This is a genomic window from Rhizobacter sp. P2_D12 (assembly GCF_056404395.1).
The window spans coordinates 1-51,515 of sequence record NZ_JBFUEB010000038.1 but is presented as its reverse complement, the minus strand read 5'-3'; the positions used below and the strand labels follow the sequence as shown (position 1 = coordinate 51,515).

General features: G+C 67.8%; 61 protein-coding genes. 29 read left to right on the top strand and 32 right to left on the bottom strand.

Going from position 1 to position 51,515, the window contains the following annotated elements; translation table 11 throughout:
- From AC1DYN_RS14930 to clpB, 6 genes are all read left to right on the top strand, one after another.
- Window positions 1-253: molybdopterin-guanine dinucleotide biosynthesis protein B (locus tag AC1DYN_RS14930; RefSeq protein WP_477960800.1), on the top strand; the 253-nt coding region annotated here is incomplete at its 5' end.
- Window positions 225-1,484, top strand: coding sequence for a molybdopterin molybdotransferase MoeA (locus tag AC1DYN_RS14925; protein WP_477960798.1), 1,260 nt, complete (start codon window positions 225-227; stop codon window positions 1,482-1,484). The genes AC1DYN_RS14930 and AC1DYN_RS14925, both read left to right, overlap by 29 nt.
- Window positions 1,481-1,732 (top strand): MoaD/ThiS family protein, encoded by a 252-nt coding sequence (locus AC1DYN_RS14920; protein WP_477960796.1) that lies wholly within the window; start codon window positions 1,481-1,483, stop codon window positions 1,730-1,732. The genes AC1DYN_RS14925 and AC1DYN_RS14920 overlap by 4 nt, the downstream gene beginning before the upstream one ends.
- 13 nt (window positions 1,733-1,745) lie before the next feature.
- Entirely contained in the window at window positions 1,746-2,222 is a 477-nt protein-coding gene (gene moaE, locus AC1DYN_RS14915) for a molybdopterin synthase catalytic subunit MoaE (RefSeq protein WP_477960794.1), read from the top strand.
- Window positions 2,219-2,608, top strand: coding sequence for a fluoride efflux transporter CrcB (gene crcB, locus AC1DYN_RS14910; RefSeq protein ID WP_477960792.1), 390 nt, complete (start codon window positions 2,219-2,221; stop codon window positions 2,606-2,608). Before moaE ends, crcB begins: the two co-directional genes overlap by 4 nt.
- A 54-nt stretch (window positions 2,609-2,662) precedes the next feature.
- The gene (gene clpB, locus AC1DYN_RS14905; protein WP_477960790.1) at window positions 2,663-5,254 is read left to right on the top strand and encodes an ATP-dependent chaperone ClpB; all 2,592 of its coding nucleotides are present in this window, start codon (window positions 2,663-2,665) and stop codon (window positions 5,252-5,254) included.
- A gap of 83 nt (window positions 5,255-5,337) precedes the next feature.
- Here clpB and AC1DYN_RS14900 read toward each other — a convergent pair whose 3' ends face one another.
- On the bottom strand, window positions 5,338-6,705 hold the full coding sequence (locus tag AC1DYN_RS14900) for a hypothetical protein (protein ID WP_477960788.1): 1,368 nt from the start codon (window positions 6,703-6,705) through the stop codon (window positions 5,338-5,340).
- A 221-nt stretch (window positions 6,706-6,926) separates the two neighbouring features.
- Between AC1DYN_RS14900 and nadB the strand changes: the two genes are divergently transcribed.
- On the top strand, window positions 6,927-8,582 hold the full coding sequence (gene nadB, locus AC1DYN_RS14895) for an L-aspartate oxidase (protein ID WP_477960786.1): 1,656 nt from the start codon (window positions 6,927-6,929) through the stop codon (window positions 8,580-8,582).
- Between the two features lie 25 nt (window positions 8,583-8,607).
- On the opposite strand, the gene AC1DYN_RS14890 is transcribed toward nadB, so the two are convergent.
- The 5 genes from AC1DYN_RS14890 to AC1DYN_RS14870 all read right to left on the bottom strand — a co-directional run bounded on the left by AC1DYN_RS14890 (window position 8,608) and on the right by AC1DYN_RS14870 (window position 13,231).
- Window positions 8,608-8,895: a late competence development ComFB family protein gene (locus AC1DYN_RS14890; RefSeq protein ID WP_477960784.1), complete on the bottom strand. Its 288-nt coding sequence runs from the start codon at window positions 8,893-8,895 to the stop codon at window positions 8,608-8,610.
- A gap of 85 nt (window positions 8,896-8,980) precedes the next feature.
- On the bottom strand, window positions 8,981-9,847 hold the full coding sequence (gene nadC / locus AC1DYN_RS14885) for a carboxylating nicotinate-nucleotide diphosphorylase (RefSeq protein ID WP_477960782.1): 867 nt from the start codon (window positions 9,845-9,847) through the stop codon (window positions 8,981-8,983).
- 3 nt (window positions 9,848-9,850) lie between these two features.
- Entirely contained in the window at window positions 9,851-10,960 is a 1,110-nt protein-coding gene (nadA, locus tag AC1DYN_RS14880; protein ID WP_477960780.1) for a quinolinate synthase NadA, read from the bottom strand.
- Between the two features lie 58 nt (window positions 10,961-11,018).
- Window positions 11,019-12,302, bottom strand: coding sequence for a roadblock/LC7 domain-containing protein (locus tag AC1DYN_RS14875; RefSeq protein WP_477960778.1), 1,284 nt, complete (start codon window positions 12,300-12,302; stop codon window positions 11,019-11,021).
- Between the two features lie 98 nt (window positions 12,303-12,400).
- Complete coding sequence (locus AC1DYN_RS14870; RefSeq protein ID WP_477960776.1) at window positions 12,401-13,231, bottom strand: AraC family transcriptional regulator; 831 nt, start codon at window positions 13,229-13,231, stop codon at window positions 12,401-12,403.
- A gap of 96 nt (window positions 13,232-13,327) precedes the next feature.
- On the opposite strand from AC1DYN_RS14870, the gene AC1DYN_RS14865 reads away from it, so the two are divergent.
- Window positions 13,328-14,563: an MFS transporter gene (locus AC1DYN_RS14865; protein ID WP_477960774.1), complete on the top strand. Its 1,236-nt coding sequence runs from the start codon at window positions 13,328-13,330 to the stop codon at window positions 14,561-14,563.
- Between the two features lie 64 nt (window positions 14,564-14,627).
- Here AC1DYN_RS14865 and AC1DYN_RS14860 read toward each other — a convergent pair whose 3' ends face one another.
- From AC1DYN_RS14860 to AC1DYN_RS14820, 9 genes are all read right to left on the bottom strand, one after another.
- The gene (locus tag AC1DYN_RS14860; RefSeq protein WP_477960772.1) at window positions 14,628-15,494 is read right to left on the bottom strand and encodes a sugar phosphate isomerase/epimerase family protein; all 867 of its coding nucleotides are present in this window, start codon (window positions 15,492-15,494) and stop codon (window positions 14,628-14,630) included.
- Window positions 15,494-16,681, bottom strand: coding sequence for a dihydrodipicolinate synthase family protein (locus tag AC1DYN_RS14855; protein ID WP_477960770.1), 1,188 nt, complete (start codon window positions 16,679-16,681; stop codon window positions 15,494-15,496). Before AC1DYN_RS14855 ends, AC1DYN_RS14860 begins: the two co-directional genes overlap by 1 nt.
- A gap of 4 nt (window positions 16,682-16,685) precedes the next feature.
- Window positions 16,686-17,837, bottom strand: coding sequence for a Gfo/Idh/MocA family protein (locus AC1DYN_RS14850; RefSeq protein ID WP_477960768.1), 1,152 nt, complete (start codon window positions 17,835-17,837; stop codon window positions 16,686-16,688).
- Between the two features lie 14 nt (window positions 17,838-17,851).
- Window positions 17,852-19,276 carry an enolase-like domain-containing protein gene (locus AC1DYN_RS14845; protein ID WP_477960766.1) on the bottom strand — a complete coding sequence of 475 codons (1,425 nt, stop codon included), beginning with the start codon at window positions 19,274-19,276 and terminating at the stop codon, window positions 17,852-17,854.
- 15 nt (window positions 19,277-19,291) lie between these two features.
- Window positions 19,292-20,107, bottom strand: coding sequence for an ABC transporter ATP-binding protein (locus tag AC1DYN_RS14840; RefSeq protein WP_477960764.1), 816 nt, complete (start codon window positions 20,105-20,107; stop codon window positions 19,292-19,294).
- The gene (locus AC1DYN_RS14835; protein ID WP_477960762.1) at window positions 20,104-21,099 is read right to left on the bottom strand and encodes an ABC transporter substrate-binding protein; all 996 of its coding nucleotides are present in this window, start codon (window positions 21,097-21,099) and stop codon (window positions 20,104-20,106) included. The genes AC1DYN_RS14840 and AC1DYN_RS14835 overlap by 4 nt, the downstream gene beginning before the upstream one ends.
- Window positions 21,100-21,122: 23 nt before the next feature.
- Window positions 21,123-21,905: an ABC transporter permease gene (locus AC1DYN_RS14830; protein ID WP_477960760.1), complete on the bottom strand. Its 783-nt coding sequence runs from the start codon at window positions 21,903-21,905 to the stop codon at window positions 21,123-21,125.
- 43 nt (window positions 21,906-21,948) lie between these two features.
- On the bottom strand, window positions 21,949-22,599 hold the full coding sequence (locus AC1DYN_RS14825) for a TetR/AcrR family transcriptional regulator (RefSeq protein ID WP_477960758.1): 651 nt from the start codon (window positions 22,597-22,599) through the stop codon (window positions 21,949-21,951).
- Between the two features lie 293 nt (window positions 22,600-22,892).
- On the bottom strand, window positions 22,893-23,033 hold the full coding sequence (locus AC1DYN_RS14820) for a hypothetical protein (protein WP_477960756.1): 141 nt from the start codon (window positions 23,031-23,033) through the stop codon (window positions 22,893-22,895).
- On the opposite strand from AC1DYN_RS14820, the gene AC1DYN_RS14815 reads away from it, so the two are divergent.
- From AC1DYN_RS14815 to AC1DYN_RS14805, 3 genes are all read left to right on the top strand, one after another.
- Window positions 23,015-24,019 carry an extracellular catalytic domain type 1 short-chain-length polyhydroxyalkanoate depolymerase gene (locus tag AC1DYN_RS14815; protein ID WP_477960754.1) on the top strand — a complete coding sequence of 335 codons (1,005 nt, stop codon included), beginning with the start codon at window positions 23,015-23,017 and terminating at the stop codon, window positions 24,017-24,019. The genes AC1DYN_RS14820 and AC1DYN_RS14815 overlap by 19 nt on opposite strands.
- Window positions 24,020-24,540: 521 nt before the next feature.
- Complete coding sequence (locus tag AC1DYN_RS14810; protein WP_477960752.1) at window positions 24,541-25,017, top strand: GIY-YIG nuclease family protein; 477 nt, start codon at window positions 24,541-24,543, stop codon at window positions 25,015-25,017.
- Window positions 25,018-25,115: 98 nt separating this feature from the next.
- The gene (locus tag AC1DYN_RS14805) at window positions 25,116-25,877 is read left to right on the top strand and encodes a hypothetical protein (RefSeq protein WP_477960750.1); all 762 of its coding nucleotides are present in this window, start codon (window positions 25,116-25,118) and stop codon (window positions 25,875-25,877) included.
- Between the two features lie 332 nt (window positions 25,878-26,209).
- On the opposite strand, the gene AC1DYN_RS14800 is transcribed toward AC1DYN_RS14805, so the two are convergent.
- The 16 genes from AC1DYN_RS14800 to AC1DYN_RS14725 all read right to left on the bottom strand — a co-directional run bounded on the left by AC1DYN_RS14800 (window position 26,210) and on the right by AC1DYN_RS14725 (window position 36,779).
- The gene (locus AC1DYN_RS14800) at window positions 26,210-26,512 is read right to left on the bottom strand and encodes a hypothetical protein (protein ID WP_477960749.1); all 303 of its coding nucleotides are present in this window, start codon (window positions 26,510-26,512) and stop codon (window positions 26,210-26,212) included.
- Window positions 26,509-26,973 (bottom strand): ASCH domain-containing protein, encoded by a 465-nt coding sequence (locus tag AC1DYN_RS14795; protein WP_477960748.1) that lies wholly within the window; start codon window positions 26,971-26,973, stop codon window positions 26,509-26,511. The genes AC1DYN_RS14800 and AC1DYN_RS14795 overlap by 4 nt, the downstream gene beginning before the upstream one ends.
- The gene (locus AC1DYN_RS14790) at window positions 26,973-27,866 is read right to left on the bottom strand and encodes a hypothetical protein (RefSeq protein ID WP_477960747.1); all 894 of its coding nucleotides are present in this window, start codon (window positions 27,864-27,866) and stop codon (window positions 26,973-26,975) included. The genes AC1DYN_RS14795 and AC1DYN_RS14790 overlap by 1 nt, the downstream gene beginning before the upstream one ends.
- On the bottom strand, window positions 27,863-29,038 hold the full coding sequence (gene rdgC / locus AC1DYN_RS14785) for a recombination-associated protein RdgC (RefSeq protein WP_477960746.1): 1,176 nt from the start codon (window positions 29,036-29,038) through the stop codon (window positions 27,863-27,865). Before rdgC ends, AC1DYN_RS14790 begins: the two co-directional genes overlap by 4 nt.
- Before the next feature lie 28 nt (window positions 29,039-29,066).
- Complete coding sequence (locus AC1DYN_RS14780; RefSeq protein WP_477960745.1) at window positions 29,067-29,735, bottom strand: hypothetical protein; 669 nt, start codon at window positions 29,733-29,735, stop codon at window positions 29,067-29,069.
- A complete protein-coding gene (locus tag AC1DYN_RS14775) occupies window positions 29,728-29,898 on the bottom strand; it encodes a hypothetical protein (RefSeq protein ID WP_477960744.1) in 171 nt (56 codons plus the stop codon). Before AC1DYN_RS14775 ends, AC1DYN_RS14780 begins: the two co-directional genes overlap by 8 nt.
- On the bottom strand, window positions 29,895-30,338 hold the full coding sequence (locus AC1DYN_RS14770; RefSeq protein ID WP_477960743.1) for a hypothetical protein: 444 nt from the start codon (window positions 30,336-30,338) through the stop codon (window positions 29,895-29,897). Before AC1DYN_RS14770 ends, AC1DYN_RS14775 begins: the two co-directional genes overlap by 4 nt.
- Before the next feature lie 28 nt (window positions 30,339-30,366).
- Window positions 30,367-31,068 (bottom strand): hypothetical protein, encoded by a 702-nt coding sequence (locus AC1DYN_RS14765; protein ID WP_477960742.1) that lies wholly within the window; start codon window positions 31,066-31,068, stop codon window positions 30,367-30,369.
- Window positions 31,069-31,155: 87 nt separating this feature from the next.
- A complete protein-coding gene (locus tag AC1DYN_RS14760; protein ID WP_477960741.1) occupies window positions 31,156-31,875 on the bottom strand; it encodes a lambda exonuclease family protein in 720 nt (239 codons plus the stop codon).
- Window positions 31,872-32,933, bottom strand: a complete 1,062-nt coding sequence (locus tag AC1DYN_RS14755) for a recombinase family protein (protein WP_477960740.1) — start codon at window positions 32,931-32,933, stop codon at window positions 31,872-31,874. Before AC1DYN_RS14755 ends, AC1DYN_RS14760 begins: the two co-directional genes overlap by 4 nt.
- The gene (locus AC1DYN_RS14750) at window positions 32,903-33,106 is read right to left on the bottom strand and encodes a hypothetical protein (RefSeq protein WP_477960739.1); all 204 of its coding nucleotides are present in this window, start codon (window positions 33,104-33,106) and stop codon (window positions 32,903-32,905) included. The genes AC1DYN_RS14755 and AC1DYN_RS14750 overlap by 31 nt, the downstream gene beginning before the upstream one ends.
- Window positions 33,103-33,294: a hypothetical protein gene (locus AC1DYN_RS14745; RefSeq protein WP_477960737.1), complete on the bottom strand. Its 192-nt coding sequence runs from the start codon at window positions 33,292-33,294 to the stop codon at window positions 33,103-33,105. Before AC1DYN_RS14745 ends, AC1DYN_RS14750 begins: the two co-directional genes overlap by 4 nt.
- Window positions 33,295-33,298: 4 nt before the next feature.
- Window positions 33,299-34,858 carry a hypothetical protein gene (locus AC1DYN_RS14740; protein ID WP_477960735.1) on the bottom strand — a complete coding sequence of 520 codons (1,560 nt, stop codon included), beginning with the start codon at window positions 34,856-34,858 and terminating at the stop codon, window positions 33,299-33,301.
- A gap of 13 nt (window positions 34,859-34,871) precedes the next feature.
- The gene (locus AC1DYN_RS14735) at window positions 34,872-35,384 is read right to left on the bottom strand and encodes a hypothetical protein (RefSeq protein ID WP_477960734.1); all 513 of its coding nucleotides are present in this window, start codon (window positions 35,382-35,384) and stop codon (window positions 34,872-34,874) included.
- A 247-nt stretch (window positions 35,385-35,631) separates the two neighbouring features.
- Window positions 35,632-35,976, bottom strand: coding sequence for a hypothetical protein (locus AC1DYN_RS14730; protein WP_477960733.1), 345 nt, complete (start codon window positions 35,974-35,976; stop codon window positions 35,632-35,634).
- Window positions 35,977-35,978: 2 nt separating this feature from the next.
- On the bottom strand, window positions 35,979-36,779 hold the full coding sequence (locus AC1DYN_RS14725) for a S24 family peptidase (protein WP_477960730.1): 801 nt from the start codon (window positions 36,777-36,779) through the stop codon (window positions 35,979-35,981).
- A 91-nt stretch (window positions 36,780-36,870) separates the two neighbouring features.
- Between AC1DYN_RS14725 and AC1DYN_RS14720 the strand changes: the two genes are divergently transcribed.
- The 14 genes from AC1DYN_RS14720 to AC1DYN_RS14655 all read left to right on the top strand — a co-directional run bounded on the left by AC1DYN_RS14720 (window position 36,871) and on the right by AC1DYN_RS14655 (window position 45,880).
- Entirely contained in the window at window positions 36,871-37,230 is a 360-nt protein-coding gene (locus AC1DYN_RS14720; RefSeq protein WP_477960729.1) for a hypothetical protein, read from the top strand.
- Between the two features lie 144 nt (window positions 37,231-37,374).
- Complete coding sequence (locus tag AC1DYN_RS14715; RefSeq protein WP_477960727.1) at window positions 37,375-38,079, top strand: helix-turn-helix domain-containing protein; 705 nt, start codon at window positions 37,375-37,377, stop codon at window positions 38,077-38,079.
- Between the two features lie 32 nt (window positions 38,080-38,111).
- A complete protein-coding gene (locus tag AC1DYN_RS14710) occupies window positions 38,112-39,026 on the top strand; it encodes an MmcB family DNA repair protein (protein WP_477960725.1) in 915 nt (304 codons plus the stop codon).
- A complete protein-coding gene (locus AC1DYN_RS14705; RefSeq protein ID WP_477960723.1) occupies window positions 39,023-40,018 on the top strand; it encodes a DUF1376 domain-containing protein in 996 nt (331 codons plus the stop codon). The genes AC1DYN_RS14710 and AC1DYN_RS14705 overlap by 4 nt, the downstream gene beginning before the upstream one ends.
- A gap of 2 nt (window positions 40,019-40,020) precedes the next feature.
- Entirely contained in the window at window positions 40,021-40,725 is a 705-nt protein-coding gene (locus AC1DYN_RS14700) for a DUF6475 domain-containing protein (RefSeq protein ID WP_477960721.1), read from the top strand.
- Entirely contained in the window at window positions 40,722-42,248 is a 1,527-nt protein-coding gene (locus AC1DYN_RS14695; RefSeq protein WP_477960719.1) for a DNA methyltransferase, read from the top strand. The genes AC1DYN_RS14700 and AC1DYN_RS14695 overlap by 4 nt, the downstream gene beginning before the upstream one ends.
- Complete coding sequence (locus AC1DYN_RS14690; protein WP_477960717.1) at window positions 42,245-42,541, top strand: hypothetical protein; 297 nt, start codon at window positions 42,245-42,247, stop codon at window positions 42,539-42,541. The genes AC1DYN_RS14695 and AC1DYN_RS14690 overlap by 4 nt, the downstream gene beginning before the upstream one ends.
- Before the next feature lie 95 nt (window positions 42,542-42,636).
- Window positions 42,637-43,131: a hypothetical protein gene (locus AC1DYN_RS14685; protein ID WP_477960715.1), complete on the top strand. Its 495-nt coding sequence runs from the start codon at window positions 42,637-42,639 to the stop codon at window positions 43,129-43,131.
- A 68-nt stretch (window positions 43,132-43,199) separates the two neighbouring features.
- Complete coding sequence (locus AC1DYN_RS14680; RefSeq protein ID WP_477960713.1) at window positions 43,200-43,385, top strand: hypothetical protein; 186 nt, start codon at window positions 43,200-43,202, stop codon at window positions 43,383-43,385.
- On the top strand, window positions 43,382-43,840 hold the full coding sequence (locus tag AC1DYN_RS14675) for a RuvC family protein (protein WP_477960711.1): 459 nt from the start codon (window positions 43,382-43,384) through the stop codon (window positions 43,838-43,840). The genes AC1DYN_RS14680 and AC1DYN_RS14675 overlap by 4 nt, the downstream gene beginning before the upstream one ends.
- Entirely contained in the window at window positions 43,837-44,046 is a 210-nt protein-coding gene (locus AC1DYN_RS14670) for a hypothetical protein (protein ID WP_477960710.1), read from the top strand. The genes AC1DYN_RS14675 and AC1DYN_RS14670 overlap by 4 nt, the downstream gene beginning before the upstream one ends.
- A gap of 108 nt (window positions 44,047-44,154) precedes the next feature.
- The gene (locus tag AC1DYN_RS14665) at window positions 44,155-44,526 is read left to right on the top strand and encodes a hypothetical protein (RefSeq protein WP_477960708.1); all 372 of its coding nucleotides are present in this window, start codon (window positions 44,155-44,157) and stop codon (window positions 44,524-44,526) included.
- Complete coding sequence (locus tag AC1DYN_RS14660) at window positions 44,523-45,110, top strand: nuclease domain-containing protein (protein WP_477960706.1); 588 nt, start codon at window positions 44,523-44,525, stop codon at window positions 45,108-45,110. The genes AC1DYN_RS14665 and AC1DYN_RS14660 overlap by 4 nt, the downstream gene beginning before the upstream one ends.
- Window positions 45,107-45,880: a phage antirepressor KilAC domain-containing protein gene (locus tag AC1DYN_RS14655; protein ID WP_477960704.1), complete on the top strand. Its 774-nt coding sequence runs from the start codon at window positions 45,107-45,109 to the stop codon at window positions 45,878-45,880. The genes AC1DYN_RS14660 and AC1DYN_RS14655 overlap by 4 nt, the downstream gene beginning before the upstream one ends.
- 182 nt (window positions 45,881-46,062) lie before the next feature.
- On the opposite strand, the gene AC1DYN_RS14650 is transcribed toward AC1DYN_RS14655, so the two are convergent.
- Window positions 46,063-46,353, bottom strand: a complete 291-nt coding sequence (locus tag AC1DYN_RS14650; RefSeq protein ID WP_477960702.1) for a hypothetical protein — start codon at window positions 46,351-46,353, stop codon at window positions 46,063-46,065.
- Between the two features lie 151 nt (window positions 46,354-46,504).
- Here AC1DYN_RS14650 and AC1DYN_RS14645 point away from each other — a divergent pair, with 151 nt between their 5' ends.
- The 4 genes from AC1DYN_RS14645 to AC1DYN_RS14630 all read left to right on the top strand — a co-directional run bounded on the left by AC1DYN_RS14645 (window position 46,505) and on the right by AC1DYN_RS14630 (window position 51,154).
- Window positions 46,505-46,783, top strand: coding sequence for a hypothetical protein (locus AC1DYN_RS14645; protein ID WP_477960701.1), 279 nt, complete (start codon window positions 46,505-46,507; stop codon window positions 46,781-46,783).
- 386 nt (window positions 46,784-47,169) lie between these two features.
- The gene (locus AC1DYN_RS14640) at window positions 47,170-48,597 is read left to right on the top strand and encodes a hypothetical protein (RefSeq protein WP_477960699.1); all 1,428 of its coding nucleotides are present in this window, start codon (window positions 47,170-47,172) and stop codon (window positions 48,595-48,597) included.
- A 198-nt stretch (window positions 48,598-48,795) separates the two neighbouring features.
- A complete protein-coding gene (locus AC1DYN_RS14635) occupies window positions 48,796-49,575 on the top strand; it encodes a hypothetical protein (protein WP_477960697.1) in 780 nt (259 codons plus the stop codon).
- A 4-nt stretch (window positions 49,576-49,579) separates the two neighbouring features.
- A complete protein-coding gene (locus AC1DYN_RS14630) occupies window positions 49,580-51,154 on the top strand; it encodes a hypothetical protein (protein ID WP_477960695.1) in 1,575 nt (524 codons plus the stop codon).
- The last annotated feature ends 361 nt before the right edge of the window (window positions 51,155-51,515 follow it).

Genomic DNA, 51,515 nt, shown 5'->3' with positions numbered 1-51,515 from the left:
CTGCGACTGGGTGCTGGTCGAGGGCTTCAAGCACGCCGACCTGCCGAAGATCGAGGTCTGGCGCGCCGACACCGGCAAGCAGGCCAACTACCCGACCGATCCGTTCATCGTCGCGATCGCGACCGACAGCCCGGAGCGCCTGCCCGAGCCCACCGCGCGCCCGGTGCTGGACCTGAATGACCCTGCCGCAGCAGCCGCCTTCCTGCTCGCGGATGCTTCGCGCTATGACTACCAGCCCCCCGCCGTCGCCTGACCGCCCGCGCCCGCCGCTGCTGACGCTGGACGAGGCGCTGGCCCGCCTGCTGGCCGCGGTGCAGCCGCTGCCGGCCGGCGAGGCCGAACACGTGTCGACCTTCGAGGCCCGCGGCCGCACGCTGGCCGGCGACGTGCGCTCGCAGGTCGACGTGCCGCCGCTCGACAACACCGCGATGGACGGCTATGCGCTGCGCAGCGCCGACGTCGCGGCCGCCGGCACGCTGTTGCCGGTGAGCCAGCGCGTGCCGGCCGGCACGGTGCCCACCGAACTGCAGCCGGGCAGCGCCGCCCGCATCTTCACCGGCGCGGCCGTGCCGCCGGGTGCCGATGCGGTCGTGATGCAGGAGCAGTGCGAGGCGCTCGACGGCCAGGTGCGCGTCTACGAGGTGCCGCAGGCCGGCCAATGGATCCGCCGGCGCGGCGAAGACGTGCGGCAGGGCAGCGTCGTGCTGGCGCGCGGCACGCGGCTCACGCCGCAGGCTCTCGGCCTGGCGGCGTCGGTGGGCGCTGCCACGCTGCCGGTGATGCGGCGTCCGCGCGTCGCGCTGTTCTCGACCGGCGACGAGCTGGTGATGCCCGGTGAGCCGCTGCGGCCGGGCGCGATCTACAACTCCAACCGCTTCACGCTGCGCGCGCTGATCGAGGCGCTGGGCGGCGCATGCACCGACCTGGGCATCGTCCCCGACCGGCTCGATGCGACGCGCGATGCGCTGAGGCGCGCCGCGCAGGGGCACGACCTGATCGTCACCAGCGGCGGCGTGTCGGTCGGCGAAGAAGACCACCTGCGCCCCGCGGTGCAGGCCGAAGGCCGGCTCGACCTGTGGCAGATCGCGATCAAGCCCGGCAAGCCGCTCGCCTTCGGCAGCGTGCGCCGCGGCGATTCGAGCGAGGCCTGGTTCATGGGCCTGCCGGGCAACCCGGTGTCCAGCTTCATGACCTTCCTGCTGGCGGCGCGGCCGGTGCTGTTGCGGCTGCAAGGCGCGTCGGCGGAGGCACCGATCGGCATCCCGATGCGTGCCGACTTCGACTGGCCGAAGCCCGACCGCCGGCGCGAGTTCCTGCGCGTGCGCCGCAATGCGCAGGGCGGGCTCGACCGCTTCGGCAACCAGGGCTCGGGGGTGCTGAGCTCGGCGGTGTGGGGCGACGGCGTCGTCGACAACCCGCCCGGGCAGGCGATACGCGCCGGCGACACGGTGCGCTACATCACGTTCGCGGAGTGGCTGGCATGAGGCTGCGGGTTCGCTATTTCGCATCGCTGCGCGAGGCGCTGGGCAGCGGCGAGGCGCTGGAACTGCCCGTGGGCGCGACGGTGGGTGCGGCGCGCGACGCACTGATCGCGCGCGATGCCACCCATGCCGGCGCGCTGGCGCGCACGCGGGCGCTGCGCTGCGCGCTCGACCAGGTGCTGTGCGACGAGGCCGCGCCGCTGCACGACGACGCCGAGCTGGCGTTCTTCCCGCCGGTCACCGGCGGGTGACAGAATCTTCCGGATGAACCGCCTTTCGATCCAGACGCAAGACTTCGACCTCGGCGCCGAGGTGGCGAAGCTGCGGGCCGGCGACGGCGGCGTCGGCGCGGTGGTCGCCTTCGTCGGCACGGTGCGCGACCGCAGCGACGGCTCGGACGTCAGCCGCATGGAGCTCGAGCACTACCCGGGCATGACCGAGAAGGCGATCGACACGATGATCGATGCCGCGCTGGTGCGCTTCGACATCCGCGCCGTGCGGGTCATCCACCGCGTCGGCGAGCTGGGGCCGCAGGACCAGATCGTGCTGGTGGCGGTCAGTTCGGCCCACCGCGGCCAGGCTTTTCAAGCATGCGAGTTCCTGATGGACTACCTGAAGACGCAGGCCCCGTTCTGGAAGAAGGAGCACACCCCCGACGGTGCGCGCTGGGTCGATGCGCGCAGCCATGACGATGCGGCGCTGCAGCGCTGGGGCATCGCGAGCGGGAACCTCGGCGCATGACGGCCGGCATCACGGCGTGGCAGGTGCTGGCGGTGGCGGTCGGCGCGGTGTTCGGCGCGCTGCTGCGCTGGTGGGCCGGGCTGTGGCTGAACGCGCAATGGGCCGGCTTTCCGCTGGGCACGCTGCTGGTCAACTGCGCCGGCGGCTTGATGATCGGCGTCGCCTTGTACTGGTTCCAGCGCAGCCCGAACGAGTTGCTGCGGCTGCTGATGGTGACGGGATTCCTGGGCGGGCTGACCACCTTCTCGTCGTTCTCGGGCGAGTCGCTCGCGCTGATCCAGCGCAATGAATGGGCCTTGGCCGTGGGCCACACTCTGGCGCATGTGCTGGGGTCCCTGGCGTGTGCCGGCGTCGGATACAGGTTGGGGAAGCTTGTCCTGGCCTAACTTGAAAAACCGGGACGGTCCCCTCAAATCCCCTGCAATCGGAGGATCCGTCCCATGCGACTCGACAAGCTCACCACCAAGTTCCAGGAAGCCCTCGGCGACGCCCAGAGCCTGGCGCTGAACCGCGACAACCCGTACATCGAGCCGGCCCACCTGCTGGCCGCGATGCTGGCCCAGGCCGACGGCCCCAAGGCCTTGCTCGAGCGGGCCGGCGTCAACACCGCCAAGCTGCAGTCGACGCTCGACACCGAGCTGAAGAAGCTGCCGCAGGTGCAGGGCGGCGAGCAGGTCCAGGCGAGCCGTGACCTGGGTGCATTGCTGCAGGCGTCCGAGAAGGAAGCCCACAAGCGCGGCGACCAGTTCGTCGCCAGCGAGATGTTCCTGCTGGCCGCGGCCGACGCCAAATCCAGCATCGGCCCGATCGCCAAGGAGCACGGCCTGACCCGCAAGGCGCTCGAGACCGCGATCGACGCGGTGCGCGGCGGCCAGAAGGTCGACAGCGCCGAGGCCGAAGGCCAGCGCGAAGCCCTGAAGAAGTACACGCTCGACCTGACCGAGCGCGCCCGCAAGGGCAAGCTCGACCCGGTGATCGGCCGCGACGACGAGATCCGCCGCGCGATCCAGGTGCTGCAGCGCCGCACCAAGAACAACCCGGTGCTGATCGGCGAGCCGGGCGTCGGCAAGACCGCCATCGTCGAGGGCCTCGCACAGCGCATCGTTGCCGGCGAGGTGCCCGATTCGCTGAAGAACAAGCGTGTGCTGGTGCTCGACATGGCCCTGCTGCTGGCCGGCGCCAAGTTCCGCGGCGAGTTCGAGGAGCGGCTGAAGTCGGTGCTGAAGGAAGTGGCGCAGGACGAAGGCCAGACCATCGTCTTCATCGACGAGATTCACACCATGGTCGGCGCCGGCAAGGCCGAAGGCGCGATCGATGCCGGCAACATGCTGAAGCCGGCACTGGCGCGTGGCGAGCTGCACTGCATCGGCGCGACCACGCTGGACGAATACCGCAAGTACATCGAGAAGGATGCCGCGCTGGAGCGCCGCTTCCAGAAGATCCTCGTCGGCGAGCCGACGGTCGAGGCCACCATCGCGATCCTGCGCGGCCTGCAGGAGAAGTACGAGGTGCACCATGGCGTCGAGATCACCGACCCGGCCATCGTCGCCGCGGCCGAGCTGAGCCACCGCTACATCACCGATCGCTTCCTGCCCGACAAGGCGATCGACCTGATCGACGAGGCGGCCGCCAAGGTCAAGATCGAGATCGACTCCAAGCCTGAGGCGATGGACAAGCTCGACCGCCGGCTGATCCAGCTGCAGATCGAGCGCGAGGCGGTCAAGCGCGAGAAGGACGAGGCCTCGCAGAAGCGGCTCGGCCTGTTGCAGGACGAGATCGAGCGCCTGCAGCGCGAGGCGGCCGACCTGGAAGAGATCTGGAAGGCCGAGAAGGCCGCGGCCCAGGGCTCGGCCCACGTGAAGGAAGAGATCGACCGCATCCGCACGCAGATCGAGGAGTTCAAGCGCAAGGGCGACTTCAACAAGGTCGCCGAGCTCCAGTACGGCAAGCTGCCCGAGCTGGAAAAAGCGCTGAAGGACGCGCAGGCGACCGAGGTGAAGAAGGGGGCCGATGCCGGCCGGCCTCATCTGCTGCGCACGATGGTCGGCGCCGAGGAGATCGCCGAGGTGGTGGCGCGCGCCACCGGCATCCCGGTGTCCAAGCTGATGCAGGGCGAGCGCGAGAAGCTGCTGCAGATGGAGGCCAGGCTGCACGAGCGCGTGGTCGGCCAGGACGAGGCCATCGTCGCGGTGGCCGATGCGATCCGGCGTTCGCGCGCCGGGCTGTCCGATCCGAACCGGCCGACCGGTTCGTTCCTGTTCCTCGGTCCCACCGGGGTCGGCAAGACCGAGCTCTGCAAGGCGCTGGCGGGCTTCCTGTTCGACAGCGAGGAGCACCTGATCCGCGTCGACATGAGCGAGTTCATGGAGAAGCATTCGGTGAGCCGGCTGATCGGCGCGCCGCCGGGCTATGTCGGCTACGACGAGGGCGGCTACCTGACCGAGGCGGTGCGGCGCAAGCCCTACAGCGTGCTGCTGCTCGACGAGGTCGAGAAGGCGCACCCGGACGTCTTCAACGTGCTGCTGCAGGTGCTGGACGATGGCCGGCTGACCGACGGGCAGGGGCGCACGGTGGACTTCAAGAACACCGTGATCGTGATGACGTCGAACCTGGGGTCGCACCAGATCATGCAGATGGTGGGGCAGGACCCCGAGGCCATCCGCGAGGCGGTGTGGGCCGAGGTGAAGCAGCATTTCCGCCCGGAGTTCCTGAACCGCATCGACGAGACGGTGGTGTTCCATGCGCTGGACGCGAAGAACATCGAGGCGATCGCGCGCATCCAGCTGAAGGTGCTGGAAGGGCGGCTGGACAAGCTGGAGATGAAGCTGGACGTGTCGCCGGCGGCGCTGGCCGAGCTGGCGAAGGTCGGGTTCGATCCGGTGTTCGGTGCACGGCCGCTGAAGCGGGCGATCCAGCAGAAGATCGAGAACCCGGTCTCGAAGCTGATCCTCGAGGGCAAGTTCGGGCCGAAGGACGTGATTCCGGTGGACGTGGCCGGGTCGGAGTTCAGCTTCTCCCGCGTGGTTCATTGATCAAGCAACGCCCGCGGAACCGGCTTTGCCGGGCCGCTGGGTGGCGCCCCTTGGGGGCAGGAGCGGTAGCGACTGGGGGGCCGTCACCCCTCCAACAGGTTGTCCATCCGCACGACCTGCAGCCGCACCAGCGTCAGGTTCGCCTGCGCCTTGTCCAGCACCGCATGCAGCGCCAGCCCCGGGTGGTTGGGCACCGCCCGCAGCAACTGGTGATGCGCCCCCAGCGTGATCGCCGCCTCGGGCACCGCGTGCCCCAGCCCCATGGTCCGCGCGGCCGCCGTCAAGGCCCCCAGCAGCGCCGACCCGTGCATCGCCAGCGTGTCCGCCGACGGCCGGGCGCCGGCGTGCACCAGGTCGCGCCCGCTCGCGATGTCGAACACGCAGCAGCTCACCATGCCGGTCAGCTCGATCAGCTGGTTCACGTAGCGCTGCAGCGGCGAATCGGCCTGCGTTGACACGCTCGGCCGCGTCGGCGGCATCGGCCGCATCTGCGTGGCCGGCGCGGCCACCGACTGCGGCGGCGGCGGCATCGCCGCATACGAGGTCGGGTACGCAACCGCCGGCGGCGTGACCAGCGGCATGGTGGGTGTCGGCGCGGCGGCCATCGGTGTCGGCGCCGACGGCGCGAACGATGGCGTACTGCGCGGCGAGGTCATCTGTTGTGGCGACGGTGCCGGCCGGCGCGCCCCCAGCCCCTGCTCGCGCAGCTTGTTCCAGGTGCCGCTGATGAAGCTCCACGCGTCCGACGGCCGCGTCACCTGCGGCGTGGTGCGCACGTTGACGCCGGTGCCGCGGCCCATGTCGGTGCCGAAGGTGGCAAGCGTCGCCGTGGTCGACGTGAGCGGCAGCAGCAGCATGTGCCGGTTGTGCCACGGGCCGGTGATCATCGCCTCGTGCAGCGGCTTCAGCGTCGATTCGAGCAGGTGCGCCGGAAGCGCCCCCACCATCAGCACCGCCAGCTGGCTGTAGCTCAGCAGCACGCGCGCCAGCGCCTGGCGCGCCGCGGTGTCGGCATCGGCCTGCGTGGTGTACAGCCGCAGCGTGCTGCCGTCGGCGCCGGGGAAATCGACGAACTCCAGCGTCGCGAGCGGCGTGCCGTAACCCTGGCGCCGGATCACCAGCTTCTGCAGCTTCTGCTGGCTGGCGGTGGCCACGCCGGCCAGCAGCTTGCGCGACGACACCGTGCCCACGTCGTGCAGCGCGATGAAGTCGGGGCCCAGCAGCTCGAACTGCTGCTGCATCGCCTCGGCCGGGTCGCACGAGACGAACAGCTCGCGCTGGTCGTCGCTGACCTGGCGGCCGATGTCGCGCTGCTCGCTGGACAGGTAGTCCTCTTCGTCGCTCGCGAACTCGGTGACCACGGCCGTCTGGGCCCGCGTGGCCTGCCAGCCATCGCCGGCGCCGGCGTCTGCAGCGTCCTGGCCGGAGGAGAAGGGGGGAACACTCGACATGGATGTCACTCGCGGTTCAACATTTGTCCCGTCGATGTCAACGGGCGTGCGCCAGTGTAGGAGCTTGTTTCCGGATGTGACATAGGAGGATGACGCGAAAAACGCGGCCTTTTTCCACCGCCTTGGGGCTTGACGCGGCGCCCGTCCTTTGCCAGCGTCGCCGCCGGGCCCACTGCCGCGCCGATAGAATCCGCCGTCCTCACTTGCTCCGGCAGCGCCCCATGGCCTCGTCCCGCACTGATGCTGTCCCTTCCCTGCCGGTGGTGATCATCGGCGCGGGCCTCGCGGGGTTGACGGTGGCACTGCACATCGCGCAGAGCCGGCCGGTGGTGGTGCTGGCCAAGCGCAACCTCGACGAAGGCGCGACCGCCTGGGCCCAGGGCGGCATCGTCGGCGTGCTGGGCACCGACGACAGCATCGATTCGCACGTGCGCGACACGCAGGATGCCGGCGCCGGCCTGGTCGACGAGCACACCGCGCGCTTCATCGCCGAGCACAGCGCCGCGGCGATCGAATGGCTGGTCGAGCGCGGCGTGCCGTTCTCGCCCGACCCGGAAGGCCCGCTCGGCCTGCACCTGACGCGCGAAGGCGGGCATGCGGTGCGCCGCATCGCGCACGCGGCCGATGCCACCGGCAAGGCCATCCACGACGTGCTGCTCGCCGAGGTCAAGCGCCACCCCCACATCCGCTTGCTGGAACGCTGGATGGCGGTCGACCTGATCACCTCGCGCCACCTGAAGCGCGACGAGGCGCCGCGCTGCTACGGCGTGTATGCGCTCGACATCGACCAGCAGCGGGTCGAGACGCTGGCCGCGTCGGCGGTGGTGATGGCCACCGGCGGTGCCGGCAAGGTCTACCGCTACACGACCAACCCGGACACGTCCACCGGCGACGGCATCGCGATGGCCTGGCGCGCCGGCTGCCGGGTCGGCAACATGGAGTTCATCCAGTTCCATCCGACCTGCCTCTATCACCCGCAGGAGCGCAGCTTCCTGATCACCGAGGCGCTGCGCGGCGAGGGCGGCCGGCTGCTCTTGCCCGACGGCACGCGCTTCATGCAGGCACACGACGAGCGCGGCGAGCTGGCGCCGCGCGACATCGTGGCGCGTGCGATCGACTTCGAGATGAAGAAGCACGGCGTCGACTACGTGCTGCTGGATGCGACGCACCTGGGCGCGGCCTTCCTGAAGGAACACTTCCCGACCATCCATGCGCGCTGCCTGAAGCTCGGCATCGACATCACGACGCAGCCGATCCCGGTGGTGCCGGCGGCGCACTACACCTGCGGCGGCGTGGTATCCGACCTGAACGGGCGCAGCGACCTGCCGGGCCTGTATGCGGTGGGCGAGACCACCTACACCGGGCTGCACGGCGCGAACCGGCTGGCCAGCAACTCGCTGCTCGAATGCGTGGTGCTGGGCCGCACCTGCGCCGAACACATCCTGGCGCATGGCGCGGCCGAACAGCCGGTGCTGCCGGCCTGGGACGAGAGCCAGGTCGAGAACGCCGACGAGCAGGTCGTCATCGCGCACAACTGGGACGAACTGCGCCTGCTGATGTGGAACTACGTCGGCATCGTGCGCACCACCAAGCGGCTGGAGCGGGCGCTGCACCGCATCGACCTGCTGCGCAGCGAGATCGACGACTACTACGCGAACTTCCGCGTCACGCGCGACCTGCTGGAGCTGCGCAACCTGGTGGACTGCGCCGAGCTGATCGTGCGCTCGGCCTTGATGCGGCACGAGAGCCGCGGGCTGCACTACAGCCGGGATTTCCCGCAGACCTTGCCGGTGAGTTTCCCGACGATTCTGGTGCGGTCCGCGTCAAGCGGGGCGAGCCGGGCCCCGGATTGGCATCCGGGCTACAAATCCGCGTAGCCCGGATGCCAATCCGGGTCGGCCTTCAACTGCGCGCCTTCATCGCGGTGCGCGCCAACACGAACTGGAACGCGAACTCCACCGCCTCCTTGATCGCCTCGTCGATCGCGTGCCGTTCCTTCTCGCTCAGGTAGAACGAGAAATCCACCGCATGCCGGATGTAGCGCGGCGGCAGGCGGTTCAGCGCGACGCAGGCGATGTCGGCCAGCAGCTCGCTGCCCTGCAGGTGCGGATGCGAGGCGGCAGCCACCGACACCGCCTCGAAGACCGCACGCTCGTGGTAGTTGAAGATCGAGTCGAAGTCTGCGCTCATGGGGTCCGCCGTTCGTTCAAGGGTTCCTGCACTGTAGACAGCCCCGCGCCACACTGCCAGCCGGCGAGTGCGCCATATGTCCGGCTTACAGCCTTTCGAGCACCCGCATCGAGTAGTCGGTGGCCTTGACGTCCTTCGTCAGCCGCCCGATCGAGATGCGGTCGACGCCGGTCTCGGCGAGGCTGCGCACCTGGTCGAGCTGCACGTTGCCCGACACCTCCAGCAGCGCGCGCCCGGCCGTCACGGCCACCGCCTCGCGCATCATCCCCGCATCGAAGTTGTCGAGCAGCACGCTGGATGCGCCGGCGTCCAGCGCCTCGCGCAGCTGGGCGATGCTTTCGACCTCGATCTGGATGTCGACCCCGGCGTCCAGGGCCTGCGCATTGCGCAGCACCGCGGCGATGCCGCCGGCGGCGGCGATGTGGTTCTCCTTGATCAGGATGCCGTGCCACAGCGCGAGCCGCTGGTTCTGGCCGCCGCCGATGCGCACCGCGTATTTCTGCGCCAGGCGCATGCCGGGGATCGTCTTGCGCGTGTCGAGGATCGCGCAGCCGCGCGGGTTCGGCGAGGCGCCGGCGATCGCGTCGACGTGGCGCCGCGTGACCGTGGCGGTGGCCGACAGCAGCTGCAGGAAGTTGAGTGCCGGCCGCTCGGCCGACAGCAGCGCGCGCGCCTCGGCCTCGACGTGGCACACCAGCGTGTCGGGCGCCATCCTCGCGCCCTCATCGACGTGCCAGTCGATCAGCGCGTTCGCATCCAGCGCGCGCACGCAGCCGTCGAACCACTCGCGGCCGCACAGCACCGCATCCTCGCGCACCAGCACGCGGGCGCGCACGCGGCCGTGCTCGGGCACGAGGCGGGCGGTCCAGTCGCCGCGGCCGATGTCTTCGGCCAGCGCGTCGCGGATGTTGCGTTCGCGCGCCTGTTCCAGGGTCTCGTTGAAGTCGGTCATCGGTCAGGCGGCGCCCATGTTCTTCACCAGCCCGAGCTTCTGCGTGGCCGACGGGTTGTTCTTGACGAAATCGAGCATGCGGTCGATGCAGCCGAGCGCCTGGCTGCGCACCGGCTCGTCGACGTGGATCTCGCCCGTGCCCTGTTCCAGGCAGGCCACCACGCCCTGCAGCGCGTTCATCGCCATCCACGGGCAGTGCGCGCAGCTCTTGCAGGTGGCGCTGCTGCCGGCGGTGGGCGCCTCGATCAGCGTCTTGCCGGGCGCGAGCTGGCGCATGCGGTGCAGGATGCCGTTGTCGGTGGCGATGATGAAGCTCTGCGCGTCCATCTGCAGCACCGCGTTCAGCAGCTGCGAGGTCGAGCCGACGACGTCGGCCTGCGCCACCACCGATTTCGGCGATTCGGGATGCACCAGGATCTTCGCGCCCGGGTGCCCGGCCTTCAGCAGGTCGAGCTCGAGGCCCTTGAACTCGTCGTGCACGATGCAGGCGCCGTTCCACATCAGCATGTCGGCGCCGGTCTCTTCCTGGATGTAGCGGCCCAGGTGGCGGTCCGGGGCCCACAGGATCTTCTTGCCCTGGTCCTTCAGGTGCCTGACGATCGCCAAGGCGCACGAGCTGGTGACCATCCAGTCGGCGCGCGCCTTCACCGCGGCGCTGGTGTTGGCGTAGACGACGACCTCGCGGTCGGGGTGGGCGTCGCAGAAGCGCGCGAAATCCTCCGGCGGGCAACCCAGGTCGAGCGAGCAGGTCGCGTCGAGGTCGGGCATCAGCACGCGCTTGTGCGGGCTCAGGATCTTGGCGCTCTCGCCCATGAAGCGCACGCCGGCGACGACCAAGGTGCGGCTCGGGTGGTCGCGCCCGAAGCGGGCCATCTCGAGCGAGTCGGCGACGATGCCGCCGGTTTCCAGCGCCAGGTCCTGCAGGTCGCCGTCGACGTAGTAGTGGGCGACGAGGACGGCGTCGTGCTTCGCCAGCAGCGCCTTGGCGCGCGCCTTGTGGTCGGCGCGGCCGGCGGGCGTCAGCGGCTCGGGGACCTTGGCCCAGGCGTGGGCGGTGCAGGTCGCGCCGTCCGAATCCTGCAAGGGGTAGTCGTAGGCAACTTCTTGGCTCATCCGCGGATGGTATCGGAGCCCCATTCCCCGGATGGGCATCCGGGCTACGAGGGGGGCGTCACGAGAGTCCTTGCTCGGCTTCCATCAGCTTGTAGCGGGCGAGGGCCAGGTTGCTGCGCTGCTTGTCGAGCAGTGCGAACAGGAACAGGCCGCCGTGGCGCGACAGGGAGCGGATCAGGTGCTGGCGCGTCGGCGTGCTGGTCATGATCTCCTGCACCGTGTCGGCCAGGCCCATTTCGCGCGCATGGCGGTCGTGGGCGCGCAGCACCTGCGTGCAGGCGGCCGCCGCCAGGTCCATGTCGACCGGGCGGTCGTCGCGCACCTTCTGCGTGATGACGAGGCCGGTGGCGGTGTCGACCACCGCGCAGCCGAGCATGCCGTCGACCAGCTGCATGCCGTCGAGCGCCTGCGCGGCGCGCTGCGGGTCCAGCGTGCCGCGCACCGACGGCTTCAGCACCGCGTTGCTGACCGGCACGGCCGTGCCGGCGTCCAGGTCGGCCACCTTGATCGGGAAGCCGTCGGGACCCTGCACCGACGAGATCGCGGCCACCGGCGGCGGGCCCCAGGTGGGCTCGGTCTTCACGCGGTTCCAGATGCCCAGCAGCGCGTTCCACACCGCCGACGCGCTGGTCAGCGATTCGTTGAGCACCTGCACCTTCAGCCGCTGCGGCCACTGGATCATGCCGATCTTGTTGGCGATCCACACCGCGCTGGGCGGCAGCATGAAGAGCAGGGTGGGGCAGCGCCACCCCGGCTGGTTGACCGCGTCGTACAGCGTGTTGAGCATGCCGTCGACGGCGTGCGGCTGCATCGCGCCGACGATCACCGCCGTCATGTGGCTGCGCTCCATCAGCGCGATCGGGATGGCGGCGTTGTCGGCGCCGGGCGCGCGCACGTCGGCGTGGTAGATGCGCAGCAGCGGCTCGTCGCGCCGCGCAAGCGTCGTGCGCTCGATCATCGCGAGCGTGCGCAGCGTGGTGTGCTCGCGCAGGTGCAGGCGCTCGATGGGCCGGCCGCTGGCATCCGACAGCGCCTTGATCACGGCCGAGGCCCAGACACCGGTCGGGTCGTGCAACGCGATGTGGCGGCTGGCGGTTTCGAGGTCGGCGCGCGTGGCCGCGAAATGCTCGCGGATGGCCTGGGCCGACGAGCCGGTGACGACCAAGTCGCGCAGGTGGCGGTCGACCATCTGGCCGCGCTCGTTCACCTCGGTCGCGGTGCTCTCCATCAGCGAGGTGGCGGCAAAGCCCGCCTCGTTCCCGGTCTCCTGGCCGGGCAGCGACGGTTCGTCGCGATCACTGCCCTTGAGGCCGCGCAGGTCTCCGAACAACGATGACAACATGGGTCGCTCCCGGGGTTGAACTGCGGCCCAGTCTAGGGCGATGCCGCGATCCGGACATCCCCAAGATGGCTACCCCCCTTCGGGGTGAGGGGCAGGCCCTAGCTGAAGAAGCGGCTCGGCGGCTCGCCGACGGATCGCCGCACCATCGCGCTGAACGCACTGGCGCTGGCATAGCCGAGCTCGGCCGCGATCACCCCCATCGGCTGCTTGCGCGCCGCCAGCGACAAGGCCTTGACCAGCAGCACCTGCTGGCGCCACTGGACGAAGGTGGTGCCCAGCTCCTGCCGGAACAGCCGCGCCACCGTGCGCGGGCTCGCGCCGGTGTCGCGCGCCCAGCCGTCGAGCGTCGCATGCCTTGTAGGATCGTCGAGCACGGCCTCGCACAGCGTGCGCAGGCGCTTGTCGGCGGGCAGGTCGACACCCAGCCGGATCGGGCGCGCGCGGCGCAACTCGTCCAGCACCAGCGCGCCGAGGCGCCGTTCGCGCTGCAGCGCCTGCGGCGCGAGCGGCGGGCCGCCACCGTCGGGCTGCACATCCAGCTCCAGCACCAGCGCGCGCAGCAGCGGCGACACCTCGAGCACGCGGCACTGTCGCCACGGCGCCTGCTCGGCGCGCGGCACGCCGGGGCCGCTGTGACCGCGCGGCTGCAGCAGGTACAGCGTGCGCAGGTCGGTGTCCTCGACCACGTTGAGGGCATGCTCCATGCCGGGCGGGATCCACAGTGCGCGCGACGGCGGCACGAGGTAGGTGCCGTGCTCCATCGTCAGCCGCACGACGCCGGTGGATGACAGCGCGATCTGCGCCCAGTCGTGGTGGTGCGGCACGACGCGGGTGTCGGTGCCCAGGCAATGGCGCTTGGCGCGCAGCGGCCGCTGCGGCGTCGGTGCGTAGAGGTGCGGGGCGAGCGGGCCGATCGGGGGCACGGTCATGGTTGGCAGGATCTCGACAAAGATTGACGGGCTATCGTAATCCCGCCGCGGCCGGCCTGCCTACCATCGGGGCTCGACTTTTCCCCCTGGACCTGCATGAACACCCTGGCCGCCCCGGCACCCGCATTGCGCAAGGACGCCACCGTCATCGGCCTCGTCGGCCTGGCCCACAGCATCAGCCACTTCAGCCAGTTGCTCCTGGCGCCGCTGTTCCCGTGGCTGAAGGATGCCTTCGGCGTCAGCTATGCCGAACTGGGGCTGCTGATGTCGATCTTCTTCGTCGTCTCGTGCCTGACGCAGGCGGTGTCGGGCTTCGTGGTCGACCGCTTCGGCCCGCGGCCRATCCTGTTTGCCGGGCTGGCGTTGCTGGGGCTGGCGGCCTTCGGCTTCTCGGCCAGCCAGAGCTGGTGGATGCTGGCGATGTTCTCGGTGCTGGCGGGCATCGGCAACGGCGTGTTCCACCCGGTGGATTTCACGCTGCTGAACCGCAAGGTGCACCCGTCGCGGCTCGGCCATGCCTTCAGCGTGCACGGCATCACCGGCAGCCTGGGCTGGGCGCTGGCACCGGCCATGCTGGTGCCGCTGACGCTGGCGTACTCGTGGCGCGTGGCGCTGGCCTGTGCCGGCGTGCTGGCCTTCGCGGTGCTGGCGGTGCTGTGGTTCAACCGGGCGCCGCTGGCGCTCGACGTGGCCGCGCCGGCACCGGCCGCGAAGGCGGACGCGGTGAAGGCCGGCGGCGGCAGCCTGGATTTCCTGTCGATCCCGGCGGTGTGGATGTGCTTCGCGTTCTTCTTTTTCTATGCGATGTCGCTGAGCGGCGTGCAGGCCTTCGCGCCCGAGGCGGCGCGGCTGCTGCACGAGGTACCGACGCAGCTGGCGGCGGTGTGCCTGACGGTCTACATGGTGTGCAGTGCCGGCGGCATGGTGGTGGGTGGCTTCCTCGTGACTGACCCGGCGCGCTGCGAGCGCATCGTCGGCCTCGGTTTCGGGGTGGCGGCGGCGATCGCGCTGGTGCTGGGCTACGCGACGATCCCGGCGCTGGCGGTGCCGGTGCTGTTCGGTGCGATGGGCTTCGCGGCGGGCATCGCCGGGCCGTCGCGCGACCTGATCGTCAAGCGCTCGGCGCCGGACAACGCGACGGGGCGCGTCTACGGCGTCGTCTACTCGGGGCTGGACATCGGGCAGGCGCTCGCGCCGCTGCTGTTCGGCACGCTGATGGACCTGCACCGGCCGGCCCAGGTGTGGCTGGGGATCGCGGTGGTGCAGGCGGTGTTGATCGCGAGCGCGTTCAACGTGCGCCGGGTGCGGCGGACGGTGTTGCAGCCGGCGTGACGTGGATCCCCGGATTGGCATCCGGGCTACCCGCTTCGTAGCCCGGATGCCAATCCGGGAATCGTCAGACTGACCTGCGGTACCGGTCAATGCACGTGTCCAGCACTTCGCCCCCCGGCCGCTTCCACCAGTCCTCGCTCGAAAAGATCTCGACCTCGCTGTACCCTGCGTAGCCGGCCGCCTCGACCCAGCCGCGGATGCGCGGGATGTCGATCACCCCATCCCCCATCATCCCGCGGTCGTTCAGCAGGTCGCGCGTCGGCAGCAGCCAGTCGCAGACATGGAAGGCCAGCAGCCGTTCACGCCCGGCGCGTTCGATCTGCGCCTGCAGCTTCGGATCCCACCACACGTGGTACACGTCCAGCGCCACGCCGAGCGCGCCGCTGCGTTGCGGGTCGAGCGCATCGCACAGGTCCAGAGCCTGCTCCATCGTGTTGACGCAGGCGCGGTCGGCCGCGTACATCGGGTGCAGCGGCTCGATCGCGAGCGGCATGCCGACCTGGCGCGCGTAGTCCAGCGTCGCGGCGATGCCGTCGCGCACGTCATTGCGGGCGGCGGCGATGTCCTTGTGCGCCGCCCGGCCGCTCAATGCACCGGGCAGCCCGCCGACCACCAGCACGAGGCAGCGCGCGTTCAAGGCCCGCGCCTCGTCGACCGCACGCCGGTTGTCGTCGAGGGCGCGTTGCCGCCCTTCGGCGTCGGCGGCCGGGAACATGCCGCCGCGGCAATAGCCCGACAACTCGATGCCGGTGTCCTGCAGCAGCCCGGCGATCCTGTCGATCCCGGCCGCGGCCACCTGGTCGCGCCACGGCGAGATCGCGCGAATGCCCCGCGTCGCGCACTCCAGCACGATGCGGTCCAACGGCCACTGCGCCCGCACGGTCGCGGTGTTGATCGACAACCACCGGTGATCGCCGCTGAAATCGCGCATCAACCCTCCACCCCGTGCAGTGCCAGCAGGTGCCGCATGCGGCGCGCGGCCAGCTCCGGCTGCTCGATCAGCCCGGCCGCATCGGCCAGCCGCAGCAGCTCGGCGAAGTGAGGCAGCGACCGCGTGCTCTGCTGCCCGCCCACCATCACGAAGTGGTCCTGGTGGCCGTTGATCCAGGCCATGAAGACGACACCGGTCTTGTAGAAGCGCGTCGGCGCCCGGAAGACGTGGCGCGACAGCGGCACCGTGGGCGCGAGGATGGCGTGGAAGCGCGCCCTGTCGTGCTGCGCCAGGGCCGCCAGGGCTGCGCTGGCGGCCGGCGCGATCGCGTCGAAGATGCCGAGCAGCGCATCGCTCTGCCGCTGCGTGCTCGCGCTGCCGACCCCATCGCCGGCGATCAGCTCGGCATAGTTGAAGTCGTCGCCGGTGTACATGCGCACGCCCGGCGGCAGCCGGCGGCGCATCGCGATCTCGCGGTCCTTGTCGAGCAGCGAGATCTTGATGCCGTCGACCTGGGCGGCATTCGCCTCGATCACCGCCAGCGCGGTGTCCATCGCGCGGTCGACGTCGGCGCTGCCCCAGTAGCCGGCCAGCGCCGGGTCGAACATGTCGCCCAGCCAGTGCAGGATCACCGGCTCGCGCGCCTGGCGCAGCAGGTGGCCATAGACGCGCTCGTAGTCGGCCGGCCCGCGCGCCACGCGCGCCAGTGCGCGGCTGGCCATCAGGATCAGCCGGCCGCCCAGCTTCTCGATGGCCGCCATCTGTGCCTCGTACGCGCGGATCACGTCGTCGACGTCGCGCGCCGCATCGGGGGCCAACTGGTCGGTGCCGCAGCCGCTCGCGACGAGGGCGCCCGGCACGTCGCGCGCCGCATCGAGCGAGCGCGCGATCAATTCGAGCGAGGTCGGCCAGTCCAGCCCCATGCCGCGCTGCGCCGTGTCCATCGCCTCGGCCACGCCGAGCCCCATGCGCCACAGCCGCTGCCGGCAGGCGATGGTCGCGTCCCAGTCGATCGCGCAGCCCAGCCACGGGTCGATCGCCGCGCGCGCATCGGCCACCACGTGCGCGGCCGAGAACGCGATGCGGTTGAAGACCGGCGCGGCCGGCGCACGCCACGCCTCGCGGCCGCTCAGCGTGTAGCGCGCGAGGCTGCCGTCGGCCGTCGGAAGATTCAGCGACAGGTCCATCGCGTCACACCGCCAGCGCCGGCACGTCGACCCAGCGCCGTTCCTTCCAGCTCGCGAGTGCCGCCTCGACCAGCTGCACGCCCTTGGCGCCCTCGGGCAGCGTGAAGCGCCAGGGCGCGTCCTCGGCGACGTGGCGCAGGAACTGCTCCCACTGCAGCTTGAAGCCGTTGTCGTAGGGCTGCGTGTCGGGCACCTCCTGCCACTGCTCGAAGAACGGCATGGTCTGGCGCGTGTCGGGGTTCCACACCGGCCGCGGCGTGTTGACGCGCGACTGGCTGCGGCAGTCGGTCAGGCCCGCCACCGCCGAGCCGTGCGTGCCGTCGACGTGGAAGGTCACCAGGTCGTCGCGCCGCACCCGCGTGACCCACGAGCTGTTGACCTGCGCGACCACGCCGCCGGCCAGCTGGAAGGTCGCATAGGCCGCATCGTCGGCGGTCGCGCGGTAGGGCTTGCCGGCTTCGTCGAAGCGCTCGGGGATGTGCGTGGCGCCCAGGCAGGACACCGCCTGCACCTCGCCGAACAGGTTGTCCAGCACGTAGCGCCAGTGGCACACCATGTCGAGGATGATGCCGCCCCCGTCTTCCTGGCGGTAGTTCCACGACGGCCGCTGGATCGGCTGCRGGTCGCCCTCGAACACCCAGTAGCCGAACTCGATGCGCACCGACAGGATGCGGCCGAAGAAGCCGGCGCGCTTGAGCAGGTCGAGCTTGCGCAGGCCGGGCAGGAACAGCTTGTCCTGCACCGCGCCGTGCTTGACGCCGGCCTGCCGGGCAAGGCGGCACACCTCCAGCGCCTCGGACAGGTTGGTGGCGATCGGCTTCTCGCAGTAGACGTGCTTGCCGGCGCGGATCGCCTGCGCCAGCAGCGTGGGCCGCATCTGCGTGGTGCCGGCGTCGAAGAAGACGCTGTCGTTGCGCTCGGCCATCGCGCTGTCGAGGTTGGTGCCCCAGCGCGCGATGCCGTGCGCGCGGGCCAGTGCCTCGATCTTGGCGGCGTCACGACCGATCAGCACCGGGTCGGGCATCAGCCGGTCGCCGTTGGAAAGCGCCACGCCGCCCTGGTTGCGGATCGCGACGATGGAGCGGATCAGGTGCTGGTTCATGCCCATGCGGCCGGTGACGCCGTGCATGATCAGGCCGAGTCGTTGGGTGGCCATGGGGCTCCTTGTGTTCAGACGAGGGTGGGGGCGTGCGACAGCGGCTGCATCGCGGCCCAGTCGGGCGTCGCGGCATGGGCGTAGCCGGCGCCGGACAGCGAATGCAGCGCGATGCGGCCGTGCACGATGCGCAGCCGCGCATCGCCGTCGTACAGGTCGGGGTGGGCGCGTGCAAAGGCCTCGCGCTCGGCCGGCGGCGCGTCGCCGAAGCCGTCGGCATAGTGGTGGCCGTTGCGCTCGGCATGGCCCAGGCCCAGCAACGCGGTCAGGGCCAGGTCCTGCTGCACGGCCAGGCCCGCCTGGCAGGTCAGGTCCTCGGCCGACATGAACCAGCCCGGGCCGTGGCCGTTGCGGCGCGCGGCGCCGTTCCAGCGGTCGCAGCGCGCGCGGTTGACCAGCGACTTGTAGAAGCCCTTGCAGCCCTTGCTGGACACCCCTTGCCAGCCGGCGTCGCGGCCGCGCACGAAGGCATCCAGCGTGCCGTCCGCCTCGTCCATCAGCAGCGGGCAGGGCAGCGCGGGCAGCGGCGTGTCGAACGAGCGGTCGCGCGGCAGCGGCTGCTCCAGGTAGAGCAGGGCATCGGGATGCCTTGCGAAGGCCGGCAGGTCGCGCAGGCGATCGAACAGCTCGCGCAGCTTGTCGAGGTCGGCGTACTGCTCGTTGCCGTCGAGCGAGTAGCGGTGCTCCGGGGCCTGCCGGTCCAGCACCGCCAGCACGTCGCCGAGCCGCTGCACGTCGGCCTGCGGATCGCCGCCGAGCTTGATCTTGAACACGCGGTGCCCGTAGCGCTCGATCACGGCAGGCAGGCTGACCGGCAGCGCACCGCCGTCGGCGGCCACCGGCTGCAGCGCGTCGAGCATCCCCACCGTGTGGCGGGCGTCGACGTGGCGCCGCGGCGCGAGCGTCGGCAGCCAGGCGTTCCAGTCGAGGTCGCGCAGGTCGGGCAGCAGGGCGCTCGGCTGCAGGCCCAGCGCGTTGCGCGCGACGGCATCGAAGACCGACAGCCCGAGCGCGGCGCACAGCGCGTCGATCACCGCGCGGTCGGTCACCGCGGGGCCGAAGGTGCTGGACAGGTCGGTCGCGCCGAGCCGGCGGCCTTCGGCGGCCAGCGCCGCGTGGTGCCGCTCGAACAGCTCGAAGGCGCTCGCCGGGCGGTCGCCGGCATACGCCTGCACGGTGCGCTCGACCGCGCCGGCCAGGTGCGCGACGTTGTCGGCGTGCGAGAACCCCGGGCGCTTGTCGAACCACTTCGGCACCATCAGCTCGGCCGCATGGCCCTGCCAGGTGCCGCGTCCGGCCACCTCGACGGTGGCGCGCACGAAGAGCTGCGGGCAGCGCTCCAGCGTCACCGCGCCGAAGCGGAACGGCAGGCGCAGCCGCACCGGCCGCACGCCGCAGTCGATCGCGCGCACGACGAGCAGGATGCCCTCGGTCCTCATGCCCGGGTTCCGCCGTCAATGCGCATCGAGCGACCCCTGCGCGTAGAAGTGCGCCCGCAGCGTGCGCGCGCAGGCCGCGAAGGCTTCGCTGCCCATCACGTCCAGCGAGCGCGGGCGCGGCAGGTCGATGTCGTAGACGGCGGCGATCGAGCCCGGCCGCTCGGTCATCACGAACACGCGGTCGGACAGGAAGATCGCCTCCGGGATGCTGTGCGTGATCAGCAGCACCGTCTTGCCGGCCGCCAGCCAGATGCGCTGCAGCTCGAGGTTCATGCGCTCGCGCGTCATCGCGTCGAGCGCGCCGAAGGGCTCGTCCATCAGCAGCACCGGCGGGTCGTGCAGCAGCGCGCGCAGGATCGCGACGCGCTGCTGCATGCCGCCCGACAGCTGCCACGGGTACTTGTTCTCGAAGCCGCGCAGGCCGGCCATGTCGATCAGCTGCTGCGCCCGTTCGCGCGCCGCGGCCATCGGCAGCCCGCGGATCTCGGCCTGCAGCAGGATGTTGTCGATGACGCGCCGCCACGGCAGCAGCAGCGCACTCTGGAACACGATGCCGACGTCGGTCTGCGGCCCGTGCACCGGCCGGCCATTCAGCGACAGCGCGCCGCCGCTGAACRGCAGCAGGCCGGCCACCAGCTTCATCAGCGTGCTCTTGCCGCAGCCGGACGGGCCGACCACCGAGACGAACTCGCCGGCGCGGATCGAAAAATCCAGCGGGCGCAGCGTCTCGACCTCGCCGTCCTGCGTGCGGTAGGTCTTGTGCAGGCCGCGGGCCTCGATCAGCACCGGGGCCGGCTCGGCGTGCGCCACGGGCTTGAGCACTGCGCTCACGGCAGGTAGTCGAGCGAGACGTAGTCTTCCGGCTTGCCGCGCGTGGCCGGGTCCATGCCGCCGTACTGCACCAGCAGGTCGAGCGATTCGCCGACGTTCTTCATCGAGACGCGGAACGGCCGCAGTGCGCGGGTCTCGTCGGTGTGGTACAGCGCGGTCGTCAGCTTCAGGCCCACCAGCATGGTGTCGCGCTGGCCGGACTTCGGGTTCGCCTTCAGCGTCGCGTCGACCGCGGCCTCGGGGTTCTTCTCGGCCTCTTCGAGCGCACGCGTCGAGGCGCGCATGAAGCGCTTCACCAGGTCGGCCTTGCCGGACAGCGTGTCCTTGTGCGCGACGATGCCCGAGCTGATGAGGTTGACGCCGTAGTCGGCGAAGCGCACCACCTGCACCGGCTTCTTCGTCGCGTCCTGCAGCTTGATGTTCTGGTCCATCACGTAGCCGAGCAGCAGGTCGGCCTGGCCGTTGATCACAGCGTTCAGCTTGGTCTGCGCGTCGCCCGACACCGTCTTGAACTGGCTCTCCTGCAGCCCGGTCTTCTTCAGGAACAGCGGCCAGATCTGGCTCATCGAATCGCCGGGCGTCATCGCGACCGTCTTGCCGACGATGTCCTTGGCGGTCTTCACGCCCTTGTCGGCGAAGCCCATCGCCGACATCGGGCTCACCTGCAGCGCGACGCCCACCGCCTTGACCGGCGCGCCCTTGGCGGCGGCCTTCATCATCGTCGGCACGTCGACGTAGGCGAAGGTGGCCGAGCCGGCCGCCACCGCCTGGATCGACACCGCCGAGCCGCGGCCTTCCTGGATCTCCAGGTCGATGTTCTCGGCCTCGTAGAAGCCTTTTTCCTTGCCGATGAAGAAGGGCGCGTGCTCGCTGTAGACGTACCAGTTGAGCAGCAGCACCACCTTGTCGCGGGCCTGCGCGAACGCAGGCGCGGCCAGGCCGACGGACAACGCAGCCGCCGCAGCGGCTTGCACCAGGACGCGTCTCTTCATGGGAGGTCTCCTTCGGTTGTTGTTCAGGGCGTGCCGAGCTGTTCGGCGCGCTGCGAGGTGTGCCAGGGCATCAACCAGCGTTCGACGAGTTCGACCGCGAGGAACAGCAGCACGCCCACCATCGACAGCAGCACCAGCGCGGCGAACATCAGTGGCAGGTCGAAGCTGCCGGTGGCCTTCTGCAGCACGTAGCCGATGCCGGAGTTGGAGCCGACGAACTCGCCGACCACCGCGCCCACCACCGCCAGCGTCACCGACACCTTGAGCCCGCTGAAGATCGACGGCAGCGCCGTGGGCAGGCGGAACTTCAGGAAAACCTTCAGCGGGTTGGCACCCATCGAGCGGGCCAGGTCGATCACGTCGCCCTCGACCGACTTGAAGCCCTGCACCGTGGCCACCACCACCGGGAAGAAGCCGAGCAGGAAGGCCGCGATCACCTTGGGCACGATGCCGAAGCCGAACCACACGACGAACAGCGGCGCGATGGCCACCTTCGGGATCGACTGCGAGAACACCAGCAGCGGGTAGACGAAGCTCTCGACCACGCGCGAGTACGAGATCCACATCGCCACCGGCACGCCGAACAGCGCCGACAGCACGAAGCCGCCCAGCGTGGCATACAGCGTGGGCAGCGTCTCGCGCCACAGCATCGGCCATTCGACGACCAGCTGGCGCGCCACCGACCACGGCGTGGGGATCAGGTAGGGCGGGATCCTGAAGAGCCGGATCGCCAGGTCCCACAGCACCAGCAGCAGCGCCAGCAGCCAGACGGGGCGCAGTGCGGGCGACAGGATCCAGCGTTTCATGGTGGCGTCCTTCTTAACTGCCTGGTGAATTAGGGGCCCGGGATCAGTTGAGCAGCACGTAGCCCATCACCACCTCGGTGATGTGCGACAGGCGCTCCGACAAGGCCTTGGGCGACATCAGGTCGCGCGCGAAGATGGTCGACAGCGTGTGGTTGTTCGACAGGTAGAAGTACGCCAGGCCGGCGATCGAGATGTAGAGGTGCACCGGGTCGACGCCGCCGCGGAACACGCCGTCGCGGCGACCGCGCTCGAGCACTTCGCCGAGGGTCTGCACCAGCGGCGAGTTCATCTCGCGGATGCGTTTCGATTCCTTCAGGTGGCGCGCGCGGTGCAGGTTCTCGCTGTTCAGCAGCGTCAGGAATTCCGGGTGCGCGAGGTAGTGTTCCCAGGTGAACGCGACCAGCCGCCGCACCGCGTCGGGCGGGCTGAGGCGGTCGAGGTGCAGCTCGCGCTCGGCGCTGCGGATGTCGGCGTAGGTCTGCTCCAGCACCGCGAGGAACAGCTCGTCCTTGCCGCCGAAGTAGTAGTAGATCAGGCGCTTGTTGACGCCGGCGCGCTCGGCGATGCTGTCGATGCGCGCGCCACCCAGGCCGCGCTCGGCGAACTCGTCCATCGCGGCGCGCAGGATCTCCTGCTGGGTGCGCTCGGCATCGCGGGTGCGCAGCTCGACGACGTTGGGGGCGGGTGACGACATGGTCGCGATAATTCACCGAATGGTGAATTCTCGGCATCCGGATGAACCCTGGCTCGGGAAGGCGAGCGTCGTGGTGCTGACAAGGCTTCGGCCGGCAGGGGGTGGGGGAGGTCGTGATCGGTCGCACGACCACCACGCAGCCTGACCGCCTACGCCACAAAGGACTCAAGTCCGACGGGTTGCGTGCACCTCCTCAACCAATACTGCCTGGTGACTCCTGCCGATGATCCCGCAGCGCTCGGGCCCGCGAACTCCGAACAGATGAGACAGCCGAAACGGCCGCGGTGCGGCTGTCAGAAAGGAATCTCGATGTCCAATCCTTGGCTCAAGAAGAACCCGTTCATGACCGACGCGATGGCGAAGGCTCCCGCATCGAAACGAAAGAGAAGGCGGTAGCGCGCATGGGACAGCAGGCATGAAGCGGTCAACTTCATGGGCCGGGCTCTGGACCCGCAATCTGTCAGCACTGACCCGTCTCTCAATGCACGCCGGCACGCACTCGATGAAAGAGGCGCTGAAGCCGGTGCAGGCAAAGCGACGCGCTCCAGTGGGCACCGGCGATTGGCTTGCCGGCATGGCCATGGGCCCGGCCGGTGTTCGGCAGTTCAGGCTCTTTCGTCCGCCGGGCGTCAAGTTTGGCGAACGCTTGCCGCTGATGGTGATGCTTCACGGGTGCCACCAGGACGCGAAGACCTTCGCCGCGAGCACGCGGATGAATGTGGTGGCTGCGCGCGAACGCTTCCTCGTGCTGTACCCGGAGCAGGATCGTCTGTCGAATCCCCAAGGTTGTTGGAACTGGTTCGATACCAGGTCGGGCCGCGCACACCGCGAGGTCGCCTTGATCATGCGAGCGATCGACCAGGCGTGCACTCTTTACTCCGCCGACAGAGAGCGGATCGGGATCGTGGGGTTGTCAGCGGGTGCGAGCATGGCTGCACTGGTTGTCACGCGCCACCCGGAGCGATTCAAGGCCGTGACGATGCACTCCGGAATTCCGCCCGGCACCGCCACTTCTCCGCTGTCAGCGGTCGGTGCCATGCATGGTCGGCGAGCAACGAAGCCGCTTCCTGCGAGCCCGGGCACGACAAGTCTCGCGTGGCCCCCGCTCCTGGTCATCCATGGAGATTCGGACGCCGTGGTGGCGCCCAGCAATGGACGCGCTGCAGCGCAGGTCTGGGCCAATGCCGCGGGCGCCGTTCCGGGCTCCGGCAGGAATGTTCAGCGCGGAAAGAGGCACCCCATGCGTGTGATCGATTTCAAGCGCAAGGGCGCCACGGTGGCCACGCTCGTCGAGGTGGAATGCCTGGCGCACGCGTGGAGCGGCGGTGCGGCCAACCAGCACTTCAGCGACAGGAAGGGGCCTGACGCCTCACGCATGGCATGGGCATTCACTGCGAAGCAGTTCGGAACACAGACGTAGTTCGGTCGTTCCCTGCATCAGCGCAAGGCTGTCAACCCACCACGCATGTCAGCGCATGGCGTCGAAGCCCGCACCTTCAGCCGTACCGTCGAGCATTCCAGCTCTCGTACGAGGCACACTCCAGGCTTCGCCTCAGAGCCGCGTCGCACAGAAATGATTGACTCCTCGCTGCCCCCGTCATCGTCCCGCCTCGCCGGCCATGTCCTGGTCGAGGCCCTGATCGCCCAAGGCATCGACACCGTCTTCGGCGTGCCAAACGATATGGTATATCAACTTTGCTACGTCGTCCGCTGAGGCGTCAGCGTTGCGGCAGAGTCATGCGTTCGACCAAGTTCATTGATGCGTCGAAGCCGGCCTCTACGCTCCGACAGCGGAGTTCAAGTGATGGCTGCGAACGTCTTCCAGCGGCCAGAAGCGGAGCTTCATCAACGGCTGCTTTACGCCAGTCATGCCGCCCTGTTATACATACAGCCGTAGGCAAGCTGCTGTCTGCCGCTCATTTCAAACGTTAGGCCACACCCATGCCGGTCTATTTCATCCTCGACACCGATAGACAGAAGGTGAAGATTGGCCGCGGCAAAGATGTACGCAAGAGAAGCAAGAACCTACAAACTGGAAATCCAAGTCCCCTGCAACTCATGGGATGGATAGTCGTCAATAACGATGTGCAAGTCGAAAAGCGACTACACGAACAGTACAAAGGACAGCGCGGGTTGGGCGAGTGGTTTGACATTGGTCCTACAGAGGTCCTCAGCGAACTAAAGCGTGAACAGGGATTTGTACCAACCCCCAAGAACTCTTTTGAAATCATTGGGTACGACCGTGACGCCATTCCTGAATATCTGGGTGTCTGTGAATGGAATGACTTCGAAGTCTATGAATGCTGTCCTTTCTGCGGCTGCCTGTGCGGCATGCATGAGCAAGAGGAGACAGGTATGTATCACTGCATGAACTGCGATGCTTACACCGCCTTCGATTTCCTAAGGGAGGAGCGCTAAGTGGCCTCCCCCTTCTTATCAGGACACCGCCCGGCAAGCCGGGCACCGCCTCCCATTTCAAACGTTATATATCAATAAACCACCAATGGAGGTTCGGCATGCCGAATGGAGACGAAAAGATTTGCGCAAACGTTCGTGAGGCGCTTTCAAAGAACAACGTACTCGATGCTGAGCAGGAGATTCAGCACGCCACCAAGTTCATTGCGAAGTCAGGCGCTAGCAAGGCCGGAGTCGCCGTCTACAACAGCGGGAAAATCGTTGTTGACGGCGCAGATTCGGACCTCAAGAAATGGTTGCTGGAGCTAAAATCTTCAATCGAAGCGGGAAATTCTGCCCCAGGAATTCTTCTTCCCGCTGAGATAGAGAAATTCCCACAGACGCTTCAGGAGCGCGTCCCAGCATGTGATGGCGTAGTTCTTTGGTTCTTCCAGGAGGCACTTCGTTGCTACAAGGCTGGCAGTGCTGCAGGCGCAGCCTTTATGCTTGGCGCAGCAAGCGAAAAAGTCATCCTCATACTGATTGAATGCTACGGGAATCGCATCAGGGATGATAAGCACCGCGAAGCCTTCTTCTCTAGGGTCAACAATCGGGCCGTCTCAAACAAGTACGACGAATTCAAGCGTTCACATAAGTCGTCGAAACCCAAGCCGACTGAGATGTCGCTTGCACAAGATCTGGATCAACTTCTAGACGGTGCATTCAACTTCTACCGCCACACAAGAAATTTGGTCGGTCATCCTCAGATCGTTCCCGATCTAGACAAAGGCGTTATCCTCGCCAATCTCGGCCAATTCATCGTCTACGTTGAGCGAATTTACGGTCTTATCGACTTCTACAACAAGCACGAAGTTGAGATCTAACCCTTCCATCGAGAGAACTCGCCCCCGGCAAGCCGGGTCGGGCTTCTCCCGCCAAATGTTGAGCGACCGCATTCTGGAGTGCTGAATGGCCGGGTCAAATTCCCGCTATGGGTCGAGGCTGTGTGAAAACTCAAGACTCGAACTATTTCGAGTGTCTTCTCACCCCTACCTGAAGGTCGATCGTCGAATACAGCGCGATCTGAGAGGTCGATCTCGATGACGACCTTCAAAGCGGCGAGTTTTCACACAGCCTCGGTCGGATGCAGGCATCCACGGCCTTCCTCGGCGGATGTCCGGTTCGCGGCCGGGCGCCTCGACACCTCGAAGGGCGGTCAGGCGCGCTTCCTGTCGGGCGCTTCGGTTGGAATCGGCTCCTGCGCGGCCGCCGGATCAGGGCCGAGTGGGTCGCTGATCACGCGGATGCGACCTTCGCCAATCAGGAAGTTTCGATACAAGTTGATGGCCACAGCCTGCGCCTCGCGGGCGACATCGGCGCCGTCAGCAACAACCGTTCCGTCCTCCGCGAGGATCGCCAGCCTGCCTGGCTTGCCGTTGACCGTGACGGTCAAGCCCTCGCCAGCTACGGCCGTTATGAAGACGCCGCCGACGCGGCCCGTGCGTTGCGTGCCAATCATGCTGCCTCCCGTTGAAGTGGTTTGGCGGAAAAGTCTTCCGCCACGTTGAAGTAGCCGAGGGCACCTCGGAGCGGTGCGAAGGGCAGGGGACGTGCGTCGGCCAGGACGTGCCCGATGGCGCCCATGTACCAGGGCGAGGTGGAGGCGTTCACGCTGTCGATGATGCTGGCCAGGCCGACGACCCCGCCGCGTTGCAGGTCGTCGCGGTCGGGCATGCTCCGGAGGATGGGGCGCAGCGTTGGCCGCTGGTCGATGAACCGCAGCACGTCCAAATACTCCAGCTTGGACATGGACTGCGCGGCGTGGATCAGCGTTGGCCCACGATGCTTCGTCGCCCAGGTGCGGTTCTCGATGGTCTTGATCCGGCCGGCGGCCAGCTCTCGCGCGCGCTCGATTGGGTCGGCCAGGTCGGGGCGCACGATGAGCCAGGCCCAGGGCTGGCGAATGGACAGGGCTTTCATCAGTTGCTCCACAGGTCGTCGACGCTGTTGCCGGTGAAGGGGCGCGGCGGGTGCGCGCGGACGTGCTCGGGCATCGAGGCGCGCTCCACCTCGTCGTTGTCGCTCGCGACCAGGTGCTCGCGGATGGCCCAGTCCTCGGCCTCCCAGCACTGCCGGTCCGTCCAGGTTGTGACGGCCTCGCGCGGAACGCTGTGTCCGCCCACCAGCATCAGGCAGGTGAAGACGTCATCGTCGTTGCGCACCCACTCCGGCGCGACCTCGGCGGCCAGCTCCCGCGTGGGCCGGGCCTCGGTGCGAACGCCCAGCGGTGCGGCGGTTACGACATCGACGCGTTGGCCAGGCAGCGGCGAGGCTTCCGAGCGCTGGACGATGTGCAGCGCGAACCCGGCGGCGCGTGCGCGGGCGGCGACCTCCTCGCCGGCGCACATGACATCGATGACGGTCTCCATCGGCAGGCGGCGTTCGGTCGGCTGGGGCAGCAGGGCGCGCGCGGCCAGGCCGATGTTGGCGTCCGGCATGCCCTTGTATTCGGAGTCGAAGTGGCCCTGAGCCCCGCCGAGCTTCTGAGCCTCTTCAAGGTCAGGTAGCAGGCCGGGGCCGACCAGCGTGTTGGTGATCCATTGCATCGCGGCCACGGGTCCCTCGCCGATCTCGGCCTCGATGTAGGCCGCGCGCATCGCGGCGCCGTGGTTCTCGAAGACCTGCCCGAGCAGCCTCAGCTGCTCGCGGGCCTTGTCGCGCTCGGCCGTGAGCTGTGCGCAACGCTCGTCGGCTTCCGCCTGCGCCTGGCGGACGGCCTCGCGCACGTCGTCGGGCACACCAGGCGTGTGCCGGGCGCTGGGCGCCGGGCTGGCGGCCAGGCCCGCGTTGATGGCCTCGGCGAGCGTGCTCATGCCGGCGCCCCGGCGGCCAGCACCTTACGGCTGCCGTCCGAGCCCATGCGGCTCACCACACCGGCCAGCTCCATAGCTTCGAGCAGGCGGGCGGCGCGGTTGTAGCCGATGACCAGGTGGCGCTGCACCAGGGAGATCGACGCGCGACGGTCGTCCAGGACGATGGCCACTGCGCGGTCATAGAGCAGGTCGGGCTCCTCGCCGCTCGCATGAGTCGCAGGGGTGCCGCCGGCGCCTTCTGCGGGCGCGTCGCCGGCGGCATCGAGCGGCGCGAGTTCGAGCTTGCCGCCGAGGGCCTCGATCAGCTCCTGGATCAGCTTTCGCAGCTCGCCGGTTGTGATCGCTACGTCGGCGTCGAACCCGTTGTCGCCCTGGGTCGGCTGCTCCTTGGTCTCGAGGGTCACGTCCAGCAGCTTGACCTTGCGGATCGCCAGGTTCTCAGTCAGCACGAACGAGACGCGGCCGTCCCGCGTCATCGCGAGCGATACCGGCAGCTTGCCCTGCTTGATGTGCTCGCCGACCTCGTCGATCTCCAGCGTGTGGCGGCCGTAGCGCACGTTCGACTTCTCGCTGTCGGGCTGCTTCAGCTCGCACTCGCGGTCGATCGAGAAGCCGGCCGGCGCTTCCTTGCTGGTCAGCCATTCGGCCATCGCGGTGGCCGGCGAGATCGCGCTCTGCGCCAGACTCAGCCGGATGCCGCCGCCCAGCAGCTCGACCAGCATCGTCACCACGCGGTCGGCCTTGGCCATGCTGGCCGCGTCGATCACGACGAAGCCGGCGTGCACGTCGATCCACACCAGCGTGGCCGAGCGCTTCGGGAAGGCGCGCGGCAGCAGCTCCTGCACGATCTCTTCCTTCAGCTCCTTGGCGAGCTTGCCCTTGGGGCGGCGGCCGGTCTCCTGCTCGATCCTGTCGAGGCGTGCCTCCAGTTGCGTCTTGACCGCGCCGCCGGGCACGGCCTTCGTTTCGGTGCACAGCTTCAGGATGAGGTGGCCGCCGACGCTCTCCAGCAGCGGGCCGTGCTTCTCGTTGCGCGGCTCGACCCAGCCGGCCGACTCCTGCTGCGACGCGCCGCATTCGACGAAGCGCGCGGCGTCCAGGCGCGCCTGCAGCTCCGCGACAGGCGGCTGCTCCCATTGGCTGATTCGATAGATGATGAGGTTCTTGAACACTAGGTCTCCCGGGGAACTCGGTTGGTGATCAGGCCGCGATGGCCTGTGGGTGCGCCGTCTGGGGTGCTGTGGTGCTGCGCTGTGTCTTGAGGGTGTCGTACTGCTGGATTGCCCATGCCAGCGCGAAGCAGCACCACTCGAAGCGCTGCGTGTACTCGTTGCAGTCGACTTCGTAGAAGTCCTCGAAGAGGGGGCGCTTCTCGTGCTCGAAGTCCAGAGCAGCGCGATAGGCAGCGTCGGCGCCGTCGTCGGCGGTGTCGCTCACCTCGCGCTCGACCTCGGACAGCAACTGGGCCCGCTCGCCATCGGGCATGTCTTCGGTGCGCTCGTCGAACCAGCGGCGAACTTCAGCGCGAAATTGCTCGGGGCTGAACTTCACGATGCCGTCGTGCTTGTCCTGCGCGGTGCACTTCTCGGCCCAGTAGCGCAGATCGATGCGATAGCTGTTGTCCGTGCGGCGGAAGAACTGGAGCATGTCCTCCAGCCGCGTGAAGGTGTAGCTGCCCATGTCGCCCGTGTAGGCCAGCCAGCCCGGCCAGGTCACAAGGTCAAAGCCCATGTTGTAGCTTGTGCGGCCGTCGGCATCAGTCGCGCGGAAGCGCAGATGCCGATACACCCCGTCGTCCCGAAGGATCTCCAGGCGATGCGTGCTCACGTCCTTCAGGAACTCCTGTTCGGTCAGAACGCGCTTAGGCATCGGCCGTCTCCCGGTGTTCGCCCACGGCGCGGCTCACGGCCTCGATCGCGAGCGCCATCGACTGGGCGACGGCGCGCAGCGCCTGGTCGTGCTCGATGCCCGCGTCGCGCGTGCGCTGGTAGGCGGCCACCACGCTGGCTCTGCTGTAAACCGGGTCGCTCATGGTGCTGCGGCCAAGTCGGCGGTATCGATGACGATGCCACGACAGAAGGGCGGCTCGCCGTTGTCCATGACCAGGAACGTTGCGTGCGGCACGTCCGTCTGGAAGGCCCAGGACAGCTCCTCGCCCTTCGGGCACCAGATGGCCTGGATCTCCACGAAGCCGGTGGCCTTGGACTTGAAGTAGCGGGCCATCATTTCCTCGTCGTCGTGGTCCAGGTCGTCGAAGTCCTGGAGCAGCGTGCCAGCAAGGCAGATTCGCAGCGTCGTGCCCTCGTAGGCGCCGATCTGGTCGCTGATCGCGCCGGCCAGCGTCACGTTGTCGTCGCTGCAGCCGAAGATCGCAACGAGGCCGGCGGCCTTGGCTTGGGCCTCTTCGGCGGGGGTGATCTCGCGGCCGTACTCGCGATTGTTCAGGAGCGCGGCCAGTTGTTCCTTGTTCATGGTTCTCGTTCTTGCTGTTGGCTTGAGTTCAGGCTCGGCGCTGTGCCGTGGCGTCGTTGGCGGCCAACTGGCGCGCCATGAGGTTCAGTGGGTGGTCGCCGGGGATCAGGGCCTTGTGCCGCGCGTTGGCGCGCAGCGCTGACTGGCGCTTTGCCTTCCCGATGGCCTTCGGTCGAGGGGCGTCCCTCTTGTTGCCCCAGGCGTACAGGGGAATCGGCTCGCCACCGCGCAGTTGCCGCCGCCAGTCGGCGACGTAAGCCAATTTCGGCGCGCCCTCGTGCAACGATCGCAAGGCTTTGGCGACCGTCGCTCTGTACAGGCCTGTTTCCTCCGCGATCTCCTGCGGGGTCGATGGCGCTTGCAGGGCCTCGTACAGGTGGAAGAAGGCCAGCAGCTCGCTGGGCGCCGGTGACAGGCGAGGCGACCTCGCGTGAGGCGCGACTGCCACGGCGCGCTGGCCGGTGCTTCGCTTCGCCGGCAAGGGGGCGTCTTCGCCGGGGCCCATTCCGAAGATCGGCAGGAGCGGTGCTTTGTAGGTCTGGCGCCAGCCCACGATCCGCAGCATGCCAAGGGCGTGCAGCGTGTTGACAAACGTTATCGCGGCAGTCGCCCCGACAACATCGCGCTGCACCAGCTCCGGCCATGGTGCGGGCTTCTTCACCAGCGAGCGCAGGACGGCTACGCGGCCCGCCATGCCGAGGCGCTTGCCGTGAAGTTCACTTCGATCCATCGGGTTTGTCTCCTCGCGCCACCGCGGCGCGTTAATAACAACTGTACCAGTCACATGGACAATTGTTACGTTGCTTGGCAAAAAAAGTTACACCGGTAGGCCGGCCGCGCGCGGCAGCAGGCGCTTCACCATGCCCTGCAGCTCGACCTCGAACTGCAGCAGGCTGCGCTCCAGGTGCGCGATGTACGAGTCATCGCGGTAGACCCGTTGGACGTACAGGCGCAGTTCCGGCGCCTGGCGCGGGTCGTAGGAGATGAAGTCCCACCAGTCGCGCTCGGTGACGAACATGCAGCCCTGAACCTGCGGGATGTGGTCCTGCGGCACGCCCTCCAGCCAGGTGCGGATGTGCACCTCCTCAGAAAACGGGCACTTCGACTCCGTGCCGCCCCGGCCATCGCTGTCGTCGTCCACCAGGCCGTCCGGGCTGCACCCGATGAAGCTGTACTTCGGGTGCAACACGAACGGCGACGGCCGCACGGTGTTGCCGGACTGGAGTTGGTAGGCCTCCTGCGCGTGGCCCTCCACGTCGCGCCCCCATTCCAGGGACTTGCCGTTGACCTCGTGCCGCGCGATGTGTGCGGTGCGCTCGAAGGCCAGCTCGCGCATGTAGCTGGTGCGCTTGGCCAGCGGCACGATGGGCTTCGGCTGGCCCTTCTTTGGGCCGGACGCGTAGTAGCCGCCTTCGCTCATGGCGATCGCGTCGATGAAGCGCGAGGCGGTGATCTTTCCAGCGCGATCGAGGCGCCAGTCGGCGGTGCGCTGGTCAGCGCCCGACGCGAAGGCCATTCCGCTCAGCACCCCGCTCATGCGGGCTCCACGTCGGTGGCGTCATTCTTGCGCGCCGCGTCGTACTCGCAGCCCAGGGCCAGCATCTCGTCGCGCTTGGCGATGCCGATCTGTGCGCGGATGTCGTGCGGCTGGTCCTTCCACGCCTTGGTCAGCGCCGCCGCGCCCTTGGTCTTGGCGATGTTGGTCAGCATCACGATGACGGCGGCGCCGTCCTCGGTGAGCGGTGGCCGGGTGGACTCGGCGATCTGCGATCCCTTGGCGTTCGCGGGCAGGCGCGCCGGCGCGGTACCGCCGTGGTTCAAGTGGCCGCCCGGGCCTTCGTCGGCGGGGATGTCCATCTGCTCTTCGGCGATCGGCATGCCGCGCAGCACGTCGGCGAACTGGTCACGCAGCGCGAACGCGCGAGCGCGCATCTTGCGCATGCGATCCGGGTATTGCTTCCAGGGGCCAGCCTTGTCCTTCAGGCCTGCGATCTCGGCATCGGCCATCGAGAATCGTGCGATCTTGTCCTCGCGGCCCTTGCGCTTCGCCACGCAAACCGAGGTCTTGCCCTCACCCGAGCCTTCGTCGTACTCGATCACGTCCACGCACACCGGCGAGCCCAGAACCAGCGCCAGGACCGCGTCGCCCCACAGGCTCGGCCGGCCGTTGATCACGGCGATGTTCTGCATGGCCTGCAGCGGCTTCAGGCCCAGCTCCAGGCCCCACTGTATCGCCACCAGCACGTTGCCGGCCTTGCCCTGGTAGTCCTTCGGGACGAAGCTTGATTCGGACATCAGCTTGGCCAGCGCCATCGCCTCGTCGAGGGTCTTGGGTGTCAGGTCGAACATCGGCGTGCGCGTGAGCACCTGGTGTTGCTGCTGCGCCGGCACCACCAAGGGGGCGGGCGAGGGCGCGGGCGCGAGTTCGTGGGTGGTGGTCGCCCCGAAGGCGTGGCCGTTGATCGGGGCATCTACGATGGTTGCGGTTTGCATGGCTTGCTTTCGATAGCCGCGACTCTGGCGGCAGTTTGGGGAAAGGTTTCGCCTGGCGCTGGGCGCCGGGGTTAGAAGAGGGCGGCCGGGTCGAGCATCCATTCGGAGTCCGACGGCGACAGCCGGTGGTGGACCGAGCGCGTGTCGATGCGCTCGACTCGATGGTTGGTCGGGGAGGCAGGCGCGGGCAGCAGGCCCTCGCCGTCCTTGAGCGGGTTGGGGCGCTTGGCCATGAAGCGCTGCATCCGGGCGTCGTGCTCGGCGCGCGTGCTCATGAAGCGGCAGGCGCCAAGCTTCGGGTGCGTGAGTTCAGCGAAGGCGACAGCGCTTCATCGACGCCGAGTTCCCCCGTGGTTCGGTCGCCTTCACTCAGGCTCACGTACCCGCCTGCATGTACGTCGACCACGATGGTGCGCACGACCACGGCTCGGGTCGCCAGGTAGTCCTCGATGGTCTCGGCCATGGATTCAGCCCTTCAGGCTTTGCAGCAGCGCGTCGCGGCGCCCGGCGGCGGCGGCCAGGGCGGCGGTCTTCTTCGCGCCCTTCAGGCCGTCGGCCGCGCTCCAGTCGCGCAGGATCTCCAGCAGGACGCCGGCGACCTCGCGCACCTTGTCGGCCAGGGCCTCGGCGGCGGCCTCGCGCTCGCGCTGCGTCTGGGCCTCGCGCGCGGCAGCCGCCTCGGTCTCCTCTCGCTGTTCAGCGGCGGCGTGCAGCAGGCTCAGCGCGCCCAGGGTGGACGCCTTGACCTTGTCGGCCTCGGCTTGGCGGTCGCCGAAGTCGGCGATCGTCACCAGCGTGTCGTTCAGGGTGCGCAGCTCCGACTCGATCGCGCTGGCGGTCGCCTCCGTCGCTTCGAGGCGATCGGGGGTCTGGCTCATGCGGTCGATGCGAGCCTGGATGTCGGCCGCGCGCTGGCTGCTCTCGCGATCGGCGCGCGCCTCGGCGTCCTTGCGATCCTGTTCGGCCTTGTCCAGGGCTTCCTGGCGCGCCTGCTGCTCGCGGGCCTTGGCGTCCAGCTCGTCCTGCTGCTGCTTCTGCTGGGCGGCCACGCCCTCGGCGTTCACGGCCGCCGCGTGCAGTTGGCTCAGGGACGCCAGCGCATGGGTGCGCGCGGCCAGGGCCTCCGCGGCGCGATCGCCGAAGACATCGGCCATCACGTCCACCGCTTCCAGCTCGGTGATCAACTCGGCGATCGTCGCGGCCGGCTTGCCGAGGGCCTGCATCGCCATGCCGGCGATGGCGTTCAGCGCATTCTGCGCGTCGTTTGCCTTCGTCAGCTTCTCCTGTTGTTCGGCCAGCACGCGCTGCTGCGCTTCCAGGCGGAGCGCGTTCCCGAGCATGGACTTCAGCGTCTCGATGGTCTCGAACTTCGCAATCATGGCGTCGCCAGCCTGCTTGCCGAATTCCTCCTCGGTGATGTCGATGGCCTCGATCACAGACAGGGCCTCGGCGACCTCGGTGGACGGCTTGCCCATCATCAGGTTCGGGCGCGAGCGGATTGCGTTCACCGCATCGGTGATCTTCTGGAGCGCGGCGGCGGCCTCGGTGGCCTTGCGCTCGCGTTCGGCCTTGCGCTCGTCGTCGATCTTCTTCAGCGGGTCGCTGACGGTGGCCAGCACCTCGCGCATCTTCGTCTCGATCACCTCTTCGGCCTTGATCACCAGCGTGGCGAAGTCGCGAGCCGGTCGGCGCAGGTCCAGGCAGTTCTCTTTGAACGCGGTGATGCTGGCGGACGCCTTGACGCGGAACTTGCGCGCCACGTCTTCGACGGTCGTGTCGGTCTCGATCAGGGCGAGGTCGATGCCGGCCAACTCGGTGCGCAACTGTGCGAGCTGCGCCTCCGACTTGGACAGCTTCACGAGCGACTGCCCGCCGCTGATCTCCGCGCGGTCGACCAGCTCGGACGCGGACTCCGTCGCCTGTTCGTCGCCGGGCTCAGCGATCACGACGAACTGGACGTCAGCGTTTCCGGCGGTGGCATCTGCCTCAGCGGCTCGCAGCATGTCGATGGGGGTGCTTGCGTTCATTCCGTAGGGCTCCTCAGTGTTGAACTGCGGACTCTGCGCAGCGTGTGGTGACGTGGATGGCGTAGATGCCCAGAGGGAAGAGGGCGAGCAGGGCGCCGGTGGCGAGCCGCAGCTCGGACGCCATCTGGTGGGCGGCCGGGACGGCGCTGTGACGCATGGCGTGGGCGATCAGGACGGCGGGCACCTGGGGTGCCGGGGCGCTCCACAGGTGGTAGGCGATCGACGCTAGGCCGATGGCGATCGCGATAGCGACCAGCGCGCCGAACAAGCGGCCTCGCGCAAGCATCGAGGGCGCGGGCTCCGCGACGGCCTCGAACAGCTCAGCGTTCGCGGCGATGCAGCCGGCTCGATGCTGGGCAACCGGCTCCATAGACCATGCGGTCAGGCCGGGGGCGGTGTCGGCTCTCGGCGACTCGTCGTGGGCGGGGATCGCCCCGCCGATGATGACGCCCGACATGGTCAGCAAGCGGCGGCCGCCGATCTGGTGGGGCTTGTGGTATCCGTGGGGCAGGGTCAGGCTGGACATCTGTCGTTCTCCGTCGTTGCCAAGCCGCGCTGGCGGCGGCTACTGGTGTTCTCGAAGAATAACAGATGTTCCTGCAAAAGAGCAACAAGAGAAACAGGTGTTCCATTTTGATGGCGCTGACGCGCCTGATGGCGGAACACTTTCCGTGACATTTGCACGGGCAGAGGCTGAGTCGGGTTGCGGCAGGGCAACCGCAGGGCGAAAAAAAACCGCCCCTATGGGCGGCTGATCTTTGCGGCGTGGGGGTCTACATGCCCTGCTGGAGGATCGTGCAGACATAGCCGCAGGTTGCGGCGTCGTCCTTGGGGTCGGCGATGCCGTCTTGCAGCCGCTGCATGGCCAAGTCGGCGTTGAACCGCATCTTGTCCACCAGCTCGGCGCGCTGCTCCGGCGCCAGGCCCAGCAGCAGCTCGCGAACGACCTCTTCGAGCGCGAGCTGACGCCCCAGCAGGTAGTGGGGGAACAGCGCGGCGTCCAGTTCGGCTTGGGCGGCCTGGTGACCGATGTTCTCAGGGATCGGCACCGCACCGCGTGGGGCGCGCGCCTGGGGGAGCGAGATGACCCGGGTGGCCTGCCTCTGCGCCCCGGCCATGCTCAGAGCCCGCCCTTGCCGGCGCGATGCACCACGCGGCCGAGGATGGTCAAGGTCTGAAGGTTGCCTGACGCGATATCGACGGTTGTGTATTCGCCGTTGGCGGGCACCACACGGATGCCTCCGTCAGGGAGGACGAACAGCTTTCGCGGTCGGATGGAGCCGCCGTACAGGACGGCATAGGTCTTGCCGTCAACAACAGTTGTCGTCGATGTGTCGATCACGTAGCTGTCGCCACGGAAGATCGTCGGCTCCGCGCTCGCGTCGGTCGCGTCGTACCAGGCGAGCGATGCAGGTTGAAGTTGGTCCAGGCGAATCCAGCTCGCTCTGAAGGCTTGAATTTCTTCGGTCAGTAACACGGTTCGTCTTCCATTGCTCTCCCCCGGATTGGATTGGAGGATGCCAAGCTTCGGCACGAAGACCCATTCCCCCGGAGGCAACTCAGTTGGGTGCTCCCAACTTCTCAGCGGCGCGGCTGCCAAGCCGGCCGTCTCATTTGTTGTTGCTGGTTGTGCTGCGGCAAGTCGCGGTGCTGTTTGTTGTCCGATCTCCGGGTGCAATTGATGTACCGCGCCGGACGGAGCGATCGGCTCGGGAGTCCCTTGCCCGGTGCGGACCCAGTCAACGTTGACCCGATGCTTCGGCAGGGCGGAAAGGATTGCCTCGGTGTAGCGCGACACGTCGCTGTCACGCCGCATCAGCGCGTTCAGAGTGGCGATGGGCGCCCCCGAAGCTCTCGCTACGTCGGGAGCGGTCAGTCCCGCCATCTTGATCGCTGTTGCGATGCGCTTACCCAAGTTCATGTCGTGATCCTATTCTGACTGCCGTAACGTTTGCCAACAATTTGTTCCGGTAACACTGGTTTTGAGTTGGTGACTGAGTTACAGTTGAGACATGAGTGAAGCTACAACTGTTCTCAATCCCGCCCCCGCCTCGGCAGACCCCTCCACCGACGCTCTTCAGGCGACCCCTCCTGATCGAGCCCTCCGGGAGGCTGCTATCAGTGCACTGCGCGAGGCGATTGCGAAGTTCACCTCCCAGGCGGATTTCATCACCGCGCTGCGCGAACACTCTCACAAGCCGATCGCGTCTGCGCATGTGGCGAACTGGATCAAGCGCGGCGGTGTCACTGCCGACATCGCCATGAACATCGAGGCGATCAGTGGCGTCAAGGTCGAGCGATTGCGTCCCGGTGCAAGCTGGCACGTCGTGCGAGGGTGCGCGGCGTGCGCGCATGCCGCCCGCTCGTCCTGAATATGACAAGCGCCTATCAGGCGCGTAAGTAACTATTGTGAGCATACAGGGAGTATCACACGTTCCCTTTGCTAGGCGCAACTATTGTTGCGTCAAAACGTGTGTGACCCCCCTAGAACCGCAAAAAATTGACGCCAATCGACCATGAATGAGTCCACCAGGCCCATACCGGCGGGCGGCGCGAAAGCGGCTGCCGTTCACAACACGCGCAGCCTCAGCATGAGGACAGACAAGGCTGTCGTTAACAGAACAGTCGCTGAACGATTGCTTAACGCACGCGAGTTGAACGGTTACTCCCAGACCAAGGGTGCGGAGTTGTTGGGCTACAAGACGCCTGCGCAGTTGAACCAGTGGGAGATGAGCCGCCGTCCCGTGCCGCTGCGCATGCTGATTCGCGCGTCCCACGTCTACCGTGTGAGCATGGACTACTTGGTGGGCATCAGCGACGAGCCGGATCGCGATCCGAACAGCGCGATCCGCCGCCAGGYCGTGTCCGCATCGGAACAGATGTTGTCCAGCATGACAATGTGCTTGGCCGACGCGATCATCCAGCAGACCAAGATGGGTGGCCCGGCGATCGAGACGGCGCTTCTGATCGTCGATGAGGGTGAGCGGTTGGTGAAGGCATTCAAGCGTTTCGTCGAGTTGAATGCGGCCACGTTCGAGGACATGCGCGGCGGCGCGCCGCTGAACACCGCCGCGATGTCGTTCGAGGCCAATGGCCTGGCGACGGCGCGCGCGCAGATCGATCGCTTCCTGCGGGCGAACACGGCCTCTGCGAAGGACGTGGCCAGCAAGCTGCGTCAGCACAGCGCGAACGACGACCTCTTCGCGCGCGGCGGCGCCTGAGCGCCACTTCCCCCTCCCCACGAAGACCAGAAATGAGCAACATCAAAGAGCGAGGTACGCCTGGAATTTGCCCGTTGTCGCATGACGACCTGGCGACAGACCTGGCCGCGTACCTGCGTGGAACGAGCAAGCGCCTCACCTGGGAGGACATGCAACTGGGCGAGAGCGGCAGTCCGCGCCCCGATGTCTACACATTGGAGCCGACCTACACGCGCCTGTCATTCGAGGCGTTCGAGTGCAAGGTGAGCGTGGCCGATTTCAGGGGCGATGTCACCAAGGGCAAGTGGCAGAGCTACCTGCGTTACGCCAACAGCATGACGTTCGCGGTGCCGGCGGGCCTCATCGACAAGAAGGACGTGCCGCCGACCTGCGGGCTCATCGTGCGCAGTGCGGCCGGGGTCTGGCGCTACGCGAAGAAGCCTGTTCGCACTGTGCTCATGGACTTGCCATACCAGGCTTGGATCAAGTTGCTGCTGGACGGCGTGCACCGCGAGGGCGATGCGCGCAAGCTGCGACAGTTCACCGAGTGGTCCGCCCGGCGTGCGCTTGGCAAGAAGTTCGGCGACGAAGTGGCTGCCATGCTGGCGGACCTTCAAGGGCTTCCCGAGCGCCGCAAGCGCGACATCGAGAGGTACGAGGCGGATCGCCTCGCGCAGTCCAAGCGCGACGCCGAGGAGCGCACGCTCCAACAGGCACAGCGGGAACGGGATCGCGACCGCTGCTCCGATGCCATGGGTCGCCTGGCCGTCGCCCTGGGCTTGCCCGCCGAAGCGTTGCTGACCGACCTGCAGGCCCGCGCGTCCCAGCTCTGCGGCCTGTTGCGGGCGGGTGAGCACAACTGGCGCCGGCACCCGTTCAAGGAGATGGCTGAGCGTCTGGATGCGCTTGCGCAGGAGATCCGCTCGGCCGACGCGGTGCTGTCCGGCCAGGCCGGGGTGGCGAATTGACCGCGCCTCTGACGAACGCCGACTGCGACCTCCAGGACTTCGCATTCATGCCGTTGGACGTGGCCCGGTTGCGCGACTCGGAACTGGCTTCGAGCGAGACGCCCGAGGCATGCTGGGCCGCCGTCCTCCTGTGGGCCGCGTCGTGGCACCAGATTCCGGCCGCCTCGATCCCCAACGACGAGAAGTGGATTGCCAAGACCGCCGGCTACGCGCTGCGCGGGAAGGTCGACAAGGCATGGAAGGACGTGAGGGTCGGCGCGCTGCGCGGCTGGATCGAGTGCGATGACGGCCGGCTCTATCACCCCGTCGTCGCCGAGAAGGCGCGCGATGCATGGCAGGCCAAGCTGAAGCAGCGCTGGATGACCGAGTGCGGCCGCATCAAGAAGCACAACGACCGCCACGAGGGCGCGAACGTCCAGAAGCCGACGTTGGAAGCTTGGCTTGCGGCCGGTTGTCCCGTGGGACAGCCGTTGCATGTCCCTAGGGACACATTCGATCCGTCCGGGGGACAAGCAGGGGAAACGGCATCCAATAGACAGGGAGAGGGACAGGGACATGGAGAGAGACAGGGACAGGGAACTACTTCCGCTCCTGACGGAGCGGGCGGCGCCGCCGCCGCTGCACCAGCAGCAGTCCAGGCCATGACTCCCCTTGAGGCGGTTGCCGTGATGCATCGCCAGGAGGGGGCCCCGCTCCTGGAGGAGCACGAGCGGCTGCTCTGGACGGCGGGCCGCGCCATATTCCTGGCCGCCGGCGTTGCGAGCGATATCGCAGGCAAGTTCATTGGCAAGTTGATCAAGGACAACGGCAACGATCGCGTGCTTGTCTTCGACGTGATGCGCGCGGCGTGCCTCGAACGGCCCGCTGACCCGCGCGGCTGGATGGTCGCGGCATGCCAGCAGCGCCGTGGACAGCGCGTCTCCACCAACAACAGGCAGACGGCGCTGGAAGACAGCAACCTCGCCGCCGCCGCTACCTTCGCAGGAAACTGAACGTGCAGGAATCCGACAAGAAGGCCTTCGCCGAGCTGATCGCCGGCGTCTATGCCTACCACCGCACGCCGGTCTCGCCGGCGATCATCTCGGTCTACTGGCGCGGCTGTCAGCGCTGGACGATGGAGCAGGTCACCAAGGCGATCGATTCGCTCACGCAGGATGCCGAGGCCGGCAAGTTCGTACCGAAGATCGGTGACGTGACGCGCGTCCTCGAAGGCACGCACACCGACCGCAGCATGCTCGCCTGGGGCAAGACGCTGGAGGCCATGAGCGCCGTCGGCGCCTACCAGGATGTGGTGTTCGACGACCCGGCGATCCACGCCGTGATCGAGGATCTCGGCGGCTGGCCCAAGGTCTGCCGCACCGAGATGAAGGACTTGGGCTACGTGCAGCACCGGTTCTGCGAGGGGCACCGCGCGTACACCGGGCGCGGTGAGTTCGAGTACCCCCGGCGCCTCGGTGGTGCGCGCGATGCCGACGAGCATTACAAGAAGGTCGGGCTGAAGCCGCCGGTTCCCATGCTGGTCGGCAACCCGGCGGCGTGCCGCCAGGTGTTCGAGGGCGGCAACACCGGCGGCAAGACCAAGGTCACGTTCGGCGGTGCCGCGATGCTGGGCGCTCCGCGCCTTGCCGAGCTGGTGCAGATTGGCCGCGACACGCCGGCCGCCAATCAGAGCCAGCCCGGCAAGAAGGCGGCTGCATGAGCGCATTCCAGCTGAACCAGGGCGATTGCCTGGCGACCCTGCAGGGGATGGCCGACAGCAGCGTGGACTCGTGTGTCGTCGACCCGCCCTACGGCCTCAGCGATCACCGGCCCGCCGAGGTCGTCGAGTGCTTGCGTGCCTGGCTGGCGGGCGAGGTCTACACCCCGAAGGGCAAGGGCTTCATGGGCAAGTCGTGGGACGCCTGGGTGCCTGGCCCGGAGGTCTGGCGCGAGGTGCTACGCGTGTTGAAGCCGGGCGGCCATCTCCTCGCCTTCGCCGGCACGCGCAGCATGGACCTCATGAGCATGGCCGTGCGTCTGGCCGGGTTCGAGCTGCGAGACGCGATCGGCAACGCGCACGACGGCGCCGGCGCGCCGCTGGCGGCCTGGGTGTACGGGTCGGGCTTCCCGAAGTCGCTCAACGTCAGCAAGGCCATCGACAAGGCGGCCGGCGCCGAGCGCGAGGTGATCGGGGTGTCGTCCGTCACCGGGGGGCGCTCGGGCTCCGTGGTTGACGACGGCAAGGGGTACACCGAGGGTCGGTCGTTCCAAAATTCCGATGCGGTCGTCAACTACAGGACGGCCGCCGCGACCGATCCCGCGCGTCAGTGGGAGGGCTGGGGAAGCCAGCTCAAGCCGGCCTGGGAGCCGATCATCATGGCTCGCAAGCCGCTGGCCGGGACGATCGTCGAGAACGTGCTGGCGCACGGCACCGGCGGGCTGAACATCGACGCCTGCCGCGTCGAGACGACGGACGACCTGAATGGCGGCGCATACGCCGCGGCGGGGGCTCGCGCGGTCTCTGGGTCGCTGAGCGCGTCCGGCATGAACGTCCCGGGCAAGACGACGGGCCTGGCGTTCGTGCAGCCCGCCGGCCGCTTCCCGGCCAATGTGGTCCACGATGGCAGCGACGACGTGCTGAAGGCCTTCCCGAGCGCACCCGGGCAGCAGGCCGACGCCAGCAGCAGCAGCGGCCGCCGCGAGGCCCAGAACACCTACGGCGCAATGAGGCGCGGTCGAGGCGACGAGGCCAGCGCCGACAGCGAAAACGTTGGCGCGGTCGGGTTCAAGATGAAACCCGGTGCAAGGCGGCATGACGCTGGCAGCGCCGCGCGCTTCTTTTACTGCGCGAAAGCCAGCCCCGCCGATCGCCACGAAGGCCTGGCCAGCCCGGGGCCGCAGTTCGCGAAGGGCAGCACGCTGCGCGATGCGGAAAACCTGGCTGCACGCGGCGAGCGCAAGGGCAATCATCACCCCACGGTGAAGCCCACCGCGCTCATGCGCTACCTGGTGCGCTTGGTGACGCCGCCCGGCGGCACGGTGCTCGATCCGTTCATGGGCAGCGGCAGCACGGGCAAGGCGTGTGCGCTCGAGGGCCTCGGGTTCATCGGTTGCGAGTTGGACCCGGCCTACGTGGAAATCGCGCGCGCACGCATTGCGTGGGCGCACCAGTTCGCGGCGGAAGAGGCCGCACGCGTTCAAGAGGCCGACGCTCAGGCCGACCTGTTCGGAAAGCAAGCATGACAGTTGTCACCATCACCCAGGCCTGCCAAGTCATGGCCATTCTTCGAGCCCGCGTGGAGTACGTCGCGATGCGGGCCTGGCGCGCGCGCAGCGCGGTGCGCGGCGTCAACGCTCCGCAGGGCATCAAGCCCACGCAAGAGGCCGACAACGAGGTTCAGGCCTGGTGCGGCGCGCTGGAGGAAGTGCAGCGCGACCTGACGGAGGCGCAGCCGCACTTCGCAGCGTTGCTCGCCGACCTTCCGGCCGCGAATGATCCAACGATGCACGCCGACGACGGCCCTTTTTTTGCCTGATACAACAACAACTGTCATCGTCAACGTGTACGATTGTTATCGTGTGCCCGTGGCGGTTTGGAGATGGATTTGACGATTCTGATGAGGAATGCGCGATGAGCCGCAAGGGAAGCAACCGCCGCACCGCGGCGCCTACCGAGCACACGCTGCTCGACGAAATGACCGCCAGCCCGACCCAGCCGCTTCCGCTGTCCAAGCGCGAGCACCAGCTCGACCAGATTCGGGCCGGCATCGAGGCGATGCGCACGGCGCCGAGTCCGACCACGAACGACTGGTGCGTGATCGCTGACCTGGTCAACCTGCTCGAAACGCTGGTGGAGATGGGGGAGGTCAACGACGACGGCGAGTGGATCGCCGAGGCCGCGCGCGAGATGGCTATCGCCGCCCGTCGCAGCGTGGAGGTGGGGGTTCTCCGCCTGACGGGCTCGGGCCTGAATGCCGTCTCGAACGCCTTCGAGGGCTACGAGCTGGCGCTGAGCGAGCTGCCGGCGCGAACGCTGGTGCGCGCGCACCGGAAGACCGAGTTGCGCATGCGAGAAGTCCGCGCCGGGCGTGGCCGCCGTGCCGACGTGCAAGTGGTGATGTTGTGAGCTGTGAGGAGTGCAGTAGGGCGAGAGCCACGAACGGCGCCTGGAATCGGTACGACAGCCGCAAGTGCGTGTTCTGCGCCGCGCGGCTGATCCAGGCGATCGGTCGGATGCAGGGCGACAAGCAGGCGCTGAGTGCGCGCCGCACGGCGTCGCTCAAGGACAGCGTGGAGTGGGGGCTGGACGAGGCCCGAATCCGCGCGCTCGTGAAAGGTGGGCTGGCGCTGGCGCCGGTCGAAAAGGACAGGAAGAAATGAAACTTCGCATTGGCATTGATCCCGGATGTACGGGCGCCCTGGTGGTGCTGGATGGCGACACGCCGATCGAGTGGCTGCACATGCCAACGCTCAAGATCGGCACGAACACGCGCGTCAATGGCGCGAAGGTCGCCGACTTCTTGCGTCAGTTCCCTTCGGCGCACGTCGTCATGGAGCTCGTCGGCATCATGCCGAAGCAGGGCGCTGGCAGCGCGTTCACCTTCGGGCACGCGGCGGGCACGGTGCAGGGCCTGGTGCAGGGCCTGGACATGCCCATGACGCTCGCGACGCCGCAGAAGTGGAAGAGGGCCGCAGGGCTTATCGGCACCGAGAAGGACGCCGCGCGCTCCACGGCGATCCTGCTCTGGCCGCAGTGGCGTGATCTGGACGCGAAGGAAAAGGGCCAGGCCCTCGCGGATGCGGCGCTCATCGCTCGCTTCGGGATGCCTGCATGAGGAGCGGCGACGACGCGACGCGGTCGGGATTGAGCGCCTTCCGATACGCCGGCTGCGGGCATGCGATCACGTTCCGGTGCATGCCCTGCGGCAAGAGCAAGGGCCAGCTCGGCAGCCGGCGCCGCCGCTACGCGGGCGCGCAGATCACGGTCTGCGGCGATTGCGCCGAGGCGATGGACAACAGGACGGCGAAGCGTGCCGCATGAGGTCGTCCAGTAATGCGCGCGATCCTGATCCGCACTGCGACTGGCCTTGTCGGCTCGACCGACACGGATCACGAGGCATGGGAAAAGTTCAAGCGCCAGCTCGCCCACATGAAGCCTGGTCGATTCCTGCGCATGGAGTGGGCCACGCCGCGCAACGGCCGGCATCACCGCAAGATGATGGCGCTGCTCCAGTTCATCACCCAGAACAGCGACACCTACGACACGATCCCGAAGGCCCTGGTCGCGATCAAGCTCGCCGCCGGCTACTTCGATCCGCACATCGACCCGGCCTCGGGCGAGGTGCAGCGGGTTCCGCACTCGATCAAGTACGAGAGCATGAGCCAGGAGGCCTTCGACGAGTTCTACCGCAACGCGCTGCACGCCGTCCTGACCTGCATCCTCCCGCAATTCGACGCGGAGATGGCCATGCGCATGATGGACCAGATCGTCGCCGGCTGGATGTCGGACGCGCCGCGATGAAGCGCAGCGCCCCCATGAAGCGCGGCGCGCCGATAGAGCGCAAGCCCTTCAATCCCAAGGCCCCGGCGCGGCCGCCGCGCGCCGATCGCGCGCCGCCGGTGCTGGGCACGCTGAAGCCGCTGCGCATGGGCGTGCTGGCGCGCATCGACGGCGCCGTGCGCGCGTCGCCGAAGACGATCCAGTACCGCAACCGGCGCCTCCTGGATCTCGCGCGTGGCATGCCCTGCCTGCTGGGTGTCCCGGGCATCTGCAACCGCGACGATGCGACGACGGTCGCCGCCCACAGCAACTGGGGCGAACACGGCAAGGCCGGCGCGCGAAAGGCCGACGACTACTGGAGCTGCTGGGCCTGCAGTGCCTGCCACGAATGGCTCGACCAGAACCGCCGGCCACTGGAGGCCGAAAAGCGCGCGGCCTTCGATCGCGGCCACGCCCTGCAGCTCGTCTACTGGCACCAGATCGCCGCCGATCCGGCGCGCCATGAGTCGGACCGCCTGGCCGCGCAATGGGCGCTGGCGCTCATCGCCACCGCTCGCCAGCCTGGCAACGATCCGCTTTTCAACCGAGTGGAGATGGGCCCATGAGCAACAGCCAACTGATCCGGCGTCCGGCCGCCGGGCCTGCGCCCACACCGCTGGCCGCCAACGACAATCACGCCTCCGTCACGATGACCAGTCGCGACATCGCCGAGCTTGTCGAGCTGCGCCACGACAACGTGAAGCGCACGATCGAAACGCTGGCCGATCGCGGCGTGATCACACTCCCTCAATCTGAGGAAGTGCGCAACCCCGGCCCAGGGCCGAAGACGATCGCCGTCTACCGCGTCGGCAAGCGCGACAGCTACGTGATCGTGGCCCAGCTTTCGCCCGAGTTCACGGCGCGCCTTGTCGATCGCTGGCAGGAGCTGGAGGAGGGTGTTGCGCCGTCGCACGCCTTCCAGGTGCCTACGACCCTGGCCAGCGCGCTGCGCCTGGCCGCCGAGCAGGCCGAGCAGATCGAGCTGCAGCAGGCGCAGCTCCAGCAGCAGGCGCCGGCCGTGGCCTTCGTCGAGCGCTACGTCGAGGCCAAGAACAGCCTGGGCGTGCGGGAGGTCGCGAAGGTGCTCAACGTCCGGCAGACGGACTTCGTGCGGCGCCTGATCGCCGGCGAAATCATGTTCCGCCAGAACGAGGGCGGCCCGCTGCTGCCCTATGCGAAGTGGCAGAACAAGGGCTACTTCGAGGTCAAGACTGGCAACCACAACGAGCACGACTGGGTACAGGTCAAGTTCACGCCGCTGGGCATCGCCTGGATCGCGAAGAAGCTCTACCGAAGCGAGCAGGCGGCGGCGACACAAGCCGTCAAGGCGCAATAGCCATGGAGAACGGAGTGATTCGACAGGAAGCCGGCCGCCACCACGCGGCCACGAGATGGTCGCACGTCGATCGCGAGAACACCGAGCACAGCCTGCAGATGGCATGCGAGGCCGACATGCTGGTGTCGTGCCGAGGTGACCGCATGACCGCACCCCACGGACGCCGCGGCGTCATAAGCAGTTCACAGCCTCGGCAGGTCTTGCAGCGAGCGAGTCTCGCCGTTCTTGGGGTTCACCTTGATCCACTCGTTGCCGGCTTGGTCGGCGAACGTCATGACGTAGGGGCCGTTTCCTGGCCCCCCTGGCACGGACATGTAGACGATCCCTCCGCACTTGATGTCGTCGACAACCTCGATCACGTCAACGACCTTCGGACCGCCAACCCAAGCATTCGCAGCCGGGTCCACCTTCTGCCACTCGACCTTGTGAATGCGGTCCTGATTGTCGAGCGCAACTCGATGAATGATATGCATGGCCCCTCCAATGACTGAACGTCCGAACTTGTTCTGGGGCGCCATGGTGCTCGCGCCGTTCGGCGAACGCAATCCTCAGTTGGGTGGATGCTGATGGGCGACATCATCCCCCTCGCCCGCCTGGACCGGGCCGCACCTCAGGCGAAGCGCAATGGCTGAGCGGCAGGCCCCGAACCACAACCCGTGGGCCAACACGCGCATCATCGTCCTCGGTCCGCAGCGGAAGAAGCCTCGGGCAGGCGACCGGCGTGAGACGAAGAAGCATGGCGTGCAGATCCGCGTGCACGAGACGCACGGCGGCGCGATGGTCGTGTCCAACGGGCGCTACATGTACGACTGGGTCAGCCTCGACGACCCCCGCGCCAACATGTACCTGACGTTCGAAGAGCGCGCAGCCAGGCACTCGGCCCTGGACGGCTACAAGCGGTGAGCGCGGGTGTGTTGCTGCGCTGCGCGCGCATGCTTGGTAGTGAAACGTGAAAAATGCCCACATTTCGACCCACGACAGATAACAAGTGTTGCGGTTTGGTGTTACTGGTGGCACAGTGCACACATGCGCGGATGCCACCCCAGGTTTAGGGCGGAGGCGAACGCACAATGATCGATGCCGAAGGCCAGGGAGGCGCTGAGGCGTACAAAAACTGTAGTTACCATGCGAGAACTGACATGAGAAGCATTGGAATCGGCAAGTGGGCGACTGTTGTCGCGGTGTTCGCCCTGACGGCGTGTGGTGGTGGCGGCGGAAGCTCCACGCCAGCGCCCCCGCCGCCCTCGAAGACCGCGACCTTCTCGGGCTCTGTGTCCACGAGCAAGGCCATGTACTTCAACGGCGTCCAGCACGCCGCTGCTGCGGCGCAGCGTGCGCGCGCGCTGGCCGTTTCGCCCTCGTGCCCGGGCCTGAACATCGACGCCGATGGCGACGGCACGCCCGACACCCTCGTGGACGTGAACGGCGACTGCATCGCCGACTATTCGATCGTGGGTGGCGACAAGGTGGGCCTGATCGGCGCCACCGTTACGCTGACCAACACCACGACGCACGAGGTGATCACCCTCGTGACGAACGACCAGGCGCACTTCAGCGGCACGGTGCCTGACGGCACGTATGACATCGAGACGCGCACCAAGGCCGCTGACGGCGCGGTGATCTGGGGCGTTCAGACCGGCCGCACGATCTCGTCAGATTCGGACGCGGGCGACGTTGGCCTGAGCCGCAACCCGGTCATTGCCGAGGTCAGCGTGGACGGCGGCAGCACGGGTCACATCGTGGCCGCGACGTACACCGCCACCTCGAGCCGCAAGCTGTCGGTCGGCGACAGCATCGCGATCCACGTCAAGGTGGAGGACCCGAACAAGCGCCCGATCACGCCGCGCGCCTTCAGCCACCTCGGCGCTGGCTACACCGAGTTGCCCATGACGACCGACAGCACGGGCTACCTGCTGAACTACACAGTGGCCCAGACGGACGCGGTGCTCAGTACCCTGGAGGTCTCGATCGAGCTGAACAACGACGACGGGTTCACCGGCGCGGATCAATACCGTGACGCCTTGGTGCGAGTCTCCTACGGCATGAACACCGCGCAGAGCGCGCCGCTCCTCCAAGGCGTGACGATCAACGGCAAGGCATACGACAACGCCATTCCCACGCTCGGCATGAACCTGACGGCTGACCCTGTTGGCGCAGGCGCGCCCATCGCGTTCCTGACACGCTTCGACGCGACGGTGTCCGGAGTCCCGACCTCGACGACTTACTGGTACAGCGGCGGCGTGCAGCAGCAGTCGAACGACCCCCTCGTGACGATCCCAGGCTCCGCCACCAGCGGCGTTTACAACGTCAAGGTCACGAGCGTGGTCTACCTGACCAGCAACTCCGGTGCCGGCCTGTTCAGCCCGATCACCATCCCGGTGGACACGACCGACAAGCCCGCCCAGGTCGCAGGCGTGCGGGTCAACGGCGCTGATCCTCTCGGCCGTGTGTTCAAGGTGGGCGATCACCTGACCATCAAGGCGCTCGGCAGCGACCCTCAGGGTCGCCCTCTCGAATACCGCTTCTCGTTCGTCGGTGGCGCCAGCGAGCCTGCTTCCTGGCAGTCGTCTGACACGATCGAGCACACGGTCACGGCGGCCGACGTGAACGCGGCGTTCGGCATCCGCGTCTGGGTGCGCAACGACGACGGTCGCGTGTTGGACGGTGGCGTTGACTTCGACGCATCGATCACTTCGCTGATCACCGCGTCCGAGTAAGTCGGAAGCGACCGCCGGTGGGCAGGTAGATCCCTCGAACAAGGGTGCCCATCGGACGAGGGCACTGTTGCGACGCAATGCGCTCCTTTTGGCCCCTGGCATCACCGCTCGGGGCCATTTGTTTGCGCGCTTCGGAAAACGCGCGGGCCCGGCGGCAATTGTGTCCACCAACATGCCGGCATGACGACGAAGACTCCGATGCCCAAGAAGGCCGCCAAGGGTGCGGCGATCGGCGTTCCGAAGGCGCCAGCGCAGAAGGCCGCGCAGAAGCCTCGCGCACCCGCGCCCGAGGCAAGCCCACAGGTGGGCAAGAAGAAGGCCCCGGCAGCCCGGAAAGAGGCCGCCAAGCCGAAGCCTAAGGCGAAGCCCAGGCCGTTGGTCGTGCCGAAGGCAGAGCCAGCGCCGCGCACCGAGAGTGATCCAGAGTCGGGACTGGATGCCGAGGAGAGCGCACAGAAGGGCGGCCGGCCGAGTCTGTTCCGGCCGGAGTACGTCGAGATCGCGCATCGGCTCTGCAGCATCATGGGCGCGACGAACAAGCAGCTCGCCGAGTACCTGGGCTTCAGCGAGCGCACCATCGAGCGGTGGCAGCTCGCGCATCCCGAGTTCGGCCGCATGTTGAAGCTGGGGAAGCTGGAGGCCGACAGCAAGGTTGCGGAGCGCCTGTACCAAGCCGCGATCGGCTATGAGCATCCCGACATCGACATCCGCACGGTCAGCCTCGGCGGGAACGCGGGCAGCGAGGTCGTCAAGACGCCGTACACGAAGATCATCGAGCCCGACGTGAGCGCGATCCAGTGGTGGCTCAAGAATCGCCAGGGCGACAAGTGGAAGGACAAGACCGAGCAGACGATCGAGCACGTCAGCCTGGACATGGAGACGGCTGACGCTCGGTTCGCGAGCAAGATGAACGCCGCCTTGGAGAAGGCCGCCGAGGTGCGCGCGCGCCGCAACGCGCTCGGGATGGCGGGCGACTGAGGGCGTGGCGAAGCAGTCGATCTTCGCTGACCCGCGCTACGAGGCCTTCGTCGAGCGGTACTGCGCTGACCCCCTCGCGTTCGCGGTGGAGGTCTGCGGGATGACGCCCAGCGAGGATCAGGCCGAGCTGCTGATCCAGATCGCCRACCCCACGGCGCGCGTGAGCGTGGTATCGGGCACCTCGACGGGCAAGACCGCCGCGTTCGGCCGCATCGCGCTGTGGCACCTGCTGTGCTACCCACTCGCGATCTACGACGGCAAGGTGGAGGTGGGCAGCAACACCTACATCGGCGCGCCCCTGGTCAGCCAGGTCGCAGACGGCGTCTGGAAGGAGATGAGCGACGCCCGCTTGGCGATCGCCAACGGCGAGTACGGCTGGATCAACGACTACTTCGACATCACGAAGACGCGGGTGGCGGTCCGGGGCTACGAAAGCCAGTGGTTCATCAGCCAGATTGCGATGGCCAAAGGCCAGGCGATCGGCGTGGCCGGCAAGCACCGCTTCTGGCAGCTCATCATCATCGACGAGGCCGCCGGGGTTCCGGACGACCACTTCAACGTGATCGACGGCACGCAGACGCAGGGCGGCAACCGCACGCTCATGGCGAGCCAGGGCGCGCGCAACGCCGGGCGGTTCTACGACAGCCACCATAGCCTGCGCAAGGCGGCTGGGGGGCAGTGGACTTCGCTGCGCTTCAGCTCCGAGAACAGCCCGTTCGCAACAGACGACTGGCTGAAGGCGCGCATGTTCGAATGCGGTGGCCGCGACAGCATCGAGTACAAGATCCGCTGCCGGGGGCTGTTCGCCGAGAACAGCAGCAACACCCTCCTGAGCCGGGAAGACCTGGAGCGCGCATTCCAGCCGCGCAAGATCATCGAGGACGACGAGCCGTTCGGCCTGGTGCTGCTGGGCGACGTGGGCATGGGCGAGTACCGCGACGACAGCGTGGCCGTGCTCGCCAAGATCATCGGGGACGGCGACCAGGGCCCAGACGCACGCCGCGTCGAGTACATCGAGGTGCCGATCTGTTCGAACACCAAGAACGAGATCGACATGGCGGGCGACCTCACGAACCTCCTGGGGCAGCTCAGCAACGCCACGCTGTACGTGGACAACGGCGGCATCGGTCACGCGGTGTGCAAGCTGATCGAGCGCAGCGGGGGTGTCGTGCACCGGGTGGACTGGGGGCAGCCCTGCTTCAAGAAGGAATACAAGGAGCGCTACTACAACCTGCGCGCCTGCGCCATGGTTCGCTTCCGTGACGCCGTCCGCCAGGGGCGGGTGGTTCTCCCCCAGAAGATCGATCGCACCCTCAAGGAGCGGATCATCGGCCAGGGCGCGCGTTTGCCGTACCACTTCACCGAGGCGGGGGGGCTCCGGTACGTGATGATGTCCAAAGAGAAGATGCGCGAGGAGGGGCTGAAGTCCCCCGACTTGATCGACGCGATGAGCTTCGCCTTCCTGGAGGGCTGTCACTACACACCCGCCGATCGCAACGCCACGACCCACGCAGGCCAGGCGCGCAAGGTCGCCAACGACATGGCCGCCGAGCTGGCCGCAGAACTGGCAGACGTTTGATACTGCGCGGCGCCGGGAGGGGCGGCGAGACGGACGACGGCCGAGAAATTTTGCGGCGCACTCAGCCGTTATGTCGGTCTCGCGCACGCGCGCGCGGCTCGGCGAATTCTAGCGGCGCGTCCGTGGACATACGGTTGTCCACCGTGATGAACTCAGGCCTCCTTGGGCCACCACGATTGCGAGATCCACGTCCGCGTCGGCGCGAGTTGATCCGGTCCAAGCGGTACATTGCAGGCGTTTGCACTCGCAAGGGACCTTTCGATGGCCAAGTCGTCCATGAGCAGTGAGGATGAAATCTTTGTCGAGATATGGATTCGCCTCACCTACGATTGGGGCCGCGTCCAAACGTTCCGGCACATGG

Coding starts and splice junctions, on each gene's coding strand:
- AC1DYN_RS14925 (WP_477960798.1), top strand. CDS start 225: ATGACTACCAGCCCCCCGCCGTCGCCTGACCGCCCGCGCCCGCCGCTG.
- AC1DYN_RS14920 (WP_477960796.1), top strand. CDS start 1,481: ATGAGGCTGCGGGTTCGCTATTTCGCATCGCTGCGCGAGGCGCTGGGC.
- moaE (WP_477960794.1), top strand. CDS start 1,746: ATGAACCGCCTTTCGATCCAGACGCAAGACTTCGACCTCGGCGCCGAG.
- crcB (WP_477960792.1), top strand. CDS start 2,219: ATGACGGCCGGCATCACGGCGTGGCAGGTGCTGGCGGTGGCGGTCGGC.
- clpB (WP_477960790.1), top strand. CDS start 2,663: ATGCGACTCGACAAGCTCACCACCAAGTTCCAGGAAGCCCTCGGCGAC.
- AC1DYN_RS14900 (WP_477960788.1), bottom strand. CDS start 6,705: ATGTCGAGTGTTCCCCCCTTCTCCTCCGGCCAGGACGCTGCAGACGCC.
- nadB (WP_477960786.1), top strand. CDS start 6,927: ATGGCCTCGTCCCGCACTGATGCTGTCCCTTCCCTGCCGGTGGTGATC.
- AC1DYN_RS14890 (WP_477960784.1), bottom strand. CDS start 8,895: ATGAGCGCAGACTTCGACTCGATCTTCAACTACCACGAGCGTGCGGTC.
- nadC (WP_477960782.1), bottom strand. CDS start 9,847: ATGACCGACTTCAACGAGACCCTGGAACAGGCGCGCGAACGCAACATC.
- nadA (WP_477960780.1), bottom strand. CDS start 10,960: ATGAGCCAAGAAGTTGCCTACGACTACCCCTTGCAGGATTCGGACGGC.
- AC1DYN_RS14875 (WP_477960778.1), bottom strand. CDS start 12,302: ATGTTGTCATCGTTGTTCGGAGACCTGCGCGGCCTCAAGGGCAGTGAT.
- AC1DYN_RS14870 (WP_477960776.1), bottom strand. CDS start 13,231: ATGACCGTGCCCCCGATCGGCCCGCTCGCCCCGCACCTCTACGCACCG.
- AC1DYN_RS14860 (WP_477960772.1), bottom strand. CDS start 15,494: ATGCGCGATTTCAGCGGCGATCACCGGTGGTTGTCGATCAACACCGCG.
- AC1DYN_RS14855 (WP_477960770.1), bottom strand. CDS start 16,681: ATGGACCTGTCGCTGAATCTTCCGACGGCCGACGGCAGCCTCGCGCGC.
- AC1DYN_RS14845 (WP_477960766.1), bottom strand. CDS start 19,276: ATGAGGACCGAGGGCATCCTGCTCGTCGTGCGCGCGATCGACTGCGGC.
- AC1DYN_RS14835 (WP_477960762.1), bottom strand. CDS start 21,099: ATGAAGAGACGCGTCCTGGTGCAAGCCGCTGCGGCGGCTGCGTTGTCC.
- AC1DYN_RS14830 (WP_477960760.1), bottom strand. CDS start 21,905: ATGAAACGCTGGATCCTGTCGCCCGCACTGCGCCCCGTCTGGCTGCTG.
- AC1DYN_RS14825 (WP_477960758.1), bottom strand. CDS start 22,599: ATGTCGTCACCCGCCCCCAACGTCGTCGAGCTGCGCACCCGCGATGCC.
- AC1DYN_RS14815 (WP_477960754.1), top strand. CDS start 23,015: ATGAAGCGGTCAACTTCATGGGCCGGGCTCTGGACCCGCAATCTGTCA.
- AC1DYN_RS14820 (WP_477960756.1), bottom strand. CDS start 23,033: ATGAAGTTGACCGCTTCATGCCTGCTGTCCCATGCGCGCTACCGCCTT.
- AC1DYN_RS14810 (WP_477960752.1), top strand. CDS start 24,541: ATGCCGGTCTATTTCATCCTCGACACCGATAGACAGAAGGTGAAGATT.
- AC1DYN_RS14805 (WP_477960750.1), top strand. CDS start 25,116: ATGCCGAATGGAGACGAAAAGATTTGCGCAAACGTTCGTGAGGCGCTT.
- AC1DYN_RS14800 (WP_477960749.1), bottom strand. CDS start 26,512: ATGATTGGCACGCAACGCACGGGCCGCGTCGGCGGCGTCTTCATAACG.
- AC1DYN_RS14795 (WP_477960748.1), bottom strand. CDS start 26,973: ATGAAAGCCCTGTCCATTCGCCAGCCCTGGGCCTGGCTCATCGTGCGC.
- AC1DYN_RS14790 (WP_477960747.1), bottom strand. CDS start 27,866: ATGAGCACGCTCGCCGAGGCCATCAACGCGGGCCTGGCCGCCAGCCCG.
- AC1DYN_RS14780 (WP_477960745.1), bottom strand. CDS start 29,735: ATGCCTAAGCGCGTTCTGACCGAACAGGAGTTCCTGAAGGACGTGAGC.
- AC1DYN_RS14775 (WP_477960744.1), bottom strand. CDS start 29,898: ATGAGCGACCCGGTTTACAGCAGAGCCAGCGTGGTGGCCGCCTACCAG.
- AC1DYN_RS14770 (WP_477960743.1), bottom strand. CDS start 30,338: ATGAACAAGGAACAACTGGCCGCGCTCCTGAACAATCGCGAGTACGGC.
- AC1DYN_RS14765 (WP_477960742.1), bottom strand. CDS start 31,068: ATGGATCGAAGTGAACTTCACGGCAAGCGCCTCGGCATGGCGGGCCGC.
- AC1DYN_RS14760 (WP_477960741.1), bottom strand. CDS start 31,875: ATGAGCGGGGTGCTGAGCGGAATGGCCTTCGCGTCGGGCGCTGACCAG.
- AC1DYN_RS14755 (WP_477960740.1), bottom strand. CDS start 32,933: ATGGATGCTCGACCCGGCCGCCCTCTTCTAACCCCGGCGCCCAGCGCC.
- AC1DYN_RS14750 (WP_477960739.1), bottom strand. CDS start 33,106: ATGAGCACGCGCGCCGAGCACGACGCCCGGATGCAGCGCTTCATGGCC.
- AC1DYN_RS14745 (WP_477960737.1), bottom strand. CDS start 33,294: ATGGCCGAGACCATCGAGGACTACCTGGCGACCCGAGCCGTGGTCGTG.
- AC1DYN_RS14740 (WP_477960735.1), bottom strand. CDS start 34,858: ATGAACGCAAGCACCCCCATCGACATGCTGCGAGCCGCTGAGGCAGAT.
- AC1DYN_RS14735 (WP_477960734.1), bottom strand. CDS start 35,384: ATGTCCAGCCTGACCCTGCCCCACGGATACCACAAGCCCCACCAGATC.
- AC1DYN_RS14730 (WP_477960733.1), bottom strand. CDS start 35,976: ATGGCCGGGGCGCAGAGGCAGGCCACCCGGGTCATCTCGCTCCCCCAG.
- AC1DYN_RS14725 (WP_477960730.1), bottom strand. CDS start 36,779: ATGAACTTGGGTAAGCGCATCGCAACAGCGATCAAGATGGCGGGACTG.
- AC1DYN_RS14720 (WP_477960729.1), top strand. CDS start 36,871: ATGAGTGAAGCTACAACTGTTCTCAATCCCGCCCCCGCCTCGGCAGAC.
- AC1DYN_RS14710 (WP_477960725.1), top strand. CDS start 38,112: ATGAGCAACATCAAAGAGCGAGGTACGCCTGGAATTTGCCCGTTGTCG.
- AC1DYN_RS14695 (WP_477960719.1), top strand. CDS start 40,722: ATGAGCGCATTCCAGCTGAACCAGGGCGATTGCCTGGCGACCCTGCAG.
- AC1DYN_RS14690 (WP_477960717.1), top strand. CDS start 42,245: ATGACAGTTGTCACCATCACCCAGGCCTGCCAAGTCATGGCCATTCTT.
- AC1DYN_RS14685 (WP_477960715.1), top strand. CDS start 42,637: ATGAGCCGCAAGGGAAGCAACCGCCGCACCGCGGCGCCTACCGAGCAC.
- AC1DYN_RS14675 (WP_477960711.1), top strand. CDS start 43,382: ATGAAACTTCGCATTGGCATTGATCCCGGATGTACGGGCGCCCTGGTG.
- AC1DYN_RS14670 (WP_477960710.1), top strand. CDS start 43,837: ATGAGGAGCGGCGACGACGCGACGCGGTCGGGATTGAGCGCCTTCCGA.
- AC1DYN_RS14665 (WP_477960708.1), top strand. CDS start 44,155: ATGAAGCCTGGTCGATTCCTGCGCATGGAGTGGGCCACGCCGCGCAAC.
- AC1DYN_RS14660 (WP_477960706.1), top strand. CDS start 44,523: ATGAAGCGCAGCGCCCCCATGAAGCGCGGCGCGCCGATAGAGCGCAAG.
- AC1DYN_RS14655 (WP_477960704.1), top strand. CDS start 45,107: ATGAGCAACAGCCAACTGATCCGGCGTCCGGCCGCCGGGCCTGCGCCC.
- AC1DYN_RS14650 (WP_477960702.1), bottom strand. CDS start 46,353: ATGCATATCATTCATCGAGTTGCGCTCGACAATCAGGACCGCATTCAC.
- AC1DYN_RS14645 (WP_477960701.1), top strand. CDS start 46,505: ATGGCTGAGCGGCAGGCCCCGAACCACAACCCGTGGGCCAACACGCGC.
- AC1DYN_RS14640 (WP_477960699.1), top strand. CDS start 47,170: ATGTACTTCAACGGCGTCCAGCACGCCGCTGCTGCGGCGCAGCGTGCG.
- AC1DYN_RS14635 (WP_477960697.1), top strand. CDS start 48,796: ATGCCCAAGAAGGCCGCCAAGGGTGCGGCGATCGGCGTTCCGAAGGCG.